A 57,671-nucleotide genomic window follows, 5' to 3' on the forward strand; every position below is an offset into this window, starting at 1 on the left:
TCCTTTATGGATGGCGCTGATTTTTTAGAAGTCTGGCTACCAGCGGCTTTGTTGGTGGAAAAAGAGCGGACGGCTGATCTGGCGGAGTTAATGGAGACAAGCCGGTCACTGGCTTTGTCTGGTGGTGAGATCCGCTGGGCTGTCAATACTTCACTTATGAATGAGTTGACAAAGATCCAAGTAGCACAGCGTTTGAAAGCATGGGACTGGCCTAGTATTACTCTTGGTCAGCAGTTAACTGTTTCAGATGCGTTGCATGATGTCTCGATTTTTGCTTTAGATGGAGGACCGCAACTGACGATCCAAGTCAACACGGCAGCGTCTGTTACGGATCAGAAATCACTTGCAGAACTTTTACAGGCAGGGGCGGCAAAAATCGGCGTGCCCTTTACAGAGTCAGCGTTACTGTTGAATGAATAAACCGGTATTTTGTCTCGCTTGACCAGAATAGAGAGAATTGAAAAAAACAAGAAAAATTTGTATAATGACACTAATCATAAAAGAAGATGGCCAGGCAGAAGCGCATTGCTTCAAGAGTTCTGCTATTCAGAGAGTTGGGGATAGCAGAATTCTTTAGAAGCGGCTTCTGTCTTGCTTTTTGAAAATAGGAAAAAAGGAGGCGCGTTTCATGGCAAAAGAAGTGATATTATCCGGACCTGGTGTGATCAAGCTCGTGGCCCATTATATGAGTGAAGAACATGTTGCATTTGTACAGAAAGCTTTAGATTATGCGACAGAAGCCCACAAAGATCAGTTTCGCAAGTCCGGCGAGCCTTACATCATCCATCCTATTCAAGTAGCAGGGATTTTAGCGGAACTACAAATGGATCCTCATACAGTCGCCACTGGTTTTTTACATGATGTGGTAGAAGATACGGAAGTGACCCTAGCAGATCTAAAAGAAGTCTTTGGTGCAGATGTAGCGATGCTGGTCGATGGTGTGACAAAATTAGGGAAAATCAAATACAAATCCCATGAAGAACAGCTAGCAGAGAATCATCGCAAAATGCTGATCGCGATGGCTCAAGATTTGCGCGTGATCATGGTCAAATTAGCGGACCGCTTACATAATATGCGTACATTGAAACACCTGCGGGAAGACAAACAACGGCGAATCGCCCAAGAAACGATGGAGATTTATGCACCATTGGCGCATCGTTTAGGGATCAGCCGTATCAAGTGGGAGCTAGAAGATATTTCACTACGTTATTTGAATCCACAACAATATTATCGGATCGTTCACTTGATGCAAACCAAGCGGGAAGAACGGGAAGCTTATGTGTCGGAAACCGTTGAACAGATTCGACTTGCAACTGAAGAACTAGATATTTTTGCTGAGATCTATGGTCGTCCGAAACATATCTACTCCATTTACCGCAAAATGAAAGACCAGAAGAAACAATTCAATGAAATCTATGATCTTTTGGCTATTCGGGTAATCGTTGATTCAATCAAAGATTGTTATGCTGTTTTAGGAACGATCCACACAAAATGGAAACCAATGCCAGGTCGATTTAAAGATTACATTGCGATGCCTAAAGCAAATATGTATCAGTCACTACATACGACAGTGATCGGTCCCAAAGGCAATCCAGTAGAAATCCAGATTCGTACCCATGAGATGCATGAGATTGCTGAATTCGGGGTTGCTGCTCACTGGGCATATAAAGAGGGTAGAACCGAGAAAGTCAAAGCAGACAAAATGACCCAGCAAGTCGGTTGGTTCCGCGAAATTTTGGAACTCCAGGATGAAAGCTACGATGCTTCTGAATTTATGGAAGGTGTCAAAGGGGACATTTTCAGTGACAAAGTATATGTATTCACACCGAAAGGCGATGTCACAGAATTGCCTCAAGGTTCAAGTCCGCTGGATTTTGCCTACAGTATTCATACCGATATCGGGAACAAAACCACTGGTGCAAAAGTGAATGGCAAGATGGTCCAGTTGGATTACAAATTGAAAAATGGCGATATCATTGAAATTTTGACATCACCAAATTCATTCGGACCAAGCCGCGACTGGATCAAGCTTGTAGCTACCAGCAAAGCTAAAAACAAGATCAAACGTTTTTTCAAGGCCCAAGATCGTGACGAAAACATCATCAAAGGGCACGAAGCAGTGGTCAAAACATTGCAAGACATGGGCTTTGTACCAAAAGAATTTTTAACAAAAAGCAAGATGGCAGAAGCCTGCGAACGATTTAATTATCAAACAGAAGATGATTTATTTGCTTCTGTCGGTTTTGGCGAAGTGAGTCCAACTACACTGGCCAATCGTTTGACGGAAGAAGAACGCCGTGAGAAGCAGATCGAAAAACAAAAACAACAAGTACAAGACATGATCAATCAGCCAGCGAAGAAAGAACCAGAGAAAATGAAAGTCCGCCATGAAGGCGGGATCGTGATCGAAGGCGTGGACAACTTACTGATCCGAATCTCTCGTTGCTGTAATCCAGTTCCTGGTGATGCCATTGTCGGGTATATCACGAAGGGCCGCGGCATCTCGATCCATCGCAGTGACTGTCCGAATGTCCAAAGCAAAGAGATCGTCAATCGTCTAATCGATGTCGAGTGGGAAGATACTTCTAACAGCGGCAAAGAATACGATGCAGATCTGGAAATCTATGGTTATGATCGTTCCGGATTGTTGAATGATGTCTTGCAAACAGTCAACGCTGTTACTAAACGATTGGTCAGTGTGGAAGCGAAAACCAACAAAGACAAGATGGCCACCATTAGAATCACGGTCTCAATTCAGAACCTAACACATCTTAAGTCAATTGTGGACAAAATCAAACAAATCCCAGAAGTATATAGTGTCAGAAGAACAAAGGGGTGAGACGCGAGACATGCGAGCAGTCATTCAACGTGTAAGTGAAGCCAGTGTTGCAATCGATGGAACTACTGTAGGAGCAATCCAAAAAGGTTTTTTAGTTCTCTTGGGAATCACTCATGAAGATAGCCAAGAAGATGTGGATTACTTGGTTCGAAAAATCAAAAATTTGCGGGTGTTTGAAGATGAAGCGGGAAAAATGAATCAATCGATTGAAGCAATCGAAGGTGCTATTTTGAGTATCTCGCAATTCACATTGTATGGCGAGACCAAAAAAGGAAACCGTCCAAGCTTTATTCAAGCTGCCAGACCTGAAGTGGCTACACCATTGTACGAAGCTTTCAATGCGGGTCTGCACGCTGCAGGTATCGAAGTGGCTACGGGTCGCTTTGGCGCAGACATGCAAGTGTCATTAATCAATGACGGTCCTGTAACGATCCTGATCGATACGAAGGAAAAATAGGCTGCGTTCACAACGACTGCCTATCCAACATGCCAAAAGAACCAAAGCAAATAGTTTAAAGAGGACTGCCAACATGCAAGTTGGTAGTCTTTTTTTAGTGGAAATAAGTCCATCTTGTAGCACTTCTGGTACCAACCCTTTTGTCTTTGGACTATCTTACAAAACTGTAAGATAGTTCTTTCTGATCAGAAATAGTTATTTAAGAGCTGAATCTATTCCTTTTCGTAATGGTAGCAGTTACAAAAAAGTTATTTATTTTTATCCATCCCTAAAAAACTTTCAATAAATTAGATTGTCCTTAAAGCGCAAATGTGAAATAATAGTTAAAAAATAATGTCACTGGAGGAAATGACAATGAATTTTTGGCAGCGTGCATTAAAAAGTGTTACTCGCAGGAAAGGGAAGTCGTTTATTTTATTTTTAGTCATCTTTATTTTAGGTAACGTGATCGCAGGTGCGGTAGCTGTGCAGCAGTCTACTATGAATGTGGAACGGGAAACGAAAAAGAAAATGGGCAACGTTGCTACAGTCGAGTTTGATTATGAGCAGTTTGAGAAAGACAATTCAGGAAAATCAGATGAGGAAGTTTATTCTGAAGAAAATAGTCCGAAAACGCCAAAAACGGCGGACTATGACAAAGTGGGAGAATTAGATTACGTCAAATATTACGACTATACCATGATGGGTTGGTTAGAGACCAAGAAATTCAAAGCCTATACACCAGAAGATGAATCTTTTGGCATGGCGGGCGGCAATTATTTTAATTTAAAGGGCGGCAATCGACCACAGCCATTAGATATGGAAGAAGGCAACATCAAGCTGATCGATGGAGAAGTGTTTAGTGAAAAAGACTTGTCAGAAACCACTAACTCGATTTTGATTAGTAAAGAAGTCGCTGAAAAAAATAATTTGTCGGTTGGCGATCAATTTGTTTGGGATATGTATAGTGAAGTCCCTCAAGATCCGATGGGTGACAGTGATGATAGTACGGCTACTTCAGATGATGAAGATGCAGAGAGTGAAAGTGCAGAAATCCAAACAAAAGTTGTCACAGCTGATTATCCTGTCAAAATTGCAGGGATTTTTAGTGTAGTTAAAAAGGAATCGGCCAATAGTAATCCTTCGCAAGAAGAAAAATCCAATCAAATCTGGCAAGCTGTTGAACAGATCAATACGATTTATGCTGCCAATCAGTTGGTGAAAGATTTTAGTAAATTCCAAAACGAAAAATTGTGGGGAGATACGGTAATGGCCGAAGATACGGAGGCCGAACCGGAAGAGTATTATCAAGCGATGTATGTTTTGAACTCTACCGACGATGTTGAAGCATTCAAACAAGAAGCCAATCCATTATTACCAGATTACTATCATGTGGTAGCTTCCACAGATCAATACGATCAGATTGCCGGAGGAATGAATCGTCTGGGAACGATTTCCCGCTATATCGTGATTGTTGCTGCTATTGCTACGGTCTTTATCATTTCATTAGTCGTTCTATTGTTTTTGCGAGACCGCAAGCAGGAATTAGGGATCTATCTATCTTTAGGAGAAGGCCGTGGGAAAGTGATTGGGCAAATCGTTATTGAAGTGGTGCTCGTCAGCTTAGTCGCTCTAATCTGCTCATTGGTGACGGGAAATCTATTAGGAAGTGCGGTTTCTCAAACATTGATGCAAAGTGACTGGATGACGAATCTGTCCCAAACGGATACCTATTCCATTTCAAGCACAATGATGACAAATACTCTCAGCTATGCGGATGTCCAAAGTGCTTATAAAGTCACTTTTTCTATGGGGTATGTCATCACCTATCTTTTATTGGGATTAGGTACAGTCTTATTGTCTGCAATCTTGCCGTTGTTGTATATTCTACGGCTGAATCCAAAGAAAATCATGATGTAGGGGGAAGAAAAAATGGCTTTGTTGGAAACAAAAGAAGTAGATTACTATTATCAAGATGGCGATCAGCGGCGCTATATTTTGAAAGAAACATCGGTGGCGTTTGAAAAAGGCAAGTTTTATGCCATTTTAGGACAGTCAGGGTCAGGAAAAACCACATTTCTCTCTTTGATCAGTGCGTTGGATACACCTAAAAGTGGCGCTGTTTTCTTTAATGGAGAAGATATTCAAAAAATCGGACATGAGAAATATCGCCGAGACGATATCAGTATCATCTTTCAAAGTTACAATTTGATTCCTTACCTGTCTGCGGTAGAAAATGTTCTAGTCCCAATGTCGATCACGGATAATCAATTGCCGGAGAACCAGCGGGAAGTCGCATACAATTTATTGGACTATATTGGGATCACGAAAGAAAAAGCAGATCGTTTAGTCAATCAGTTGTCTGGTGGGGAACAGCAACGGGTGGCAATAGCTCGTGCACTGGCGACGAATGTTGATATTATTTTGGCAGACGAACCAACGGGTAATTTAGATGAAGAAATGGAACAGGAAATCATCGATATTTTTAAAGATTTGGCTCATATGCATAACAAATGTGTGATTGTTGTGACCCATGCGAATGAAATCGCCCAACAAGCAGACGAAGTACTCTATTTGCGTAAAGGTGTGTTGAATAAAGATGAGTGATTTTTTATCAAATTTCAGTCCTGGTAATTACGATGGCAAGAAGCAAAGCTCTCCTAAAGAAACTGAGTTTGACGAAAAAACAGAGCGTAAAGCAGAACCAATTCCAGATTCTCAGACATCTGATCAGGGCGCAGGAGAGAGTAAAGCTGCAGCAGCATCGGATCCGAAGGAAATGAAGCGAAGAACGCGCAAGGAAACTAGCTCTTCTCAACCGGTCAGTCGGTTCGGAAAAGAAGAGACAGAGTTTGATCCAACTTATCGCAAGCGGCAGCGTAAAAAATACGCGCTGATCGCTGGTGCTGTCATTGTGCTGATTGCCATCAGCAGTGTGGTGTATTATCAATTGACTCATGTGAAGGTTCCTGATTTTGCTAAGAAAGATTTATCCGAAGCCCGAACATGGGGCATGGAAGAAGGCGTGGCGATCAAAGTCGATCAAGTGTATGATTTTGAGGTAGAGACCAATCGAATCGTTAGTCAAAGTGTTGCTGCAGATCAGAAGATCAAAAAAGGCAAGACTTTGACAGTCAAAGCAAGCCTAGGTCCTGACCCAGAAGAAATGATCGAGCTGCCCGACTTTTCGTCACTGACTACCGAAGCGGCAAAAGAATGGATCGAGAAACAAAAGGCAGAAAATATCTCGTTGATCGAACAGTATGACGACAAAGTCGAAGCAGGTGTATTCATCAAACAAGAAGCAGCAAATAAAGAGCAAGATCTCAAAGCTTATAAGCGCAAAGATCGCTTAAGCATCTATTATTCAAAAGGAAAAGAAGTCTTCGAGAAGAACATCGAAGTTACTGATTTTACAGGGAAAAACAAAGGTGAAGCTCAAGAGTGGGCTAAGAAAAATGAATTGAAGTACAAAGAAGAAGCTGTTTTTTCTGATACAGTTGCTCTAGACGTCGTGGTTTCCCAAGAACCAGTCAAAGGCAGCAAATTGGCCAAAAAGGATCAACTTCTTGTCAAAGTTTCTAAAGGGAAAGCATTAGTTGTTCCTGATTTCTCACAGTATACCATCGAGCAGGCAGAGGGGCTAGAATCGAAGATACCGATTCAAGTCAAGACAGTTTATTCTGATCAAATCGGTTATGGCAATTTCATCAGTCAGTCGGAAGAGGCGGGCAAAGAATATAGTGACAGCGATACATTGCCAACAGTGAAAGTGGTTTATTCACTGGGGCAACCGTATTTGAAGGATATCCGGCACCAAGCAACGGAAGGCGATCTGCCAAAAATGTTCTTTGATGAGTACAAATCGAAAGGTGCTTCTGTATATTATGATGTCTACTATGTAGATTCAGCAGAACCAAAAGGAACAGTTGTGGAGATGAGTCGTTATGGTGAATTTATTCCATTGGAAGTATCGATCACCATCGGGATTAGTCGCGGAAATCTGCAAGGCGAGACCGAATCATTACCGGTCAGTCCTGAGACAGAAAATGTAAAGGATCCGCTAGAAACAGTCAACAGTGCCACTACCGAATGAGACATTTAGCAATCGGGCCCGTAACAAAGCTACAGAACCCAAGCAATAAGTGAGTGAACTATCTAAATGAAGTGTGTCTTCTGTTTGTCGACAATGACAGACTGAAACAGAAGGATCTACCTGCATTTAGATAGTTTTTCTTTTTTTTTACTTGGATTTTGAAAAATGGAGAGAGTTTTTTTGTTATCAAGTAATCACAGGTTTTCAAGCATGCATGCTTGAAAACCTTTTATCGATACGGTACAGTTGAATTGATAACCAGTCAATAAGCAGTATTTTACATAGAGAAGGGACGAAAGAAATGATCAAAAAATTACTAGCAAATGTTGGCGATTATAAAAAAGCCAGCCTATTGACACCGGTCTATGTTGCCGGCGAAGTGGCGCTAGATGTCATTATGCCACTGATCATGGCAATGATGATCGACCAAGGAATTGAAAAAGGACACGCGGGCGTCATTTTGCGCTATGGCGGTCTGCTTTTTTTGTGCTCATTATTGGCACTGATGCTAGGAACTTTAGGAGGACGAACAGCTGCGATTGCTTCTGCCGGTTTTGCTCGAAATCTTCGCCACAATCTTTTTAGCAAGATTCAGGATTTTTCTTTTTCCAATATCGACCGTTTTTCTTCCTCTAGTTTGATCACGAGAATGACCACCGATGTGACTAATGTGCAAAATGCTTACCAAATGATTATCCGAATCTTGGTGCGCAGTCCATTGATTCTGGTTTTCTCACTGATCATGGTTAGCACGATCAGTCCAGAATTGATGCTGGTTTACCTAGTCGTCTTGCCAATTCTAGCCATCGGACTTGCTTTAGTGATTCGCTTTGCTCATCCGCTTTTCTTGAAAGTATTTCGGATCTATGACCGTTTGAACAACGTAGTCCAAGAAAATCTTCAAGGAATCCGTGTGGTCAAGTCCTACGTCAGAGAAGAGCAGCAAGAAGAACTTTTTGACGAGGTGTCAAATGATGTCTACCGCAACTTTACGCTAGCACAACGAATCGTCTCGTTCAATATGCCTTTGATGCAATTCTCGATCTATAGCTGTATGTTGCTGTTGTCTTGGTTCGGTGCCCAACTGATCGTTGAGCACAGCAGCTTGACGACAGGGGAACTGGTTAGCATGTTCAACTATACTATGCAGATCTTGATGAGTTTGATGATGATGTCAATGGCATTTGTTCAGATTCTGATTGCTCGTACTTCCGCACAGCGGGTGGTGGAAGTTTTGGATGAAGAAAGCGACTTGAAAAATCCGGCATCGCCATTGACAGAAGTCAAAGATGGTTCAATTGTCTTTGAAAATGCTTGTTTCAGTTACGCAAATGATCAAACGAGATTGGCATTGGAAAATGTCAACTTACGAATTGAATCCGGAGAGGTAATCGGGATCATCGGCGGAACCGGAAGTGCAAAATCAACGCTGGTCCAATTGATCCCCCGTTTGTACGATGTCATTGACGGTCGTGTTCTCGTTGGGGGACAAGATGTTCGCGCCTATGATTTGGCAGCATTGAGGGATCAAGTCAGTATGGTTTTGCAAAACAATGTCCTTTTTAGCGGGACGATCAGTGAGAATCTTCGCTGGGGAAACGCGGAAGCAACGGATGAAGAGATTCAGCGGGTAGCAAAAATTGCCCAAGCGGATCCTTTTATCCAAGAATTTCCTGATAAATATGACACATTGATCTCTCAAGGAGGAAATAATGTCTCCGGTGGACAAAAGCAGCGGTTAACGATCGCGCGAGCGCTGTTAAAAAGACCGAAAATTCTGATTCTGGATGACTCTACTAGCGCTGTTGATACAAAGACAGACCGTAGTATTCGAGCAGGATTGAAACAAGAAATCCCGGGAACGACAACGATCATCATTTCCCAAAGGATCAATTCGATCGAAGATGCCGATCGAATCATTGTGATGGATGATGGGAAAATCAACGGAATCGGAACCCATGAAGAATTATTAACTAGCAATGAAATTTATCGTGAAGTCTACGACTCGCAGCAGAAAGGATTTGGTGAAGGTGAAGAATAGACAAGCAGCAAATCCCCAGAGAACCTTGAAACGGCTGCTGGCGACCATGTTTGGCGATTACAAACTGCAGTTGATTATCGTATTGTTCATGATCTTGTTAAGTGCTTTTGCCAATGTTCGCGGCTCACTTTTTTTGCAAGTGGTGATCGATGACCATATCACTCCGCTGCTGGGACAAAGCAATCCTAACTTCAGCGGACTGCTGGCAGCTATTATTCAGATGGCAATTATTTATTTAATTGGGATCATTGCTGGTTTGACTTACAACTTTATGATGGTCAAAATCAGTGAGGGCACTCAGAAAAAAATCCGCGATCAGATGTTCAAACATATGCAAAAATTACCGATTGGTTATTTTGATGGCCATTCTGATGGTGATATGATGAGTCATTTCACCAACGATACGGATACATTACGGCAAATGATTTCTCAAAGTATTCCCAATTTGATGATGGCTGCCGTCACATTTTGCTCGGTTTTCATTGCGATGTTTTCCATTAGTATCCCATTGACTTGCTTTGTACTGGTTTCGGTCATTTTGATGCTGAATGTGATTCGGATCATCTCCCGCAAAAGCGGCCGCTTCTTTGGCGCACAACAACGGGATCTAGGCGCAGTCAATGGCTATATTGAAGAAATGATGCATGGACAGAAAGTTGTCAAGATCTTTAACCATGAACACGTTGTCATGCAGGAATTTGATGCTTTGAATGACCAGTTGCAATCCAGTGCTACAAAGGCCAATGTCAATGCCAATACATTGATGCCGATCATGATGAACTTGCTGAATGTTCAATACGTGCTGATCGCAATTATCGGCGGGCTCTTTGCCATCAATGGTGTCTCGGGACTAACCGTAGGGATGATTGCTTCTTTCTTACAGCTTAGCCGTTCGCTGAATGGACCGATCAGCCAAATTTCACAGCAGATCAACTTTGTGATCATGGCTTTGGCAGGTGCAGAACGTATTTTTCATTTGTTGGATGAGACCCCAGAGATTGATACAGGGTATGTCACGCTAGTCAATGCCAAATGGGAATCTGGCCATTTAGTGGAAACAACAAATCGTACAGGACTCTGGGCTTGGAAACATCCTCACGAAGATGGAACTGTTACGTACACAGAATTGACTGGAGATGTTCGTTTTGAAGCAGTTGATTTTGGGTATGTGGATCATCAAATGGTTCTGCATGACATCAATCTTTTTGCTGAACCGGGACAGAAAGTTGCTTTTGTGGGAGCAACGGGAGCCGGTAAGACGACCATCACTAACTTGATCAATCGTTTTTACAATATTCAAGAGGGAAAGATCCGTTATGATGGCATCAATATTCAAAAGATCCAACTAGAATCTCTGCGGCGCTCATTAGGGATCGTCTTGCAAGATACACATTTATTCACAGGAACGATTCGAGAAAATATTCGTTTTGGTAAACTGGATGCCACGGATGAGGAAGTAGAAGCGGCAGTAAAACTGGCGAATGCGGATATGTTCATCAATCATTTACCTGAGAAGTACGATACCGTAATCACGGGGGATGGCGAAGGGCTGTCGCAAGGACAGCGACAGCTACTAGCAATTGCCAGAGCGGCGATCGCCGATCCGCCTGTTATGATTTTAGATGAAGCGACTTCCAGCATTGATACGCGAACAGAGCGGATCGTCCAGTCTGGAATGGACCGGCTGATGCAAGGTCGGACAGTTTTCGTGATCGCTCACCGTCTTTCGACGATTCAGAATTCAGATGTGATCATGGTGATGGATCATGGTCGAATCATTGAACGAGGTACTCATGATACGTTATTAGCAGAGAAGGGGACCTATTACCAACTGTATACAGGAAAAATTGAGTTAGACTGATTTTTTCCCAGGAAACGAAGACCGGATTTAAGGGTCTTCGTTTTTTTTCTTGCTGCTGTGCTATACTAAAGAAAAACTATGAGGAGTAAGTGGATAGATAGGAGGAAATAGGATGCATTTAACGGTTTCACAGATCCAATTGAATGAGGAAATGTATGAACTGGGTGTCACTGATCAGGGGGCTGCTTATTTTGGTCGTTTAGCAGAACATGCAGAGTTGGCTCTTTTTTTCCCATATGCAGAAATTCGTGAATGTTCTCAGACACCAGAAAGGTATGCAAAGCCGCTGAAAGCCTATTTCGCCGGGGAGCCAGTAGCCTTCGATTTTCCTTTTGACTTTGTCGGTACACCGTTCCAACAAACTGTTTGGCAAGCGTTAACTGAAGTCCCTTATGGAACGACTGTCAGCTATAGTGAATTAGCGGCGAGAATCCAACGTCCTAGTGCCGTCCGAGCGGTTGCCAATGCTGTCGGACGCAATCCGATGATGATTATTGTCCCTTGCCATCGTGTCCTGGGAAAAAATGGTCGATTGACTGGTTATCGGGGAGGTTTGCCGATCAAGCGGAAATTATTACAGCTGGAAGGGATTCCTTTCAAGGACTGAGCGCATTTTTTCTGCAAAAATTTACTAGGTCTTCTTCTCGAATTTAGTGCTTCATAAATTGTTTGTTTAAAAGTAAAAAATACTAAAAAGGCGTTTCTTTTTATGCTACCTTTGATATAATGGAGTTGTTTCCGTTTACAAAAAAGGAGTGGAGAAGATGAAGCGAATGAAGTTGCAAAATGGTTCAGATATCCGTGGAATCGCGCTTTCGACAGCAGATCTTACAGCGGATTTAACAGAAGATGCAGTGAAAGAAATTGCTTCAGGTCTGCGGACCTGGTTGCTGCAGCGATATACGGAACCCTTAAAAGTGGCAGTTGGTCGTGATAGTCGTTTAAGTGGTGAAACGCTGCAGCAGGCGTTTATGAACCAATTGCGAATAGAAGGGATTACGGTTATTGATTGTGGGCTGGCTACAACACCCGCGCTATTTATGAGTACCCAGTTTGCTGATTTTGATTGTGATGCCGGTGTGATGCTGACAGCCAGTCATTTGCCCTATTACTTTAATGGAATCAAGATTTTTAGTAAATCTGGTGGTGCAGAAAAAGAAGATATCTCGTTTATCTTAGCACATCCTGAAGCTCATCCGGCTGACCAACTCGGCGAGTATTACCAACGAGACTTACTTACTCCCTATGCAGCAGATATGGTGACGAAAATTCGTCATGGGATGCAGACAGAAGAAGAACAGCCATTGGCTGGAATGAAAATCATTGTGGATGCTGGAAATGGCGCAGGTGGTTTTTTTGCAGAGCAAGTTTTAGTGCCGTTAGGGGCAGATACGAATGGTTCACAGTTTCTGGAGCCAGATGGACACTTCCCTAACCACATTCCTAATCCGGATAATAAAGAAGCGATGGCTAGTATTATGGAAGCTGTTTTACGAGAACAAGCAGACTTGGGAATCATCTTTGACACCGATGTCGATCGATCCGCTGTGGTGACCAAAAGTGGACAGCCGCTGAACCGCAACAACATGATTGCTGTTTTAAGTAAAATCGTCTTATCCGAACATCCGGCTGCGAGTATTGTCACGAATTCCCCGACCTCCACTCATCTAAAGACATTTATTGAATCGCTAGGTGGTCATCAAGTGCGTTATATTTCCGGGTATCGCAATGTCATCAACAAAGCGATCGCCCTTAACGAAAAAGGCATTAATGCTCAGTTGGCGATTGAAACTAGTGGACATGCAGCATTCAAGGAAAACTATTTTTTAGATGATGGTGCATATGTTATTGCGAAGATCTTGATGTTGCTGCCAACACTTCGTGCGCAAAATATCAGTTTGGAAGACTTGATCGCGGCGCTGAAACAGCCAGTTGAAACCCAAGAATTGCGTTTCAAGATCAATGATTCAGATTATCGCGCAACCGGGGAGAAGGTTATCGCATCGCTAGCGCATCATCTCCCATCGGGGTGGCAGATTGACAATGAAAATGAAGAAGGCATCCGTATACAGGTTTCTGCACCTTATGGACAAGGGTGGTTTTTGTTGCGGTTGAGTTTGCATGAACCATTATTGGTCTTGCAGATCGAAAATGACCAACCTGGACATTTGCCGGCGATCGTCCGCGAAATCAGTGAACGTTTGCTGCCGTTTGAAGCGATCGATCAGTCTGCAATCAAACAATTTTTAGAAAAATAATGAATAGAGAATGAAGGGTTAATGTTGGTATTTATTATGTTAGTGATCATGGCTGTCACTTATGGTGTGAATCTTTTTCTGATAGCATACATGAGAAAACGACCGCAGATCGATGTGGTAGAACGATTGTCTATGTTACTGGGCGTCAATATGAGTGTCTTGTTTGTAGATGGGATCGTTTTATTTGTTGGAAAGTTATTATTAGAAGCAGCGATGATTATTGAATAGACAAAGAAACTCTTAGAGAGTCAGAGAAAAGGAACTTTTTTATCTGGCGGATTTGAGAGTTTTTTTAGCTTTTTTTAAAGCTGGGATTATCATTCGCTTTCGATTTAGATATTTGTTAAAGTAAAGAAAAGAAGTGGAGGGGAATATTCAGATGGCAAAAATCATGGTAGTAGAAGATGAAGCAGTTATTCGCCAGCTGATCATCGAAGAACTTGAAAAATGGCAATTCGAAACATTTGGAACAACTGATTTTCATCAGGTTTTTGACGATTTTGAAGAGCAAGAACCGCAATTGATTTTGTTGGACATCAATTTACCGGTTTTTGACGGCTATTATTGGTGCCAGAAAATCAGAGAGACATCGAAAGTACCGATTATTTTTATATCAAGCCGTAATACGAATATGGATATGATCATGGCGATGAACATGGGGGCAGATGATTTCGTGACGAAGCCATTTGAGATCGATGTCTTGATTGCAAAAATCAATGCACTGCTGCGCCGTTCCTATAACTATGTCGAAAACAACAGCGAAACGCTGGTTCACAATGGGCTTACTTTGAATATCGACAACAGCAGCATGCAGATCAATGATGAAGTAATTGATTTAAGCAAAAATGAGTATCGATTGTTATATATATTGATGAAGAATCACGGGAAGATCCTTAGTCGAGAAAAGCTGTTGCGAGCGCTCTGGGATGATGAACGTTTTGTTGACGACAATACATTGACTGTCAATATCAATCGCTTGCGTCGGAAGATTGAGCAAGCCGGTATGGATAATTACATCGAAACCAAAGTTGGACAAGGGTATATTGTGCCATGAACAAACCGATGTCATTCATTGCCTTCTTAAAAGACCGCTGGTTACTTCTGATTGGTTGGGTGATTTTTTTCTTGCTGATGATTCTAGTGATGTGGCTGACACCTGATTTCCCCATCGACTGGGGAACTGTTGGCTATCTTTTTTTGATGGAATCAGTCGTTCTACTGCTTTTTTTGGGCGTTTTTTATATTACTAAACGTCGTTTCTGGCAAAAGCTCACATTCCATGAGTCAGACAGTGTCTTACAAAACTATATTCATGGTGCGCGTTCATCAGAGGAAGAACTGGTTCAAAACTATATCAATCAGCTGATTCGCGAACACCAAGACTTGATGCAGCAAGTGATAAGCAATCAAGAAGAGCAAAAGGAATACATTGATTCTTGGGTCCATGAGATTAAAGTACCTTTGGCAGCGACGCGCTTACTGTTAAATTCGATTGAATTTGATATTCCAGATGAAAAGTATATTTTACTGGAAAACGAAGTGAATCGGATCAATGAGTATGTGGAACAAGTGCTGTATGTGGCACGTTTGGACAGTTTTTCCAAAGATTACCTTGTTCAAGAAGTGTCATTGAAAGCGACGATTCAGCCGGTTATTCGCAGTCAAGCCAACGTGTTCATTCAGAAGAATATTCACTATGCGATTAAAGGGGGAGACCAGCAAGTATTAACTGACGGCAAATGGCTGAGTTTTATTTTTCGGCAAATCCTCAGTAATGCATTGAAGTATACTCCGGAAAATGGGCGAATCATTGTCCAAATCCAAAAAGATGGGCAAGGAACGCGTCTTTCGGTAGAAGATTCTGGAATCGGTATTCCGGCAGAAGATCTAAGGCGAGTCTTTGATAAGGGATTTACTGGTGAGAATGGTCGGAAGACTGATATGCACTCGACAGGGTTAGGGCTCTATTTAGCCAAGAATCTGGCCAAAGAATTAGGAATTGAGTTAACGATTTCATCGGTTGTGGGAGAAGGGACAACCGTCACGCTTTACTTCCCTCTGCTAAGCTACTATCAAGAAAATCGCTAATGATTTTTTGAGAAATACCATTTAGTTCTTGTCTCTATACCGTTTTCACTGATACACTGAACCTTGTGTGTCAAATTGAATGATAAGGATGGATAAGATGAGTATAGTATTTGCTTTAATACCGATGTTTGCCTGGGGCAGTATCGGATTGGTCAGTGGAAAATTAGGTGGGGATGCGAATCAACAGACATTAGGAATGACAATTGGTGCATTCCTTTTTTCACTGATTGTTTTCTTTGTCACTATGCCGACGATTGATGGCTGGATCGTAGTGATTGGTTTGCTGTCAGGACTTTGCTGGTCAGTTGGTCAAAATGGTCAATTTCATGGAATGAAATATCTGGGCGTTTCGGTGGGGCTTCCGTTATCTACTGGTATGCAATTGATCTTAAATACAATTGCTGGAGCCCTTTTTTTTGGCGAATGGACGCAATCACGAGACTATTTGTTGGGAATCACCGCATTGATTTTATTAGTAACTGGTGCCTATTTGACCGCACGACAAGACGGGGAACAAATGCCTGAGACAGAAAACAAGATGTTGGATTTTCCTAGAGGCTTTCGTTCGTTGATTTCCTCAACAATTGGCTATGGTGCTTACACAATCATTATTACTTGGGCGGGAATTGACCCATTGGCAATAATCTTGCCTCAGAGTATAGGCATGCTGATTGGCGCTAGTTTCTTTGCTCTAAGAAAAACCAAAGTCAATCGGGCGGTCTGGAAGAATACATTATCAGGATTGTTGTGGGGAATAGGAAATGTTTGTATGTTGATAACAGTTCAACAGATCGGACTGGCCGTGGGTTTCTCGCTGTCACAGATGGGGATTATTATCTCTACACTGGGAGGCATATTCTTATTAGGGGAGAAAAAAACCAAAAAAGAGTTCAAATATGTGGTTTTTGGTTGCTTGCTTGTTATTTTTGGTGGTATCCTTCTAGGGTATATGAAAGCTGCATAAGTAGTGAAATTTAGGAGGATTTATGGATTTATTTCGTAAAAAAACTATTGAAGCCAGTCCCGTTAGTCATTTGAAAAAAGATTTGAAATTGAAAGACTTGATCATGTTGGGTATTGGCGCAATCATCGGCACAGGTATTTTTGTTGTGACCGGCGCGGCTTCTGCTGTATATGCAGGGCCAGCATTGATCTTGTCATTTGTCTTAGCGGCTTTTGTCGTTATCTTATCAGGGCTCTCATTTGCGGAGTTTGCTTCCCGTATCCCTGTATTAGGCGGTGCCTATTCGTATGTGTATGTTGTATTTGGCGAATTTGTTGCATGGCTCGCTGGCTGGTTTCTGCTATGCGAGTTTATGTTGGCAGTATCTTCGGTGGCCTCTGGCTGGTCCGGTTATGTCCAAGGGTTCTTGACAAGTATCGGTGTGCATCTGCCAAAAGCGCTGACTGCTGGCTATAATCCTGGCGAAGGAACGTACATTGATCTGATTGCAGGATTAGTGATCATTTTTGTGACGATTTGGGTAAGTCAAGAAGCCAAAAAAGCCTTGCGATTGAACAATGCTATGGTTTGGGTCAAATTCGGGATCATTGCGCTTTTTATCTTTTTTGGGGTATTTTTTGTGAAGCCAAGCAACTGGCAGCCGTTCATGCCTTTCGGATTTTCGGGCGTCTTTAATGGGGCGGCACTTGTTTTCTTTGCTTTTTTGGGCTTTGATGCGGTCGCAATGGCTGCGGAAGAAGTTGAAAATCCGCAAAAAGATGTGCCCCGGGGAATTATCGGTTCAATTGCGATCGCTACCTTATTGTATATCGTGGTCACGCTGATTTTGACTGGAATCGTTCCCTTTAAAGAATTGAATGTCAATGATCCGGTAGCTTTTGCCATGCGATATATCGATCACGGCTTAGTTGGTTCGGTGATTTCGGTGGGTGCCATTTTAACGCTGCTGACAGTGACGATTTCCATGATGTACTCATTAGCACGTTTGCTTTATGCTATCAGTAAGGATGGCTTGTTGCCAAAATCATTGCAAAAAATTAATCCTAAGCATAAGACACCGAAAAAAGCGACTTATGCAGCTGGAGTCGTCGCCTTCTTTTTTGCCGCAGCTTTTCCATTGAATATTTTGGCAGAATTAACGAATATCGTGGCATTGGCCTACTTGATCTTAATGTCGTTGGGGATCATCAAGCTGCGTAAAATGATGGGCATGCCCAAAAAAGGGGAATTCAAGGTGCCGCTTGTGCCAGTCTTGCCATTAGTTTCTGTTGCTAGCTGTTTGTTCTTGATGACGCGATTGCAGACAGCCACTTGGATCGTTTTTGGTATTACGATCGTCATTGGTTTGCTGATCTATTTTATCTATGGGTACCGCAATAGTGCATTGAATGAAGAAAACCAGCAAGAGCGTTAGTGTTTGCTAACGCTCTTGTTTTTGTTCATGTCTTGGCAGGAAACCAAAAGTGATGACACTGTAAAAAACGAGCCCCTGAGAGATTCCCAGAGGCTCGTTCAGCTAATAGAAAACAGTATTGCGTCTGCCTGAATTATTTGTTTCCAGTCAAGTCCAACAAGCGATCTTTGAGGTCTTCTTCCAAGTGACCCAATTCCACTTCGGCCGCTCGGCGTTTTTCTTTTCCTTCTTTTTGGATACGCAATGTTTCCTGAATTGTTTCGACAAGATCGTTTTGCGTTTTTTGCAGCGTTTCGATATCAACGATTCCTCGTTCGTTTTCTTTAGCTGTTTCGATCGCAGAGACCTTCAGCATTTCAGAGTTCTTACGTAAGAGATCATTCGTTGTTTCCGAAACTTGGCGTTGTGCAGTAACCGCATCTTTTTGACGCAATAAAGTCAGTGCGATAACGACTTGGTTTTTCCATAAAGGAATCGCTGTATTGACAGATGCCTGAATCTTTTCTGCTAATGCTTGGTTGGTATTTTGAATCAAACGGATCTGTGGTGCTTGTTGGATCGTGATCTGACGGGCCAAGCGCAAGTCATGGGTCCGCTTATCTAAGCGATCCAAAAATTGCGTATAGTCATTGGCGATCTGTACATCCATCTGATCATTCGTTTCTTGTGCTTTTTTCATTGCTTCAGGAATAATCGTTGTTTGTAGTTCTTGCATTTTTAACTCACCGGCAGCAATATAGATATTCAATGCATCGAAGTAATCTTTGTTTTTTTGGTAAAGCTGTTCCAACATCAAATTGTCTTTTAACAGACCGTCTTTTTCTTTGTCTAATTTAACAGCGATTTTATCGATTTGAGCACCGATTTTTTGGTATTTAGCGGTGATCTCAAAAATCGATTGTTTGACTTTGCCAAACATCCGTTTGAAGAGATTGCCTTCTCCTGCACGTAATTCATCTGGATTAGCTTCTTGCAGACGATACATCAACTCTGTCAATGAATCACCGACAGGTCCGATATCTGCTGCTTGCACATGATTCAGCATCGATTGAGAGAATTCTCCCAGCTTGGTTTGAGCAGCTGCGCCATAGGTAATGACTGCTTGTTGGTCGGTTGGATCAATCTTATTCGCTAACTCTTGTGCCTGTGCTTGTCGCTCAGGTGGTAATTTATCAATTAAGCGAGAGGCTTTTTGTTGTTCTTGCAAGGCATTGATCTCTGCCTGCTGGGTTGTCGTCAATGTATCGACAGGGGTTGCAAATGGATTATTCAATAGATCATCAAGAGTATCGTTTACTGGTTTAACTTGATTTGGTGTCTCCGTCATTCTAACTCCTCCTAAGTCTTGTTTCGAAAAAAAACTAGCCTGGGCTAGATTTTTTTTTTGGATCGCTTCATTCGAAGAACGAGCAAAGGAATCCATCCCTATTCATTATCTCGTTTTATGCTTTGTTTGGCAATGGATAACTCGATATCAAGATCATCTAAATCATCTGCCACAAACTGCTGATAATCTTTAGCGATCAACGAGGCCATTTGTTCAATGATTTGAGTGCTTTCTTCGATTTTTTCATAGGTTTCACGGCTTTTGATCTCATGTTCATTGATCTCAATGAATTTGTCTGTCAAATCAACCATGTTCGGCAAATGGGTGTAAAGAAAATGACTCGCCGAATGTAATTTCGTCGGTTCTTTGACCAACTCTTTGAACAGTGCTTTCGAAGCGCGTAATGCATCATGACGCAAGTCGATCGCTTTTAATTTATTGCTGCGGTTGATGTTTTTTTGTAAATGCTCGATCTGTTGTTTGGTTTGATTCATGGTTTCTCGGAACAGTTCGATTTCACTTGGAGACATACCGCTTTTCAAGTAATGCGCTTCTTTTTCTTTCGTCAGTATAGGTAACACATTGGGATTTGCTTCTACCTTACGCCCCTTCAGACCAATAAATACCAGAATCGCGCCAACGATCAGCAACAAGACAGTAAACAAATCAGTGCCTGTGGAACTGATAAAGGCAAAAAGTGTGATTACAGCGATCGCAGAAACGATCAGCCAAATATTTTTTTTCATTTTTCCTCCTCCTAAAATTCTTTGGACAAGTAATATAGGGATTGTTCGACATCCTTATTTTAGCATGTTCACTAGTAGAAAAATATCAGACTTGGGGTGGATTTTCCGATATTTAGTAAAATCATAATCTTTCTTGCTCTTTCTTAAGGAGATATTTTTGAGAAACTATGCTAAAGTATTTTGTAGAAAAGACGTTAAAGGTCAGGTGAAAAAATGTTAACCTATAAAGATTTTGAAGAAAAAACGATTGTCAGAAACGAGATTTTTCATGGAAAAATCATTGATGTCGTTGTTGATGATGTCGCATTACCAAATGGCGGTACTAGCAAACGAGAGTTGGTCTTTCATCCAGGCGGTGTTGCAGTGATCGCTGTGACAGAAGAAAATAAAATGATTTTTGTCCGCCAGTTTCGCAAGCCATTAGAGAAAGTCATTTTAGAGATTCCGGCAGGCAAGATCGATCCAGGAGAAGGTGCACAGCCCGAATTGACTGGTGCTCGTGAATTAGAAGAGGAAACCGGCTACCGAGCATCAACGTTGGAACATGTGCATTCGATGTATCTTTCCCCGGGCTTTGCTAATGAAGTGCTGCATTTGTTTCACGCGAAACAATTACAAAAAGTAGAGAACCCGCTGCCTCAAGATGAGGATGAAGTATTGGAAGTGTATGAATTGACAATGAAAGAAGCCAAAGCAGCAATCGCAGATGGAACGATCTGTGATGCAAAAACGATTTTTGCGATTCAGTTTTGGGAGCTTTTAGAATTGAAACGGAGGAACAGCCGTGCCTAAAGAACCACTGATCACCCGCTCTGAATTGCGTCGACGTCGTGAAGAAGAAATGGCTGCTTCTGAGCGAAACCAAAAGATCGTTGCTAAGCAAGCAAACAAAGAGTGGAAGCAAAAAGAAAAGCAAATCGACAATTATTATCGGAAAGTCCGTAAAAAAAATAAAGCGATCACTAAAACGAGAGCAGGAGAAAATCAGAAGTCCCGCAACTTGAATACTTTTTTGATCAAAGCAATCGTGGTAGTGGCATTGCTGCTGATCGTAGTTGCATTAGCGATCTTTTTGCTTTAAGGAACACGATTAATCGGGTTTAATTCGTTGATCAGCACATGTATCTAATCAAAAACCAGCACGCAGAGCATCAGCGCTCAGCATGCTGGTTTTTTTGTTTTATGGCTGGGATGGCTTAGCAGCGCTATATAGAAAAAGAGCAGCATCTTGCCCCATAAACAACTGTGGACCTTCAAAAAATGTTTCATAACTTACTGAATCAAAACCTACTGATTCTGCTAGTTGGAGCAGCGTGTCTTGCTCAAATCCATTGTGTACTTTAGGATGTGAGACGGATTGGTTTTTATTGAAATCAACGATGAACAAACGTCCGCCGGGTTTTAACAATTGATAAAGTTGCTGCAGTAAATGTTCTGTGTCGGGAATATGAAGCATTACCAGCGACAACAGAACGATATCTGCTTCTTCATGAATGGACTCCTTCGTTAAATCGTGGAGTGATCCAGAAACATTTGTCAGCCCTTGCTGGGTGACCTTCTGATCAACGATCGCCAGCATGCCCTCCGCAGTATCCCAAATCTGCAGTTGCTTGACTAAAGGGGCCAGCGGTAAACTAACAAGACCTGTTCCGCCGCCATAATCAATAAGAATTTGTTCACGGGCATTCATCAGTTGGGGTCTTACTGCTGCTGTAATCTTTTCAGCTAGAGCAATCCTTGGGGGTGTATCGTAATGGTCGGCCATTTTATTAAATATCTCAGACATAAAAACCTCCTTAATGGTCTGACAAAAAACTGTTCCTTTGAGTAAAACTAGTTTATCATAAAAGGAGAAAAAATGATCTTTTATTAAGATATAATGTATAGGATCGTCAGGAGGCTACAAGATGAAAATTGGTATTATCGGTGCAATGGATGAAGAAATCAAGATCTTGCGGGAAGCATTGGAAGCTCCCTTATCTTGGGAGCGAGCTGGAGCACTATTTATTTCCGGCAGTATCGGCAATCATGAAGTGATCGTTGTTCGATCTGGAATCGGGAAAGTTGCCGCTTCACTGACAACAAGTTTGCTGATTCAGCAATATGGGGTCAACATGGTGATCAATACTGGATCTGCTGGGGGAATCGGTGCTGGTTTAGCCGTCGGCGACCTTGTGATTTCAGAAAAACTAGCTTATTTCGATGTAGATGTTACTGGATTTGGGTATACATATGGGCAACTCCCAGGGGGAATGCCTTTGTATTTCGAGGCCAGTCGTTACTTGATCGGCGAAATGACCAAAGCCGCAGAAGCAACGAATCACAATGTAAAAAATGGCTTGATCGTAACAGGGGACAGCTTTATCAATGACGGACGTAAAGTACAAGAAATCCTAAGGCACTTCCCAGATGCTTTGGCTTGCGAGATGGAAGGTGCTGCGATCGCCCAAACAGCGAAGCAATTCAATATTCCTTTCCTTGTCGTAAGAGCCATCAGTGACACTGCGGATCATGCTGCAACAGTTTCCTTTGACGAATTCATTTTGGAAGCCGGCAAGCGCTCTGCAGAAATGGTGCTCGCCTTTGTTAAAAAGCTGAAATAAAATTGGAGGAGATCACAAATGAACGCATTACTCTCAATTGATTATACGGTCGATTTTGTAGCTGATACTGGTCGTTTGACGACCGGTCAAGCGGGTCAAGCGATTGAAACAACATTAGTAGATCATACCCAACGATTTATCGATCAAGGGGATTTTGTTGTCTTTGCCATTGATCGCCATGAAGCAGAAGATCCTTATCATCCAGAAAATCAGTTGTTTCCTCCTCATAATCTGGCAGGGTCAGAGGGACGGAATCTCTACGGGACACTAGCTGTAGTGTATGAAGATCACAAAGAAAAAGAAAATGTTTACTGGATCGATAAGCGCCACTACTCGGCGTTTAGTGGGACAGATCTTGACATTCGTTTACGGGAATGGGGCATTACTGCACTTTATTTGACTGGTGTCTGTACAGATATCTGTATCTTGCATACGGCTGTCGATGCGTATAACCTTGGGTATCGATTATTTATTTTCAAAGATGCTGTCGCAAGTTTCGATCCAGTCGGTCATGAATGGGCGTTGCGCCACTTTGAGCAGACATTAGGGGCTACTATTCTTTAAAAAAAGGAGCTGAGTGTAATGGGATTTATGGATCAATTAAAAGAACAGTTTAGTTTCAGTGAATTGACAGGATTGTATCAGTCCTATAAAAGCGGTGAATTGGATGTTGACAAGATTTTGAATGATACGTTCATGCAAAAGTATACCGATTTTGAAAATGTGGAAGCATTGATGACAAAACTAGGCATTCAAGATAAAGATCAACTCATGGACTTTATGAAAGATAGAAGCAACCGGTATCATGCTGACCAAGTCGTAAAGGACCATTCCCAATTTGATTCTCTAATCGAAATGATCAAAAAAGCACTAGGAAAATAAAATCACCGCCCCCGAAAAGTTAGCAGCAAACAGCTAACTTTTCGGGGGCGGTCTTAATATTGTATCTTTTGATGAAGGTGACGGCTGATTGTATTTCTGAACTACTTTGGCTAATGATGTGAGGTGAATCCTCTTTTTTTAGAAAAGTTGCATCAACAAATGGACCAATGATTCATAACCAAACAGTTCGTAACAAATGCCTCGTAGCAAGCTGTATCTTACCAGATTTGAACACGGTCTTCAGGAGCCCGGTACATGCCATCTCCCGGTTCAATACCGAAAGTAGTGAAGAAGGAATCGATGTTTTGAACTTGGATGTTGGCCCGTAACTTGGCAGGGCCATGAACATCAATGGCCAGCAGCAACTGTTGATATTGTTCTTTGGCTTTTGTGCGCCAAATTTTTGCCCAATTGATAAAGAAGTCTTCTAGTGAGACGTCAGTTTCTTTTTCTGCTGCTTCTAGTGCACAGCTTAATCCACCAGCATCGGCAATATTTTCCGATACTGTCAAGGTGCCATTGACCGTTCCACCAGCAAATGGCAAGCCGTCGAATTCATTGATCATTTCTTGAGCCAATGTCTCAAAATGGGCCAGGTCCTCTGCTGTCCACCAATTATTCAGGTTGCCGAATTCGTCAAATTTGGCTCCGTTATTATCAAACGCATGGGAAATCTCATGAGCGATCACTGCACCGATCCCACCATAATTGGCACTTGCTGATTGAGAAAGACTGTAAAATGGTGCTTGTAAAATAGCTGCTGGGAAGACGATCACATTCTTGAAAGGATGATAGTAGGCATTGACTGTTGCTGCAGACATTTCCCACTCCTCGCGATCGACCGGTTTTTGCCATTTGCTAAAAAGATCTTCCCGGAAGATACGTCCAAAACGTAGTGCATTTTGTAACAATGATGCATCAGGGTCTGTGTGCAGTCGATCATAGATGGCTGGGATTTTGTCTGGATAACCGACATGGATTCCTAGTTTATTTAATTTAACGATTGCTTTTTGTTTGGTATGCTCGCTGAGCCAAGTATTGCTGGTCAAACGATCTTGATAGACGCCGATCATCGTTTCCACCATATGTTTTACATCATTTTTTGCTTTTTCACCAAAATACTTGCGACCATAATAATCACCGACGACTTGACTAAATTGGCCAATCGTCAGATAATAGGCGGCTTTTTCTTTAGGCATCGCTTCATCAACGCCAGAGAGGTACCGATTGTAGGCTCCGCCGAGTTGGCGTAGTTCTTCACTAAGATATCCAGTGTAGCGCAAACTTTGATGAACGATCATCCAGCTTTTCAATAAATCAAAGTGGGTAGGAGAGACAATGATATCGAATGCCTCAAAGTACTCAGGCTCAGTCACGATCAGCTCTTTTGGTTCGGCATTTAATAAAGCGGTTAATGTCTTTTTGAAGTCGAGTTGCGCCGAATGCTGTGCAAAGGTATCTAGACTTTGCGGATTGTAATTTTTGCTGTAATCGGCATTTTCTTCTGCACTGCGAACATGAGGAGCAATCAATTTATCAAAAGCCAGTGTTTGTTCTACCAGCGACTCTGCTTCGGATTGTGATTTCCCTAATTTCGTTAAGAGCGCAACAGCATTGTCGAAGAAAACTTGTAGTAACTCTTCTGCCTGCGGGTGGTCAGTATAATATGTTTTGTCAGGCAAGATCGTTGCTGGCGGATAGGCCAACAGTGTATTCATTTTCGCGTTTTTCATATCGGAGTCGATATCGAAAGCAAATGGTAGTTGGATGCCGTTAAGAATGAATTCAGGTAGCTGTGCATTTAACTCGTCATAAGACGCAAGGGTTTCGATTTTTGCCAAAATCGGCAAAACTTCTTGACCTGCGTTTTCATCACGGGTAGCAAAATCGCTTGCTAAGCGATAGAAAGCAACGGCGTCTTTCATTTTTCCTTTAGGAATTGCTAAAGGATCTGCCGCCATATTCTTGAACTCAGCCATCATCAACTGATCGATTCCGTCTACCAGATCTTGAAAACCTCCAGTTGCCGGTTTATCCGCAGGGATCACCGCTGATTCCAACCAATCGCCATTCACATAATCATAAAAATCATCTTTTAATAATGTTGTCATATGCTTCGCTCCTTTTTATGCTTTCTCCTATTATGGAACAAAATTTTCCAGTACGCAAAAAAAGTTTGTTTTTTTCTTAACGAAAAAGTTCCTTAGTGTCTAAACCGGCTAATTCCCGTGGTACTATTAAGATATACTTTGGTAAGGAGGAATGGCGATGGAAGAAAGAGAGAACATAGATACTTGGCAGGGAATACCAGAAGAACGATTCCGCCGCTACAAATCTTGGGTAACACCTTCCGGCTATTTGTGCGGAACTTATGCTGCCACCGTGTTTTTGGCTTATTATCAAGATTATATCGATGAGCAGATCATCCCTAAAACAGTGAGAAGGAAAAATCAGCTGCAGCCGGGCGCACTGACTGACATCTTGCGGCTCTTGATTCAACCTCATGGATTGCCAACGATTGCTTGGCAGGTGGCTCATGGACTATCACGCTTTTTCACTCATTTTGATCTACCTTATCGGGGGCGTGCCACAGTTTTCGGCGGCTGGCAGCGAGCCTGCAAACGGATCGATCAAGGCAAACCGGTGATCGTTGGTCTCTTGAAGCCTTTAGGAAGTACCTACGGCAATCACTGGGTAGTCGCATATGCTTATTTAGAAACAGAGACCGGACGTTATCTAAAAGTTCATGACAACTGGGGGAATTACAATCAAGTGATTCCAGCCAGCTGGATTAACGGAACTGTCTCGTTACCTTAAATTAATTTAATGAAAAAAGCACCTATAATGTGCTAGAATAAAAGAAACAATTCACTTCACTTGGAGGCAGACATGGGCGAAAGTTATAAAGATAGTTCATTGAAGATTTTCAGTTTGAACGGTAACAGACCGTTAGCCGAGAAAATTGCAAAAGTTTTCGGTACAGAGTTAGGTAAGTCAAAAGTAACACAATTTAGTGATGGAGAGATCGCGATCAATATTGAGGAAAGTGTTCGTGGCGATCATATTTTTATCATTCAATCAACCAATGAACCAGTCAATGATCACTATCTTGAATTGTTGATCATGATCGATGCCATGAAACGTGCAAGTGCCAAAACGATTAATGTGGTTTTACCGTACTATGCGTATGCAAGACAAGACCGGACGGCAAATCCTCATGAACCGATCACGGCAAAATTGATTGCCAATATGTTAGTGGAAGCTGGGGCGACACGGATCTTGACATTGGATCTGCATGCCGTGCAGGTGCAAGGCTTCTTTGATATTCCTGTTGATAATCTATTTACGATTCCGCTTTTCGCGCATTATTATCGCGAGAAAAAAATGATCGGAGACGAATATGTCGTTGTCTCTCCCAAAAATAGCGGAGTTCAGCGGACCCGCAGTTTAGCCGAATATTTAGATACAGCGATTGCGATCGTTGATCAAGATGAGGCAGATGGTGGCTATGTGATTGGAGATGTTGCCGGCAAAAAATGTATTTTAGTAGATGATATTTTGAATACAGGCAAAACATTGTCAAAGGCAGCAGATTTGCTAAAAGAAGCAGGAGCTAGTGAGATTTATGCGTGCGTCTCTCATGCGTTATTGTCACCACCAGCCAAAGACATTCTTGATCAATCTGTCATCGAAAACATTTGTGTCACAGATTCTTGTTGGACTGCCGAAGAACGGCATCCAGAACGGTTGTCTTACCTTTCTTGTGCAGAACTGATGGGCGAGGCTGTCAAACGAATCCACGAAAATACACCGATGAGTCCCCTGTTTCGGTTAGAAAGCAAAGAATACAAATAAGAAGCAAGAGAGTTCGGTTATTCTGGACTTTCTTGCTTCTTATTTGTCATGAGACAGTGCAATTTATGCTAAGTTATTGAGGTTCAAGACAGTCTCTCGTTTAATCAGCTTATGCGGGACGACAAGCTGAACCGCATTTGAACCTTCATGGTTTAATTGTGCCATCAAGCTTTCTGTGGCGATTTTTCCTAAGGATAAGACGTTGATGTCAATGCTGGTCAAGTAAGGATGGGTCAATGTAGCAAAAATCGAGTTATTAAAGCTGATCACAGATAGATCATCCGGAACTTTATACCCGAACATCGTTGCCAGTTGGATGATCCGAACTGCAAAAAGATCATCGATTACTACGATTGCCGTTGCTTCGGTCTCTTTGATCGTTGTCTCGAAATTGACATAGTCTTCTGCCTGTTCAAATGTCAATGCCGGATAAAAAGGCAGGTTGGCTAGCATCATTGCTTTTTGATAGCCAAAGAAACGTTCGAAATAGAGATTTTCGTGAGTTGTATTCGTAGCAAACAATATCTTAGAGTGTCCTTGGGAGATCAGATACTCTGTCGCTTGTTTTCCCAGCATTTGGTTGTCATTATCAACAAAAACGATATTTTGTTCATTGCTGTAAGGATGTCCAATCAATGTGAAAGGAACTTTTTTACGAACTAAATAATCAATGATTGGATCTTTTTCATCGGAATAGACTAAGATAAAACCATCCACTTGTTTTTGAAGGTGCATACGTTCCACATTTTTCAATAATGTATCAAAATCACGGGCAGAGGCAACCGCAACCGTCATTTGGTGGTGGCGAGCTTCTTCGTTGATGGCTTCGATCGTTTCTAAATAGAAAGGATTTCCTAGCCGTTCCTTTGAATCCAAAGGCGGCAAGATAACACCGATCGCGCTTGAAATCTGCTTGCCTAGATTTCGCGCAGCCAAATTTGGCACGTAGCCCATCTCAGCCATGATTTTGCGTACTTTCTTTTTTGTGTCTTCAGAGATACTAGGGTGATCATTCACGACCCGAGAAACAGTTGAAGTAGCGACGCCGGCTTTTTTGGCGACATCTTTGACAGTTACGCTCACTGTTTTCCCTCCTTTTTTAGCTTATAGTATCATAAAGTTGTGTTATTTTGGTAGCCGGAAAGAAAAGAAAGAAGAAATGCCTTCATTTCTTCTTTCTTGGTTTCTGATCAATAATTAAGCAATAGTTACTGAGACTTCTTCTTCCAACAGATGCTCTTTTCCATAAAGCTGAACCGTCAATGGCTCACCACTGATTTTCTTTAGTGTGACAGTTTCTTCTTTAACAGAAATGAATAATAAGCGTCCGCGATAATTGATATGGAAAGCATAGCTGTTCCAAGTCTTCGGTAGAAACGGGGCAAAACCTAGATGGGCATGGTCCGTCTTCATTTGGGCAAATCCTTGAACGATCGCTAACCAACTGCCAGTCATTGAAGTGATATGCAAACCATCGTCGGTATCATTGTTGTAGTTATCCAAATCTAGCCGAGCCGTTCGTTCATACATTTCCAGTGCTTTTTCTTCCATTCCCAGCTCGGCTGCTAAGATGGCATGGATACTAGGAGACAGGGAAGACTCGTGCACTGTCATTGGTTCATAGAAGTCAAAGTTGTTTCGTTTTTCCTCTTCTGTAAATTGATCCCCAAAGAAATAGATTCCTTGTAAGACATCCGCTTGTTTGATAAAGCAAGAGCGCAAGATTCGGTCCCATGACCAATTTTGATTCAATGGCAAGTTTTCTGGATCTAAATCAGTGACTGGCATCAAATCTTTGTCTAAGAAGGTATCGTGCTGAACGAAAATTCCTAAGTCTTGATCTTCTGGGAAATACATATTGTCAATGATATCCTGCCAGTAGTCTTGCTCTTTTTCTGGGATCGTTACGGTTGCTTCTGTGGCATATTCTTTATAACTTTGTAAAGTATAGCTCAAGACCCAGGTAGCCATCTTGTTCGTATACCAGTTATTGTTGATGTTATTCTCATATTCGTTGGGGCCGGTAACGCCATGGATCATATATTTTTGCTGACGTTTGGAATAATGGACACGATCTGCCCAGAAACGAGCGATGGCCGTTAATACTTCCAAGCCTTCTTTTTTCAGATAGCTCGTATCACCTGTGTAATTCGTGTAGTTATAGATGGCATAAGCGATTGCACCATTTCGATGGATCTCTTCAAAGGTGATTTCCCATTCATTGTGGCATTCGATCCCTGTAAATGTCACCATAGGATAAAGCGCGCCAGCCAAGCCTTGTTTTTGCGCATTGATATGGGCTTGCGGCAATTGATTGTGGCGATATTTCAACAAATTCCGAGTGATTTCTGGTTTCGCTAATGCCAAATAAAGAGGCACAGCATAGGCTTCTGTATCCCAATAAGTAGCGCCACCGTATTTTTCACCGGTAAATCCTTTAGGTCCAATATTTAAACGTTCATCTTCTCCATAATAAGTCGAGAAGAGTTGGAATAAATTGAAACGAATTCCTTGTTGCGCAGCAGCATCGCCTTCAATGATCACATCAGCTAGTGCCCAGCGGTCTTTCCAAGCATTGACTTGTTCTTGCCGTAAGTCTTCGTAAGGTGCGCTGTACACTTGGAAAAGCTCTGCAATTTTTGTTACTTGATCATGAGGATTGACATCACGACTGGTAACGATAATCACGTCTTTTTGTAAATGAAAGACAGCTCCTGTTTCTCCTGTAAAAGTAAACGCGTCAGCAATCGTCAATTCACTCGTCTCTGTGGATGCTGGCTCTTGACTATGACGCATTGCGGCAGTGACCGTGAATTGCTCAATGTCAAAGTTGTTTTCAATGGTACGGGTGGTCAGATAACGATAGTTGCCTGAGCTGCCGTGGTCTAATTCTTCCCAGAAGCGTTCTTCGTAATTACTATCTTCATTGCGGACATTATTGTCTAGTTTAGAAATGACTGTGATTTCTGCTGATCCTTCAAGGATTTCTGCCTGCATCGTGATTACCGCCATTTCTCGCTTGACGATACTTAAAAAGCGCTCAAAAGTAAATTTGACAGTTGCGCCAGCTAATGAAACTGTAAATGTCCGGCGTAAAATTCCTGTTTGCATATCCAGTTCCATATAAAAATCGCTCGGACTGATTTTCGCAAGATCAACAGCCTGATTGTTGATGAAAAGATCCATTGCAATGAAGTTAACAGCATTGATCACTTTTCCAAAATAATCCGGATAGCCATTTTTCCACCAGCCAACACGAGTTTTGTCTGGATACCAGACCCCTGCCAGATAAGTCCCTAGATGGTGATCGCCACTATATTGTTCTTCAAAATTACCCCGCATCCCCATGTAGCCATTTCCAATACTTGTAAGCGACTCTTGTAGTCGGCGATTTTCTTTATCTAAAGTAGTTGTTGCGATTTTCCAAGGATCGATATCGAACAAACGCTGGATTTTTTTCATAGGTTTTTCCTCCAAAATCTTTTTGATAACTCTATAATAAATGCAAACGATTGCGTTAGTCAAGCGTAAATCATTGGTTTCTATGCTTTTTTAAATAGAAGTGTGACAAAGAGCTGTTTTTGCGCATTTTTGTAAATTAATGGCTGAGGAGAATGTAAATTGAAATTTCTCGGTTTACAAAATTTTCAATCTCCGCTACAATGTGATTATTAAGAAACCGATTGCGTAAAACGGTGGAGGAGGAAGAAAGAGGATGAAAAAATTACTAAGCTTTGAATTCTGGCAGAAATTCGGAAAAGCACTAATGGTTGTGGTAGCTGTTATGCCTGCCGCCGGATTGATGATCAGTATTGGGAAGACGATCCCCATGATTAATGCCGATTGGGCATTTTTGGTAACGACCGGTGGTGTGATCGAAAATATTGGTTGGGCAATTATTGGGAATCTGCACTTATTATTTGCATTAGCTATCGGTGGTAGTTGGGCGAAAGAACGCGCAGGCGGGGCATTCGCTGCGGGGATTGCATTTGTATTGATCAATCGAATCACAGGTTCGATCTTCGGGGTCACAAGCGCCATGCTGACGGAAGAAGGGGCTTTTACTCATACATTGTTCGGTACGAAAATTATGGTGGATGGCTTTTTTACAAGTGTCTTAGAAGCTCCGGCACTGAACATGGGTGTTTTTGTAGGGATCATCGCCGGCTTTGTGGGTGCGACTGCTTATAATAAATACTATAATTTCCGCAAACTGCCCGATGCGCTTTCGTTTTTTAATGGCAAGCGCTTCGTCCCGTTTGTTGTAATTGCTCGTTCCGTGGTTGTTGCGATCGTGTTAGCGATCGTTTGGCCTTATATTCAAGCAGGAATCAATAACTTTGGCTTGTGGATCGCACAATCGCAAGAAAGTGCGCCGATTTTAGCACCTTTCTTGTTTGGAACATTAGAACGATTACTATTGCCATTTGGGCTGCATCACATGCTGACTATTCCCATCAATTATACTGAATTGGGAGGCACCTATACGATCTTATCTGGTGCACAAGCGGGGACACAAGTTTTCGGTCAAGATCCTCTATGGTTAGCTTGGGCAACTGATTTAGTCAATATGCGAAATGCAGGGGATACTTCACAATACCAATTCTTGATAGAGAATTTTGTGCCTGCACGTTTCAAAGTCGGACAAATGATCGGTTCTTCTGGTATTTTGATGGGACTTGCCTATGCAATGTATCGCAATGTCGATGCAGACAAACGCCATAAATATACCTCGATGTATTTATCCGCTGCCATTGCGGTTTTCTTGACAGGTGTGACAGAGCCATTGGAATTTATGTTCATGTTTGCGGCTGTACCGTTATATGTTGTTTATGCAGTCGTTCAAGGGGCAGCATTTGCTATGGCGGATATCGTTCACCTGCGTGTTCACTCCTTTGGAAATATCGAACTATTGACTCGGACACCAATGGCGATCAATGCAGGTCTGGGTCAGGACTTGATCAATTTTGTCCTAGTAACGATCGCATTTGGGGTCGGCATGTATTTCTTGGCTAACTTCTTAATCAAAAAATTCAACTTTGCGACGCCCGGACGCAACGGCAACTACGAAGTAGAAGGAGCTGACGAAAACGTAGCAACAACTGCCTCTGACGGAACGTTAGATCCAAACTCTCAAGTGGTTAAGATCATTCATCTGTTGGGAGGACGTGAAAACATCCGCGATGTAGATGCATGTATGACTCGCTTAAGGGTCTCTGTCAAAGACCCTAGCTCAGTAGGAGACGAAAAGTCTTGGAAAGGTGCTGGCGCATTAGGTTTGATCGTAAAAGATAACGGAGTGCAAGCGGTATATGGGCCTAAAGCCGATGTACTTAAATCAGACATCCAGGATATCTTGGATTCCGGTGTGGCGATTCCTGAAGCAGTCATAAAAGAAGTCACTAATGAGACGAATCACGAAAGCCAAGGGATAACCGCTGAGGTTGTTTCAGTAGCCGATGGGCAAGTGATTCCGATCACGGAGGTCAGTGATCAAGTCTTTGCAGAGAAAATGATGGGGGACGGATTTGGCGTGATTCCCGATAACACGCAGGTGTATTCACCTGTCTCTGGGAAAGTGACGAATGTTTTTCCTACGAAACATGCGATTGGGTTGCTATCTGATGAAGGAGTCGAAGTATTGGTTCATATGGGCTTGGATACTGTTGAACTTCAAGGGGCACCATTCACAGTTTCTGTCACAGAAGGGCAGCAAGTCACAAAAGGTGACCCGTTGGCTTTAATGGATCTCGCAGCTATCAAAGAAGCGGGTAAGGATACAACGATCGTTGTAGTAATGACAAATACCGATCAAATCGATTCCTTTGAATTGTCCCAAACTGGTCAGCAAAAAGCTGCAGCAGTTGTTGGAATCGTCAAACTATAATAAAATGACTAAGAGCTGTGCCATAAGTATTTTACCAAACTGAATATCCAAACGATCGTGGGGTTGCTACAGTCTGGTAGTTTCTCGTCGCAATTCACGAGAAGTACAGCTGATCTCATACAGTGCGGATAGTTTCGTCTGGTTCATACTTATGGCACAGCTCCGTTCTTTTATTTACATTTTGAAAGAAGATAATCAAACGCAGAGGAGCGTTATTCATGAAAGTTTTAACATTAAACACCCATAGCTGGTTAGAAGACGATCAAGAAGCAAAATTAAAAGTGATCGCACAAGAAATCGCAGCAGGAGATTATGATTTGATTGCGTTGCAAGAAGTCAATCAATCGATTGCTGCTACAACGATCGTTCCGGATGGTCTTTATTGTCCGACAGAGGCGATCCTTGAGATCAAAGAAGACAATTTTGCTTTGCGCTTAGTAGAAGAACTGCAGATTCTGGATCACGATTATTATTGGTCATGGACTTACAGTCATGTGGGTTATGATGTCTATCATGAAGGGAATGCCTTACTGTCCAAAAATCCAATCATTGCCAAAGAATATTTGGCTTCTGAGACAACCGATGTCTGGGACCATACTACGCGAAAAAATCTTAGCGGTCTCACAGAAGTAGACGGCAAAATGATCCAAGTGTTAAGCTGCCATTTTTCTTGGTGGAATGACGGCAAGTTTGCCTATGAATGGCAGCAAACCGAAGCGTTTTTGACTGAGCGAGCAGCATCGCTCTTGCTTTTAGGTGATTTCAATAATGAGGCAGACAGCTTGGGTTATCAGCTGGTTAAAAACAGTTCATTGCAGCTGCAGGATAGTTTTCTTGCCGCAACAAAAACGATCGGTGAGGCTTCGGTTGTTAAAGCAATCGATGGCTGGCAAGACAATCAGACAGCCTTGCGTATCGATTATGTCTTTGCCTCACAGAATGAACAGCCCGTAGAGTATGAAGTGGTCTTTGACGGTCAGCGGCTGCCGATAGTCAGCGATCATTTTGGTATCTGTGTGGTTTTTGAATAACCAAGAATAGAGACGACTTCGATTATTCGCTTGCTATCGCTTGAATCGGCTAGAGATTCAGGAAGCAGACAATCGATTAAAAAAAGGATGAGACCAGAAACGAATTTCTGATTTCATCCTTTTTATTTTGATCAAATGTCAATCGAACCATAGCGGTTTTTTAAGGCAGTGCGTATTAAGCGTTCTGCCAAATGTTCATTCCGGGCAAGCAGTGGACCATGGAAATAGGAACCAAAAACATTGCGGTAGACCACGCCTTCTGTTTGGTCCTCGCCATTGTTTCCCTGCCCTTCTACGACTTTACCTAGTGGTTTCTCACCTTTGCCAAGAAACGTCCGACCATTGTGATTTTCAAAACCATAATAGGTCTCATCGAATTCTTCATTATGGATAACGATATCTCCGATGAAGCGATTGTTTTCTTGACTCAATGTGTAATGATCCAATGCGCTAATTCCTTTGATTTTCTCTCCGTTAGCTCCCATGTAGTAATGACCTAACAACTGATACCCGCCACAAATGGCCAACATGACTCCATCGTTCTCGATGTATTCCGTCAATGCTTCTTTTTTTGTTTGGATATCTTCAGAAACGATCAGCTGTTCAAAATCCTGTCCGCCGCCAAAAAAGACTAAGTCATACTTCTTCGGATCAAATGGTTCATGGATGCTGACGACTTCCGAAATGAATTCTACACCCATTTTTTCGGCTACATAACGCAACATCAACAAATTGCCATTATCCCCGTAGGTGTTCAGCAAATTCCCGTAAAGATGAGCAACATTCAAACGATAATTAGCCACGATCCATCCCCCCTTTGATATAGCCTTTTTCTGCCAATTTTTTGCGTAGTTGCAAAACAGCAGTATAGGTTGCTAGGATATAGACTTTTTCAGTTGGTAGATTGGCGATATCTTTAATGACCTCATCAAGGTCTTTTGTTTCGGTGATCTTTTCTTCGGGAATTCCCGCTACTTTTAAACGCAGCGTCATATCTTGATGGCGGTCGCCGCCAGCAATGACTTGAGGAATCGCCATTTCGGCAAATGCTTCATGATTTCCATCCCAGATCCAGCTAACATCAATGCCGTCCGCATAATTTGCATTCAAGAGACTGACGAGAGAAAAAGGATACGGAGATAAGCCGATCATATCGATCACTTGATTCAGTCCTACCGGATTTTTGACTAACACGAGTGTACACTCTTTGCCATCGATGGTAATGACTTCTTGACGGCCAAAGACTTTTTCATCATAGGCCAATCCAGCTCTGATTTTTTCAGGTGCGACTTGATAATATTCCGCTACAGCGGTCGCTGCCAATGCATTATAGACATTGTACATGCCGCCAACTTCGATTCCATATGAATTCCCATCAATGATAAAATCAGCAGAAGTATTGTCCATTGCTGTGATGGCTGTCAATTTGTAGTCTAGTTTTGGACGTTTGAAGCCGCAGTTCGGACAATAGTATTTGCCTAGATTCGCATAGGTAATCATTTGGTAATGTAAGATGTGGTGGCATTCTGGACAAAGAACCCCGTCTGTATTGTAATGGGCCATCTGCTCCTGATTAGGTAAGTGATCAAAGCCATAATACTTTCTTGGATTAACAGTAGTGACAGAATTGAACAACGGGGAATCACCATTACATAGAATTGTGGCCGTCGGTGAATTTGCTGCTCCTTCAACGATCATTTTATATGTTGTATAGATTTCACCATAACGGTCCATCTGATCGCGAAAAATATTCGTGAAGACAAATAGTTCAGGTTTGATATACTTCGTTACTTTGCTAAGACTAGCTTCATCGATCTCTAGTACTGCAAACTTTTTGCCGCCTTTTGGTTTGGCAGATAAGAAAGTAGAAACGATTCCTTGGACCATATTGGCACCTGTTGGATTTGTCAGCACATCATCAAATTCTTGCCGTAAAATATTCACCGTCAGTGCAGTAGTCAAGGTTTTTCCGTTCGTACCAGTGATAACGACAACTTGATAATCTTTTGCTAGATGATCTAAAATATGCGGATCGATTTTTAATGCTATTTTCCCAGGCAGACTTGATCCGCCTTTAAAAAAGTTTTTTAATACCCACTGAGAGGTCTTACCGACTGTGACAGCCAGTTGACTTCTTAACCCCATAGTTGAACCTCCAAACGAGATGATTGTCTTTTTAGTTTAAATTCAATTTATCATACCATATGTTCTAAAAAAGGTTAAACGGCTTTTCGATTTCTTTAAGTTTCTGCAAAGAGTTCAGTTTATTGAACCAAAAAAGGCAGAGACATTCGTTACAAACAAGATGTCTCTGCCGCTTCAAAACGCTTGTGGAAGGCTCGCGACTTTAAGATACAACGCTTAGAACCTTCAATAGCGCCATTTTACTGGCTGTTTAACCAATAATAATCTTCTCGGTTGGGTATTCATAACCTAAATCTCGGGTTTCTTTTGGCACAAACAACAACAACGTATAAAGCATACCTACACGTCCAATGAACATCAGTAAGGCTATCACTAACTTACCCACACTTGAGAGATCATCGGTGATCCCTAACGATAAACCGGTGGTCCCAAACGCAGAAGCTACTTCGACAATGATGGCGATCAACGGGATATCTTCAGTGGCAGTCAAAAATAATACGCAGAAAAAGCACATTCCTAAGGATAACATGAAGACAACAACCGACTTACGCACATCGTCTTCATCGATCCGTCGGCCAAATATGTTGATATTGTCTTCACTCTTTAAGAAGGCATAAAGATAAAGACCAATAATGGCGATCGTTGTCGTACGAATCCCGCCACCAACTGAACTTGGGCTGCAACCGATAAACATTAGTAACGAAAAAACGATCAATGTCGTAGTCTGAAAGTTCCCTAAATCATGGATCTGCAGTCCAGCATTACGGGTAGTCATGGAATAAAACATACTGTTGATCCAGGTGCTGCTAAAGCCGTAATCTTTGAACAGATGGTCTTTCTCTAGGAAATAAATGGCGATCGTTCCACCGATAAACAAAATCACAAAAGCCAACATCGCGATTTTTGTAAACAATGAAAAGCGAAAAGGCAGTTGTCGGCGATTTTTTTTCAGCTTGAAGAGGGCCCATTCTCGGAAATCCATAATCACTGGAAACCCAATCCCACCGGTAAAAATCAAAAACATGATACAAATCAAAAAGAAATAATCATGTGCGAAAGGTAAAATGGAATTTCCTGTCACGTCAAAACCAGAGTTTGTGACCGCGGAAATAGCTTGGTAAAAACCATAAAATAGGGCATCCCGCCAATTGTCATAATAGCCATTAAAATAAAAATAAATAGAAAAAATAGCGCCAGAGATGGCTTGGCAAAGTAAGATGATCGTAAACGTGATTCGAATCATCCGCACGATTCCGCTTAGCTTTGGCTGATTCATATCCGTCATAATCAACTGACGCTGCTTCAATGAGATCTTTCTCCGAGAAACGATCGCAAAGAAAGTGGAGATCATCATAATCCCTAGTCCACCCACTTGAAAAAGAACTTCAAGAAGCACTACACCGCGATCATTGAACACATCATCGATAGGGAATGTCGTCAATCCGGTGACACTGACCGTGCTGACTGCCATAAAAAACATATCGATGAAGGAAGCATGAGAACGAGGTTCACGAAAAAAGGGAAGATAAAATAAACCTAAGGAAATAATCGTCATCAGAATATAGTAAAAAACGATCACTTGGATCGAAGAAACATTTTGGGCAATAAAATATTTGCTTTTGCGTTGTGTCAGACGAGCAAACCGCGTGAAATTCATAACTAGTCTCCTCACTAAATAAACTACCCACAGTATACCAAAGAACCAAGCAGTTTCAAAAGAAAGCAAGATTGAAAGTAAGTAGCAGCCAATATCATCAAAGAAACGCTCTGCAAAAATATGAGATAGTGCCGCAAAACAATTAATGGAACAGAGAAGACGATAGCCTGTCATTGAGAGAGTACTAGAAGATAGCGGTGAGCCGGACAAAAAACTGTATGCCCGATAAGTCTGTTGGGCATACAGTTTTTTTGAAGAGATCGGTTAGTTAGAGTGCTTCCACCGCTTCGATTGCGCGAAAGACTTTTTCTGGAGTGATCATTGGGTCGATCAGGACAAATGTTTCTTCTTCTTTAACGGCATAAGTCAAAACAGGCGCAAAATAAGCGCGATCCACACGAGTGACATGCAAGTCTTTTAGTTTCATAGGTAAGTGCAATGCTTCGTAGAAAGGACGCAGTTCCTCGATAACAGCAAAATCGTTGGTGTAGGCAAGCTGTACCCAGATGCAGTAGGCCACTTTATTGCCATGGAGGACACTGTGGGTTTCGCTCAGATAAGATAAGCCGTCATGTAATGCGTGGGCGCCAGAAGTTCTGCCAAACTCTACAGCAAATCCACCAACTTCTCCTGCTAAAGCGATGATGGCATCTGTGATTCGCGCAAAAGCTGGCGTCAAGCGCCCGGCTTCTAAATCAGTGACTGCTTGGATGGCATCTGCGATCAAGAGTTCTTTGATTAGTTTTGCACTTTGAAAACCGAGCCGAACCAAGGCTGTTTTATCTTCTTCTGCCATCGTGCGTACAATGGCTTCCATTTCATAATACTTGGCTAGCGTGTCTGCGATGCCTGCAATGAAATAATCCACGGGTGTTGCTAGCAAGAATCGAGTATCGACGATCGTCATATAAGCCCCTTTTTTGGCGTAATCGATCTTGCAGATTGTGTGGTCTGGGTAATAGGCGACAATCACAGGAGTAAAGGGTGCACAGTTGGAAACCAATGTAGGGATGACGATCAGCTCCGCTTCCATTCTTTCTGCAGTAATTTTTGCGGTATCTGCGACACGTCCACCACCGATCGCAAGCAGGACATCTGCGTGTTTGATCTTATCCGCTAACTCCTGAGCATTCTCATAACTTGAGGAGCCATCATAGCGATAAACAGGATAGTCAAATGGATGCGGATAATAGGTTTTAAAAACGTCAAATGATTGATCGCCAGTAATGACAGCAACCTGATCAAAATCATTGAGATACTCTGGTAGATCAAAAAGAACTCCTTCACCAGTAATATACCGGTTTGGTCCAGGGCGGACTTCATTGGCTAACATAACACAACACTCCTTTGCAATCGTCAGAATTTTCTAATTAGTGTAACGTGGAATAGCGCCTGCTGTCAATTTTTCTTTTGAGCAGTTTTGTTCAGATCAGCCAGGCCAAAGCCAATCGGCGCAAGCAGGCGTAAAGAGGGCATAAAAAAAGACCCTAACAAAGGAGAGTTTGTTCTTGCTAGTCTTCGCATAATCAAGACTGTTTTGCGAAGATCCTCTCCTTTTGAGGGTCAGTTGTTGGGCGAGAAAACAGCACTATTTCTATCTCAGAAACTAAAGGAATATTCAAACTGCCGCTTCTCAAAATAGGTTATGTCCAGTTTTGACGGATGAAACCAGCTCGTCCTGAACCTTCACGGTAGGCGTTGTAATGCGCCGTATTTTTCTTATAAAAATCTTGATGATAGTCTTCTGCTGGATAGAAAGGTTCAGCAGGTTCGATTGTTGTCACGATTGGATCTGTAAAGCGACCGCTTGCTTGCAAAGCGGCTTTTGAAGCTTCTGCGATTTTTCGTTGTTCTTCACTATTGTAATAGATGACTGGACGGTAAGAGTCCCCACGGTCTGCGAACTGACCAAAGGCATCTGTAGGATCGGTTTGTTGCCAATAGATAGCCACGAGTTCTTCATACGTTATTTGTTCAGGATCGAAAGTGATTTCTACGGCTTCTGTATGTCCTGTGGTTCCAGTTGTTACTTCTTGATAGGTAGGATGAGGGACATGTCCACCGGTAAAACCTGAGACTACCGAAAGAATTCCTGGTAAAGAATCGAAAGGTTTGACCATACACCAGAAGCAGCCGCCGGCAAAAATTGCAGTATCTTTCATTGTGATTCCTCCTTTGGTTTTATGGTATGCTTCTTATAGAGAAAGACAAGCGATATGCTTATAAGAAACGGCCAAAGAAAGCGAGGTTTGCTGTGGATACGATCATCATTTTATTGCGGGGGAATTCTGGCAGCGGAAAAACGACAGTAGCAAAAGCGCTGCATCAACAATTAGGGGCAGAAGCGGTGTTGATCTCACAGGATGTATTTCGCCGAGAAATTTTTCACGTGAAAGATACGCCTAATAATCATGCTGTAGGTCTAATGATGGAGGCCCTTTTATATGCGCGAGGGAAGGTTCCTTTCATCATCGTTGAGGGAATTTTTGCCCGTGAAAAATACCAGGACTTCTTGCTCTTTTTACTAGAATCCTTTGAGAAGTGTCTCATTTATTATTTTGATGTGCCTTTTCAAACAACGATTGAAAGACACCGAACACGGCCGCAACGGGTATTTTTTTCCGAATCATCGCTACAAAAGTGGTGGCTCGAAAAAGACCTTCTCTTTGGGGAAAACGGCATAGCGTCCAAGAGCAATGATACGAGTAATAAATCAGTCCTCTCAAAAGAGAAGATGTTTACAGAGAAGCAGACAATATCTGAAATGATCACGATGATCTTGGAGGATACGAAACAGTTTCAAAAATAGCCTTGAAGCAAACGATCTGTTTTCCAAAAAAACTAAAGTGAGGTATCTCTATGTTAGACAAATCAATTCCTTATGCAGAAATTTGGATGGAGCGCATGGCTGCGGATGAAGTAGCACCGGTCCCTGACTCAAATAACTACATCATTCAACCTTATCAATCCGGTGATGCGAGTGAGTGGGCGCGGATTGAGACAGCGGTGGGAGAATTTGATACAGAAGCCGCGGCACTTGCGTATTTTGAAAAAGACTTTCTCCCCTATGAATCTCAATTGCCGCAACGAATGTTTTTTGCAGTGGATCCAGAAGGAACAAAGGTAGGAACAGCGACTGCTTGGTGGAAGAAGAAGCAAGATGGCAACATTGTGCCGCTCGTTCATTGGGTAGCAGTCATTCCCAGCGCTCAAAGACAAGGGATCGCTCGCGGCTTGGTAACCAAAGTTATAGAAACATGCCAGAACCAAACGGCAGATTCCGAAGAATCTGCTGCCGCTATTTTTCTCCATACGCAAACATGGAGTCATGCTGCGATTGGACTGTATCAACAACTAGGCTTCAAACTTATTGATACAGACTATCAGGGACAGATGAATCCCGAGTACGAACAAGTATTGACTATTTTGAGAGACGTGGCGCAGAAGGAAAACGGGCAGTAAAGCCAATCATTTGCAGGCATCGTTCTGTTCAGTACCCCTCTTAGCGACTTCTGAATTTAAACCTGTAAAAATTCCTTGTTTTCAAGTATAATACCAAAGGAGTATCAGGAAGGATGGGCAAGATGGCACAACTTTTTTTTAAATATGGCGCGATGAATAGTGGCAAAACGATCGAGATTTTAAAAGTTGCACATAATTATGAAGAACAAGACAAGCCGGTCGTGATTATGACCAGCGGCATCGATACCCGAAGCGGGATCGGAACAGTTTCCAGTCGTATTGGGTTAGAGCGTGACGCCATTCCGATTTTCGATGAGACCGATTTGTATCATTTAGTAAAAGATCTAGGATATCAACCCTATTGCATTTTGATTGATGAGGCACAGTTTTTGAAAAAACACCATGTCTTGGCGTTTACTAAAATCGTAGACGAATTAGGCATTCCTGTGATGGCATTTGGTTTAAAAAATGATTTTCGCAACGAATTATTCGAAGGTTCTAAATATCTGCTTCTTTATGCAGATAAAATTGAAGAAATGAAAACGATCTGCTGGTTCTGCCACAAAAAGGCGACCATGAATCTGCATTACATTGACGGTAAACCAGTCTATGAAGGCGATCAAGTTCAAATTGGCGGTAATGAAGCCTATTACCCTGTTTGTCGCAAACACTATTTTCACCCTGGAATCAAAAAAGAAGGAGAATAAAACATGTACGATCAGTTACAAGCGATTGAAGACCGTTATGAAGAACTAGGCGAACTGCTTAGTGATCCCGCTGTCATTTCAGATACGAAACGGTTCATGCAGTTGTCCAAAGAAGAAGCAAATACCCGAGAGACTGTCGAAGTGTATCGCCGTTACAAAGAAGTCGTTGAAGGCATCAAAGATACAGAGGAACTATTGGGCGAAAACTTGGATGCAGAAATGGCAGAAATGGCTAAAGAAGAACTATCTGACTTAAAAAAAGAAAAAGATGTTCTTGAAGACCGCATCAAAATCTTATTATTACCAAAAGATCCCAATGATGACAAAAACATTATCATGGAAATTCGCGGGGCTGCGGGTGGAGATGAAGCGGCACTATTTGCTGGAGATCTCTTTAATATGTATCAGAAATATGCGGAAACACAAGGTTGGAAAGTCGAAGTGATGGATGCCAACGTTACCGGCATCGGCGGCTACAAAGAAGTCATCATGATGATCAGCGGTGAGAATGTCTATTCAAAATTGAAATATGAAAGTGGCGCGCATCGGGTACAACGCGTGCCGTCGACAGAATCTCAAGGACGAATCCACACATCTACAGCAACCGTAGTCGTGATGCCAGAAGCAGAAGAAGTAGAGATCGATATTGCTGATAAAGATATCCGAACAGATATCTATCATGCTTCAGGCGCTGGTGGTCAGCACGTCAACAAAACGGCATCAGCTGTCCGCTTGACACACTTGCCGACTGGTATCGTCGTTGCCATGCAGGATGAGCGTTCACAGTTGAAGAACCGTGAGAAAGCGATGAAAGTCTTGCGGGCAAGAGTATACGACCAAATCCAGCAAGAAGCACGAAGCGAATACGATGCAAATCGTAAATCAGCAGTGGGAACTGGGGATCGTTCTGAACGGATCCGTACGTATAACTTTCCGCAAAATCGGGTGACGGACCACCGCATCGGGTTGACTATCCAAAAATTGGATCAAATTTTGGCTGGAAAACTTGATGAGATCATTGATGCATTGATCATGTACGATCAAACATCAAAATTGGAAGAAATGCAAAATGGGTAAAACCTATCGAGAAGTCCTTTCACGGGCTTCTTCTTTTTTAGAAACAAAGGGACTGGAAGGGTATGCGATCCAATACCTTTTTCTGGCTCGTAAAAATTGGCAAAAACTAGATTGGTTGCTGCATATGGATCAGCAAATTTCGCCAGCTGATAAAGTGCAAATTGAAGCAGATCTGCAGCAGCTTTTAGCGCATCGTCCCCCCCAATACCTTTTAGGCTATGAAGAGTTTTATGGCCATCGCTTCAAAGTAACAGAAGACACATTGATTCCTCGACCGGAAACGGAAGAATTAGTCGCTTTGTGTCTGGAGCAAACAGAACCTGCAGAGAATTTGCGGGTCGTAGATATTGGGACAGGGACAGGTGCGATCGCGGTCTCTTTGAAATTGGCACGTCCTCACTGGCAGATCGCTGCTGTTGATCTTTCAGAGGCCGCATTGGCGGTAGCTAAAGAGAATGCGGCGCAATTAGGTGCGGAGGTCGCTTTTTATCAAGGCGACACGCTGACACCAGTGGGGGATCAATCATGGGACATCATTGTATCAAACCCGCCTTATATCAGTGAGCAGGAGTGGGAGCTGATGGATGCCAGTGTGCGTCAGTTTGAACCCCAAATGGCCCTTTTTGCAGCGGAGAATGGTCTAGTGATGTATCGTAAGATTGCAGACCAGGCAAAGAAGTTATTGACACCTGACGGAAAAATCTTCGTCGAAATCGGTTTTCAACAAGGCAAATCTGTCCAGCGTATTTTTGCGGAAGCTTTTCCAGATAAAAAAGTTACGGTCATTCAAGATTTATCTGGAAAAGATCGGTTGGTCGCAGTACAATAATCCACAGCATGTGGACAACCATTTTTTTGAAAAATTTTTTTGATAAAAAACAGTGATAGAGTAAGACTTACTTGCGAATAAAAGTTATAAACAGGGTTATCCACACTTGACAAACGATTTATCCACAAAATGTGGATAAAAACCGAAAAAATGTTGATAAGTGTGGAAGTCCTCAAAAAAAGGATGTGGATAAACTGTGGAAACAAAAAAATTTAGTGAAGAACAATTATCCGAAGCAGCAAAAATTTTAGCCGCGGGTGGATTAGTTGCTTTTCCTACAGAAACAGTGTATGGCTTAGGCGCTAACGCTCTTTTGCCTGAAGCGGTAGCACAAGTCTATGCCGTCAAAGGAAGACCTAGTGACAACCCATTGATCGTCCATCTCGCCGACCCGGAACAACTGAAGGATTATGTGGATAACTTGCATCCAGCAGCGGAAAAATTGATGGCAAAGTTTTGGCCTGGCCCCCTAACATTGATTTTTTCTATCAAAAATAACAGTTTACCGTCTATTGTGACCGGGGGGTTATCCACAGCGGCATTCCGTATGCCAGCGAATAAAAAAACACTTTCAGTCATTAAACAGGCACATGTCCCACTAGTCGGACCTAGCGCAAATACCTCTGGCAAGCCAAGTCCGACCTCAGCTGAACATGTATTGCATGATTTGAAAGGAAAGATAGCTGGTGTGATCGATGATGGGACTACTAGGATCGGAGTTGAATCAACAGTCTTGGATTTAAGTGATCCGACAGCAAACCCAATGATCTTGCGTCCAGGAGCCGTGACCAAAGAACAATTAGAAACGGTTTTAGGCAGTGAAGTCGAAATAGATAAACACCTAGTATCTGAAGGTGAAAGACCCAAAGCACCGGGAATGAAATACAAACATTATGCTCCGGATACAAAGGTTGTGATGGTTCGGTCAGAGGACTGGCCAGCAGCACTCGATTGGGTCAAGCAGCAGCGATTGCGAGCAGGTGTCTTGGCAGGCCCATCAATTTGTGAGACAGCCAGATTTGAAACAGCAGCTGTTTACATGTATGCGGACGACACGGTTGAGGCAGCAGCAAAAGGACTTTTTGCAGGTTTGCGAGCCTTAGATGAATCGATCGCTGGCTTGGAGATCATTTTAGTGACCGCTTTTCCTGAGACAGGGATGGGCAGCGCCTATATGAATCGCTTGAAAAAAGCAGCCAATCAAAATTTTTTTCAGGTAAAATAGAAAAAACGCTGCTTTGATCATAGGTAGTGCTTAGGAAATATGATACAATGCTAGCATTAAGGTAAAGGGGTGTTGTATGAATGGACTATCAAACGTTTGATCCTGATTTATGGCAAGCCATTGAAAAGGAAGCGGATCGCCAACAAAACAATTTAGAATTGATCGCATCTGAAAATATCGTTTCCGCAGGTGTAAGAGCGGCTCAAGGCAGTATTTTAACAAATAAATATGCCGAAGGATATCCAGGTCGCCGTTACTACGGTGGTTGTGAATTTGTCGATGTTGTTGAAAATTTAGCAATTGATCGTGCCAAAGAACTTTTTGGTGCGGCCTATGCAAACGTACAGCCTCACTCAGGCTCACAAGCCAATACTGCAGCATATCTAGCGTTGATTGAACCAGGAGATACGGTGATGGGCATGGATCTATCCGCAGGTGGGCATTTGACCCATGGCTCTCCAGTCAATTTTAGTGGGAAAACCTATCACTTTGTTAGCTATGGCGTAGACCCAGCGACTGAAGTGATTGATTATAATGTCGTACGGATCTTAGCGAGAAAGCATCAACCAAAATTGATCGTTGCTGGTGCAAGTGCGTATTCACGAACAATCGATTTTGCCAAATTCCGTGAAATTGCTGATGAAGTCGGTGCTAAGTTGATGGTAGATATGGCACATATCGCAGGATTAGTTGCTGCTGGTCTGCATCCAAATCCAGTTCCTTATGCAGACATCACTACTTCTACGACCCACAAAACCCTTAGAGGGCCTCGTGGCGGCTTGATTTTGACCAATGACGAAGACTTAGCGAAAAAAATCAACAGTGCAGTCTTTCCTGGCATTCAAGGCGGACCTTTGGAACATGTGGTCGCTGCCAAGGCAGTCGCATTCAAAGAAGCATTGGATGAAGACTTCAAATCCTATTCAGAGCAAGTGATCAGAAATGCGCAAGCAATGGCAAAAGTGTTCAATCAAGCACCGCAAGCACGGCTTGTTTCTGGTGCAACGGACAATCATTTATTGCTGATTGATGTGCGAGGATTTGAGCTTAACGGAAAAGAAGCCGAAGCATTGCTTGACCAAGTCAACATCACAGTCAATAAAAATTCGATTCCATTTGAAACCCTTAGCCCATTTAAAACGAGCGGTATTCGTGTCGGCACACCGGCAATCACTAGCCGTGGGTTCAAAGAAGAAGATGCTGTGGAAGTAGCAAAACTGATTGTCAAAGTGTTGGAACACCCTGAAGATACGGCTGTTTTGGAAGAAGCAAAAGCACAAGTGAAAGAGTTGACGGACAAGTATCCGTTGTATTAAGATGTAGCAGGAAAAGGGTTTGAGCCGATGCTCAGATCCTTTTTTGAAGGAATATGGCTATGACGTGATGCAAGGTTGTATCAATCGTTGATTTGCTTTAAAATAAAAGAAAAACCAAAGGAGACTTTTAAAATGGGTAAATTCCAAGTAATTGACCACCCCTTGATTCAACACAAATTAACAATGATCCGCGACAAGAACTGTGGAACGAAAGTGTTCCGTGAAGTTGTCGATGAAATCGCCATGTTGATGGCGTATGAAGTATCACGGGATATGCCCCTCGAAGATGTAGTGATCGAAACACCGATCGAAGAATCGACCCAAAAAACACTTAGTGGTAAAAAAGTAGCAATCGTACCGATTCTACGGGCCGGACTAGGCATGGTCGACGGTATTCTAGAGTTGATCCCAGCGGCTAAAGTAGGACACATTGGTATGTATCGTGATGAAGAAACCCTTGAACCACATGAGTATTTCGTTAAATTGCCTGAAGACATCGACACTCGTCAGTTATTTATTGTTGATCCAATGTTAGCAACTGGTGGTTCAGCGATCATGGCCATCGATGCGTTGAAAAAACGCGGTGCTTCTAACATGAAGTTTGTTTGCCTAGTTGCTGCGCCAGAAGGTGTGAAAGCATTGCAGGATGCCCATCCTGATGTGGATATCTACACAGCAAGCTTAGATGACCGCTTGAATGAACATGGCTACATCGTTCCTGGATTAGGCGATGCTGGTGACCGTTTGTTTGGAACAAAATAAAAGAAAGAGCGTGGAACAAAAAGTGAAAAACACTTTTGTTCCACGCTCTAAACACGTCTAAACGCTGGGAGTAGGAGCAACTCCTTCGGAAATAAATCGAACTACTCAAAAACTACTCAAACATTTGAAAAGCAATTTCCGTGTATTCCTCCTTATTTCTTGGAGATTACCACTTTTGTCCCAGTCTCCTTTTGAACGAACTACATTTTCGTTAACTGTTTATAATTAATGATCAATACACCATTACTTTGTGTAACAAGCTTTTGATTCTCCGCTGTCTGATTCAATTCAACAACCGCAGAGTTCTTAAGCTGCTTAGTGACTGTACCGGTTTGTTTTATTCCATGGATCGTGAACATGACAGGAGTAGCGACCTCAAAATTTGCACCTTCAGCTGACGGGACAACGGTTGTTTCGAACTTACCAAATGTTGCCATGTAAAAACCTCCTTGATATAGTTAAATTATACCACATTTTTTGAAAATTTTCAGTAATCCTATTTTTTCCCTAAACTTCTCTTTACAAAGTTGTGTTTTTTTCTTATAATCTTCTTTGTGTTAGTTGCCAGCTTAGCTCAGTTGGTAGAGCAACGCACTCGTAACGCGTAGGTCACAGGTTCGAATCCTGCAGCTGGCATTGAAGCAGTCTAATTAGACTGCTTCTTTTTTTAGATGATTTTTTTAGAGAAAACTTTAAAGTTTCTAAATTTTTTCTGAATGAGAACGGGGAATCCTTTCTTTTCTGCGCAAACATCACTATAATGGATAAAGATTCTACAGAAGAGAGTGTGGGCATGGAAAATACACGAATAAAGAAGAATGATAATCGAATTGACTACGGTGTGATATTACCCGTATTTTTATTGTGCTTGATTGGGTTTGCGTCATTGTATGTCGCATTGACGAATGATCCAAGGAATCCATCCGTGGGAAAAACCTTAGGATTTCAAGCTTTATGGTATGTACTAGGAGTTATCGCAATTATAGTGATCATGCATATAAAATCCAAGTGGTTGTGGAAGTTGACTCCCTATATTTACGGAGCAGGATTGCTGGTAATGCTGGGTCTCTTGAAGTTCTATGATGCAGGGTTAGCCGACTCTACGGGCTCGCGAAACTGGCTGCGTTTTGGCTCCTTTACGATCCAGCCTTCGGAATTGATGAAGATTGCCTTTATCATGATGTTGGCGCTGGTGGTCACCCATCACAATGTTCGTCATCGAGATCGAGATTTAAAGACGGAGGGCTTATTGATCGCTAAAATGTTAGCTGTAACCATTCCGGTCCTAGTTTTAGTCATGCTGCAAAAAGACTTTGGAACGATGTTAGTTTTCTTAGCTATTTTTGGTGGGATCTTTTTGATGTCGGGGATTTCTTGGCAGATCGTGATCCCAGTTATCGCCGCTTTTGTTTTGATAGGGGGCGGGACCATCTTTTTAGTTACAACAGATATGGGACGAGAGTTTCTCTATAATGTCGGCTTTAAAGAATATCAGTTTGCACGTATCGATTCTTGGTTAGATCCGTTTCACGATACTCAAGGCCAGTCTTTCCAACTAGCTTATGCTTTAATGGCTATTGGGTCTGGTGGGATGTTCGGTAAAGGGTTCAATGTGAGTGATGTCTACGTGCCAGTTCGTGAATCAGATATGATTTTCTCTGTGATCGGAGAGAACTTTGGGTTTGTCGGCAGTGCCTTTGTGATTTTATTATATTTCATTTTGATTTACCGAATGATTCGGGTTTGTTTTGATACAAACAATGAATTTTATGCCTATCTTGCTACCGGGATCATCATGATGATCTTGTTCCATGTCTTTGAAAATATCGGTGCTAATATTGGCTTATTGCCTTTGACAGGTATTCCATTACCCTTCATCAGTCAAGGGGGATCGGCATTATTAAGTAACATGATCGGCATTGGCTTGATTTTATCGATGCGCTATCAGGCTGAGAGTACACCAAAAACCTTGTAAGGAGATAGCTATGATCACATTTTACTGGTATCCGAAATGCAGTACATGTAAAAATGCGAAAGCTTGGCTAGAAGCAAATGGGATTCCCTATGAGGCCATTGACATGATCAAAGAGGTGCCTACGAAGGCGCAATTGTTACAATGGATCACCTCTAGCGGCTTGCCAGCTCGCCGCTTTTTTAACACAAGCGGAATGAAATATCGTGAATTAGGTTTGAAAGAGAAAGTACCAACGTTGTCAAATGAAGAAGCCGCAACTTTGTTGGCCACAGACGGCATGTTGATCAAACGCCCATTGTTGATTAGTGAAGATCGCTTTTTGATCAATGGGTTTAAAGAAAAAGAATATGAAGGAGTCTTGTTAGAATCATGGAAAAGAAATGCTTGAGAAAAAAAGATAATTTGTGGGTACTGTTCAATGGCAAAGAATACTGTGTTGGTTTGACAAAAGAAGCACAAGAAGAATTAGGTGCTGTGTCTTTTGCTTCTTTGAAAAAAGTTGGTACAGCCTTGAAACAAGGAGATACGCTAGTGGAGTTGGAAGCAGAAAAAGCTGTCAGTGAATTTCCAAGCCCATTAACAGGCGTGATTTCTTCTGTAAATGAAAAAATCGATCAAAACGTTGATATCTTAAACGACAGCGATGAAATGAACGCTTGGCTAGTCAGCTTTAAAGATGTTGATCCAAGTCAATTTGACGAATTATAAAACAAGATCCAACCACTGATTTACAAAAAGAATTGACAGCAGATTGAGACGTTGCTATAATTTGCTCAATAAATGAATGCTTTGAAAAGAAGAGTACATGTTCTTGACGTACACAGAGAGCCCTGTTTGGTGTAAATGGGCAACGAAGAGAAGATGGAAGATGGTCTTTGAGCAGGATGGGTGAGTCTAAGGACAAGCCTATCACGGGATGCACCCGTTACTGTGCAACAGTATGCGAAGAAATTCAAGTACTGGAAGAGGCTGTTGATGCGAGTCGACAGTAAATCAAGGTGGTAACACGGAAGTTGTGCTTTCGTCCTTTGTAACAGTATAATGTACAAAGGATGAAAGCTTTTTTTGTGTTTAACTAGTGAATGAATAAAGAAAGATGGGAAATTTATGGCATTAATCGAATTGACCCACGTAAAGAAATCCTTTGACGGTAAAAGTGGCGCAGTCCATGCCGTCAATGATGTTTCTCTGCAAGTGGAAAAAGGCGATATTTATGGCATCGTTGGTTATTCAGGTGCCGGCAAAAGTACATTGGTTCGTCTATTGAATGGATTAGAACTTCCTTCAGCTGGTGATGTAGTGATCAATGGTCAAAATATTTTAGCCTTGAAGAACAAAGAATTACGAGATTTTCGTAAAAAAATTGGAATGATTTTTCAACACTTTAACCTCTTGTGGTCACGAACAGTATTGGAAAATATCGAATTACCATTAGAATTGGCAGGGATCCCCAAAATCAAACGCCGCGAGCGGGCACAAGAGCTGGTAAAACTTGTCGGGTTAGAAGGACGCGAAAAAGCTTACCCTTCCCAATTGTCAGGTGGCCAAAAACAACGGGTAGGAATTGCCCGTGCGTTAGCAAATGAGCCAGAAATCTTGCTATGCGACGAAGCAACCAGTGCTCTTGACCCTCAAACAACCGAAGAAGTTCTGGATTTACTGCTGTCCATCAACAAAAAACTGAATTTGACGATTGTACTGATCACCCATGAGATGAACGTGATTCGCAAAATCTGCAATAAAGTAGCTGTAATGGAATTAGGCAAAATCGTTGAAGAAGGTTCCGTACACTCGGTGTTTCGTCATCCGCAACAAGCTGTGACTAAGCGCTTTGTGCAGCAAGATTTGGAGCCAGAAGAAGATCCCGAGGAATTGCGTCAAGCCTTTTTAAGAGAAAATCCCCATGGCCGCTTAGTGACATTGACCTTTACGGAAGACAATGCGAATGAACCAATCATTTCGCAAGCGATCCGAAAGTATCTGATTGATGTCAATGTTGTTTATGGCAAGATTCAGCAAACGAATGAAGGCTCTTTTGGCGCATTAACCGTTCTATTGACCGGTGAAACAGCAGAAATCGATAAAGCATTGCGCTTTTTTGCGCAAGAACAAGTAGGCGTGGAGGTGATCGAGCGTGGGTAAATCATTTTCAGAAACCTATTTTGATTTTGAAAAAATCGATTGGGCAAACATGCAACAAGCGACGATCGATACGTTATTTATGACATTCTTCTCTATGGTACTAGTCATTGTGATTGGACTAATACTAGGATTGGCTCTTTATTCATTAGGTCGCAAGCAAACATTTGGATCACGCTTTGCCTATACCTTAGTCTCGATTATCAGTAACGTGTTTCGTTCAACTCCGTTTATGATCTTGATGGTTTTGATTATACCGTTTACGACACTATTGGTAGGATCCTTCTTAGGGGCAAAAGCTGCGATTCCAGCATTGGTTCTATCAGCAGCTCCTTTTTATGCACGGTTAGTAGAGATTGCCTTTCGAGAAGTAAGTCCAGGTGTGATTGAAGCTGCCGAGGCGATGGGAGCAAGTTACTGGGAGATTATTTATAAGATTATCATTCCTGAGAGTGTCCCAGCATTGATTTCGGGCATCACTGTCACCACCATTTCAATGATTGGTTACACAGCTATGGCAGGGGCGATCGGTGCCGGAGGCCTTGGTTCATTGGCTTGGCAAGAAGGCTTTCAACGGGGAAATTACACTGTGACGCTTGTAGCAACAGTGATTATTTTAATTATTGTCTTTATCTTACAAGCAATCGGCGACTTTTTGACAAAAGCAACAGACAAACGCTGATTGGCTGAAAAAGAAAAACATCAAACAGAAAATTGGGAGGAATAAAAATGAAAAAGATTTTTGGTTTTGCAACAACAGTATTGTTAACAGTCGCTTTAGCAGCCTGCGGTACAGGTTCAAATAACAGCGCCGATTCAACATCAGCTAGTGGAGAAAACACGAAATTGGTGGTGGGAGCATCTGTCACACCCCATGCAGAAATTTTAGAACAAGCAAAACCATTGTTGGAAAAAGAAGGAATCGATTTAGAAATCAAAACCTTCGATGATTACATCTTGCCAAACAAAGCTTTAGAAAATGGCGATATCGATGCCAACTATTTCCAACATATCCCTTACTTGAACAAGCAAATTGCCGATAATGGCTATGACTTTGTTAATGCAGGAGCGGTTCATATCGAACCGATGGGGTTGTATTCAAAACGGATCTCTGACATTTCTGAATTAGCTGAAGGTGCAACCGTGATTACTTCAAATTCGGAATCCGATTGGGGTCGTATCTTAACGATTTTACAAGATGCTGGTGTGATTAAGTTGAAAGATGGTGTCGATGCTGAAACAGCAACATTTGATGATATTGCTGAAAATCCAAAGAAATTAGAATTCAAGCATGATATTGATCCTTCATTATTGGCAACGGCTTACCAAAATGATGAAGCAGACCTAGTGGCCATCAATGCGAACTTTGCTTTTGGGATCGACTTGAATCCAGCAGATGATTCTGTTTTATTAGAAGCGGATAATTCACCATACGTCAATGTGATTGCCGTACGCAGTGGCGACGAAAGCAGCGATAAAATCAAAAAATTGGTTGAAGTGCTTCACTCTGACGAAATCAAAGACTTTGTCGAAAAACAATGGCAAGGTTCTGTGAAAATCGTTGATGCGGACGCTAAATAGTTTCCTTCATTAAGCAGTACAAACAGAGCAGTGACATAAGTTAAAAACAGACGAAACTTACTAAATGATAAAGAGATTTGACCTTCCTCGCAATCTTGCGTCGAAGACCTCCTGAATCGCAGGAGTAATCTCTTTACGTTTCGGTTAGGTGGTTTGTTTCATACTTTTGTCACTGCTCTTTTTTAATTCCAATCTAGCAAAACAGAACGGTTATGCCAAATCATTTCATACAGCAGCGGCAATTCAGGGTGCTTTTTTAATAATTGATCGTAGTGGGGGAGCTGGCTAAGAAACAGACGAATGAGTGTGAGGGTATCAGGTGAAAGTGATCCACTCCCTTTAAACAAGATCAGATTGCCTTCCAATAAAGCACAGAGCAAGTGGATTTGAGTGATTTTGACAAGACAGATTTGAAAGGAGTCACTTCCCAGACGTTCTTTGAGCAGTTCTGCAGCAAATATTTGGTTCAGCAAGTAGGTATCTTCTTCAGATAAATAGAAGGCTTCAAGTCCAAGTAATTGTTTCCATAAGAAAAGATAGTTGCGTTCATGGCGCAAATAAAAGGCAGGGACAAAGTTTTTTGGAAAAACTGTAGCTAATGCGATCCCATTTTCCAGCGGATAAACCGCTTTTCTTTTTTCATGGATTGTTTTGATACAAAAGAAGGCCTCACTGGAACTTTTTATCAAGTGTGGACGCATCCAGCGCAACAATTGATAATGGAAAAAACGGATTTGTATTTCGTTCCCTTGTAAAAGTGGAAAATGCTTGCGATTCAGAGATAAGTGATACGCTGCCAAAGAGGATGATAGAGCAGTGAAACGTCGATTGACACTGGAAGGGCTCAGGTGGCATTTTCTGCATAATAATGGATAAGTCAACGAAGGTTCTTCCAGCTGGGTGTTAAGAATACGGTAGTTACTGCTCTTTTTTACAAGAGAAGCGATGACTTTTTTTGTAACTCAGTAACCGACATTGCTTCCGTCTGTAAATAATCAAGTTGGCCTTTTTTAATCAAAAATTTGATTGGTAACTTGATACCTAACTCGCTGGCGATCATCCGTCTAATAGTCTTGACGGAGATCCCTTGTTGCAGGGCTGCTTGTTGGAGGGGGAGCGGCCTTTCTTTGAAAAGACTACGGATCAGACGCAACATGCGCAACACTTCTTTCTCGAGAAAATCCTCCAAGTTGTGAATCACCTCTTTCGGATGAGATTACATTTATTATAGTGGATAACTAGTTTCTTGGTTTTTTTAGAAAAGAATAATCATCAAAGTTTAATAAATAATTTTCACTACAAAGAGACAGATGTGGAGCTAATCAGCTTAAAAGAGAAAAAAATGAAGAAAATAAGGAAAAAAACAGGGATTCTGGATTCATAGTAGGGAATGATGGAAGGGGAAATTGGGTGATCCTGCAAGCAGTGTCGCTTAAAAGCAGACTCAAAAGAACCGCACAACTGAATAGCTGAAAAATAGTAGGGCAACACTAAAAAACTACTAGGCTAAGAATACCTTAAGCCTAGCAGAAAGTGTCTAGCTATCCCTCCCTCGCTGGAGATTTGGTACGTAATGCAGAGAAATAAATTATAGAAAATCAGCTTGCTTCACTAGGCAATAAAATGGTTTGGCGCTGACCATCATCATAGGCATAAACGGTTTGAGGCAAATACTCATTGTAAGCAATCGGCAGATCGATACACATCCCAGCACGGCGATCATCTTGTGAAAAATGAATACTAACACGGCCGTCATTATTTTTTACGTGAAAAGTTAATAGATTTTCTAACGGAATAACGCCTTTCAGATCCAAGTCAATGATCAGCCATAAACTATCGATCAATTCTCCCGGCATGGTTTGGACGATACCGCCAGAAGCATAGCGGCTGCGGCTACTGTCAAATGGTTCAAACATGGTTGTTCCCTCCTTGAGGATAAAGTCGGTCGTGGGTCGGCAATCGAAAGATAGAATCAACTTGTTTAAAATAAGACCACTCCTCAAGGAATGGTCTTATTCTTTACTTGTAGCAAAAATTATTCTTGATCTTCACCAATAACAGCTGGTTCTGCTGCTTCACCGTTTTCGTCATCTTCTGAAAGTTCTTGTGCTTCAGCAACAGCAACGATTTGTTCTTCGGCTTCTGTGACGATCGTATAATCATCATTTTTCTCTAAATCGCCTACAGTCAACGCGTCACCAATTTCAAGTCCAGTGACATCAACTTCAATACGTTCAGGTAATTTATCTGGTGTTGCGGATACAACGACACTGTATAAGTTTTGTGTCAATACGCCGCCGGCTTTCACGCCTGCTGCATCACCAACTAAGGTCAATTCAGCTTCTACCTCAGTTTCTTCATTCATATCGACTGAGATGAATTCAACATGGGTCAATGCACGAGTGAACGTGTCTGATTGAAATTCTTTGATCAGTGTATTTACTTTCTTGCCTTCTAAGTTCATAGTGATTACGGTATTCAAACCATTTTCACGTAGCAGTCTTTCTAATTCCGCTGCATTGACTGCAATCGGAGTACTGTCTACTTGATAACCATTCACGATAGCAGGTACTTTTCCTTCGTGACGCAATTTGTTCCGTAATGAACGGGGGCGAACTTCTCTTTTCGTAACTTCTAATGATACTGACATAACTCAATTCCTCCTAAAATTTCCCGAAAAAAACGGGATGTTTTTAAGCAAATTTTGTTAACTCTGCACATTAAGTGGTACGTGAGTAAAAACACGCAAAAGGGCAGTTGTTTACACAACTGCCCCAGAAAGTTTTGGTTCAACTTTTCTCCACCAGGTCGTAACGCTGTGTATGAGAAACTTTATTTACTTTACTCTTTAACCTTACGTGGAAAGTCGAAGAAAGTCAAATGAAATGATGAGTCGAGGATTTGCAAGCAATTAAATCTGAGCTATAATAGCCAAGATGGAGAGAAAACAATGCGTATAGACAAACTGATAGAAGAGCGGTTAGCGACCTCTCGCAAAGAAATGAAACGTCTTTTTCAACAAGGGAAAGTCTTGGTGGATCAGCAAATCGAACGGAACCCATCTCGAAATGTCGACAGTCGATTGCATGAAATCAAGGTTGCTGGGGTACTGCTGCAAACAAGAGATGTGTATTACTTACTCAATAAGCCAGCGGGGGTGGTGACAGCAAATATAGATCACCAGCACGCCACAGTCATTGATCTTTTACAGCCAGAAGACCGACAGGCGACACTTTATGCAGTGGGACGTTTGGATCGCGATACAGAAGGATTGGTATTGTTGACGACGAATGGGCAGTTAGGCTATGAATTATTGCACCCAAACAAGAAAGTGCCGAAACGATACGATGTCATTGTCAATGGTCCGGTAACAGCGGAAGATGTGGCTGCTTTTGCTCAAGGCATCGTTTTTCATGGAGGTGTCGTTTGTCAGCCTGCCAAATTGACCATAGAGATGACTTCAGGTAGGCGGTCCTTTGTTCATCTAGAGATTGCTGAAGGGAAGTTCCATCAAGTGAAGAAGATGTTTTTAGCAAGAGGGAAAAAAGTGATTGCCCTAAAAAGAGTTGCAATTGGTCCTTTGGAACTAGGGGATCTATTGTCCGGAGAATACCGGAATCTCACCCAATTTGAATTAGAAAGCCTAGCGAATTATTTTCGCTGAGAAAGAGGAGACTATGACTTATAAAACACTGTTATTTGATGTCGATGATACGATTCTTGATTTCCAAGATACTGAACATGAAGCGCTGACAGCTCTTTTTGCGGAACAAGGTCTGACGATGGATCTCGAAATGAAACAGACTTATCAAGAGGTTAATCACGGATTGTGGCAACAATTTGAACAAGGGAAGCTGTCTAGAGACCAAGTAGTCAATGAACGATTTGGCTTATTTTTTAAAAAGTATGGGCGAATCGTCGACAGTGAAGCGATGGAAAAACACTATCGTTCTTACTTGGATCAAGGGCATAAATTATTAGGCAATAGTCAGCTAGTGTTGGCCGAATTGGCTGACAAGTTTGATTTATATGTTGTGACTAATGGTGTCTCTAAAACCCAATACCGCCGTTTGTCAGATGCTAAGTTGATGCCTTATTTTCGGGATATCTTTGTATCAGAAGATACAGGTTATCAAAAACCAATGAAAGAATTCTTTACCTATGTTTTTGACCGGATTCCTAATTTTGAACAACAAAAAACAGTCATTATTGGTGACTCATTGTCTTCAGATATTTTGGGCGGACATTTGTCAGGGATCGATACAATCTGGCTGAATCCTAACAAAAAAGCGGCTTCAACAGTTCTCCCAACCTATGAGATCCAGTCGTTGGATCAATTGCCATCGTTATTAAAAGACTGATTTCTTAGAAATGAATAGTAATTTTTCAGAATTTCGCTATAATAGAAACAGTGTAAATTTTAGAGACGAAAGAGGTTAATTGAATGACGAATGGCAAGCCCATTATT

57 protein-coding genes, 1 tRNA gene and 1 other annotated feature (2 of these 59 only partly in view) are annotated in these 57,671 nt (G+C 42.0%); of the genes, 42 read left to right on the top strand and 16 right to left on the bottom strand.

Annotated elements, in window-relative coordinates; genetic code table 11:
• The 15 genes from DVW06_RS05780 to DVW06_RS05850 all read left to right on the top strand — a co-directional run.
• Positions 1-420 carry the 3' portion of a hypothetical protein gene (locus DVW06_RS05780; RefSeq protein ID WP_005472845.1) on the top strand. The gene continues 240 nt to the left of window position 1, outside the view, so the window shows 420 of its 660 coding nt (coding positions 241-660); its start codon lies beyond the left edge, outside the window; the stop codon is at positions 418-420.
• Between the two features lie 208 nt (positions 421-628).
• Positions 629-2,839, top strand: a complete 2,211-nt coding sequence (locus DVW06_RS05785) for a RelA/SpoT family protein (protein ID WP_003128466.1) — start codon at positions 629-631, stop codon at positions 2,837-2,839.
• Positions 2,840-2,849: 10 nt separating this feature from the next.
• Positions 2,850-3,296: a D-aminoacyl-tRNA deacylase gene (dtd, locus tag DVW06_RS05790; protein WP_003128467.1), complete on the top strand. Its 447-nt coding sequence runs from the start codon at positions 2,850-2,852 to the stop codon at positions 3,294-3,296.
• A gap of 354 nt (positions 3,297-3,650) precedes the next feature.
• Positions 3,651-5,195 (top strand): ABC transporter permease, encoded by a 1,545-nt coding sequence (locus DVW06_RS05795; protein ID WP_005472842.1) that lies wholly within the window; start codon positions 3,651-3,653, stop codon positions 5,193-5,195.
• Positions 5,196-5,207: 12 nt separating this feature from the next.
• Complete coding sequence (locus tag DVW06_RS05800; RefSeq protein WP_003128471.1) at positions 5,208-5,882, top strand: ABC transporter ATP-binding protein; 675 nt, start codon at positions 5,208-5,210, stop codon at positions 5,880-5,882.
• Positions 5,875-7,371, top strand: a complete 1,497-nt coding sequence (locus DVW06_RS05805; protein ID WP_096711095.1) for a PASTA domain-containing protein — start codon at positions 5,875-5,877, stop codon at positions 7,369-7,371. The genes DVW06_RS05800 and DVW06_RS05805 overlap by 8 nt, the downstream gene beginning before the upstream one ends.
• 301 nt (positions 7,372-7,672) lie before the next feature.
• Positions 7,673-9,412, top strand: coding sequence for an ABC transporter ATP-binding protein (locus DVW06_RS05810; RefSeq protein WP_021149056.1), 1,740 nt, complete (start codon positions 7,673-7,675; stop codon positions 9,410-9,412).
• Positions 9,351-11,273: an ABC transporter ATP-binding protein gene (locus DVW06_RS05815; RefSeq protein WP_238696166.1), complete on the top strand. Its 1,923-nt coding sequence runs from the start codon at positions 9,351-9,353 to the stop codon at positions 11,271-11,273. Before DVW06_RS05810 ends, DVW06_RS05815 begins: the two co-directional genes overlap by 62 nt.
• Before the next feature lie 112 nt (positions 11,274-11,385).
• Complete coding sequence (locus tag DVW06_RS05820) at positions 11,386-11,880, top strand: methylated-DNA--[protein]-cysteine S-methyltransferase (protein WP_003128475.1); 495 nt, start codon at positions 11,386-11,388, stop codon at positions 11,878-11,880.
• A 157-nt stretch (positions 11,881-12,037) separates the two neighbouring features.
• Positions 12,038-13,531 carry a phosphomannomutase/phosphoglucomutase gene (locus DVW06_RS05825; RefSeq protein ID WP_086269339.1) on the top strand — a complete coding sequence of 498 codons (1,494 nt, stop codon included), beginning with the start codon at positions 12,038-12,040 and terminating at the stop codon, positions 13,529-13,531.
• Between the two features lie 21 nt (positions 13,532-13,552).
• Positions 13,553-13,759, top strand: a complete 207-nt coding sequence (locus DVW06_RS05830; RefSeq protein WP_003128478.1) for a hypothetical protein — start codon at positions 13,553-13,555, stop codon at positions 13,757-13,759.
• Between the two features lie 151 nt (positions 13,760-13,910).
• The gene (gene sapR / locus DVW06_RS05835) at positions 13,911-14,585 is read left to right on the top strand and encodes a two-component system response regulator SapR (RefSeq protein ID WP_003128479.1); all 675 of its coding nucleotides are present in this window, start codon (positions 13,911-13,913) and stop codon (positions 14,583-14,585) included.
• 8 nt (positions 14,586-14,593) lie between these two features.
• Positions 14,594-15,619, top strand: coding sequence for a two-component system sensor histidine kinase SapS (gene sapS / locus DVW06_RS05840; protein WP_041119852.1), 1,026 nt, complete (start codon positions 14,594-14,596; stop codon positions 15,617-15,619).
• A 97-nt stretch (positions 15,620-15,716) separates the two neighbouring features.
• A complete protein-coding gene (locus tag DVW06_RS05845; protein WP_003128481.1) occupies positions 15,717-16,583 on the top strand; it encodes a GRP family sugar transporter in 867 nt (288 codons plus the stop codon).
• 22 nt (positions 16,584-16,605) lie between these two features.
• Positions 16,606-17,997 (top strand): APC family permease, encoded by a 1,392-nt coding sequence (locus tag DVW06_RS05850; RefSeq protein WP_029487307.1) that lies wholly within the window; start codon positions 16,606-16,608, stop codon positions 17,995-17,997.
• Positions 17,998-18,130: 133 nt separating this feature from the next.
• Here the strand turns inward: DVW06_RS05850 and DVW06_RS05855 are convergent, their stop codons facing one another.
• Positions 18,131-19,324: a toxic anion resistance protein gene (locus DVW06_RS05855; RefSeq protein ID WP_003128483.1), complete on the bottom strand. Its 1,194-nt coding sequence runs from the start codon at positions 19,322-19,324 to the stop codon at positions 18,131-18,133.
• Positions 19,325-19,422: 98 nt separating this feature from the next.
• Positions 19,423-20,070: a 5-bromo-4-chloroindolyl phosphate hydrolysis family protein gene (locus DVW06_RS05860; protein WP_003128484.1), complete on the bottom strand. Its 648-nt coding sequence runs from the start codon at positions 20,068-20,070 to the stop codon at positions 19,423-19,425.
• 213 nt (positions 20,071-20,283) lie between these two features.
• On the opposite strand from DVW06_RS05860, the gene DVW06_RS05865 reads away from it, so the two are divergent.
• Both DVW06_RS05865 and macP read left to right on the top strand, forming a co-directional pair.
• Complete coding sequence (locus DVW06_RS05865) at positions 20,284-20,862, top strand: NUDIX hydrolase (protein ID WP_003128485.1); 579 nt, start codon at positions 20,284-20,286, stop codon at positions 20,860-20,862.
• A complete protein-coding gene (gene macP, locus DVW06_RS05870; protein WP_137264501.1) occupies positions 20,855-21,151 on the top strand; it encodes a cell wall synthase accessory phosphoprotein MacP in 297 nt (98 codons plus the stop codon). The genes DVW06_RS05865 and macP overlap by 8 nt, the downstream gene beginning before the upstream one ends.
• A gap of 99 nt (positions 21,152-21,250) precedes the next feature.
• Here the strand turns inward: macP and DVW06_RS05875 are convergent, their stop codons facing one another.
• On the bottom strand, positions 21,251-21,955 hold the full coding sequence (locus tag DVW06_RS05875) for a class I SAM-dependent methyltransferase (RefSeq protein WP_306297876.1): 705 nt from the start codon (positions 21,953-21,955) through the stop codon (positions 21,251-21,253).
• A 22-nt stretch (positions 21,956-21,977) separates the two neighbouring features.
• On the opposite strand from DVW06_RS05875, the gene DVW06_RS05880 reads away from it, so the two are divergent.
• From DVW06_RS05880 to DVW06_RS05890, 3 genes are read left to right on the top strand one after another with little or no spacing between them, the layout of a single operon-like run.
• Entirely contained in the window at positions 21,978-22,673 is a 696-nt protein-coding gene (locus DVW06_RS05880; protein ID WP_003128490.1) for a 5'-methylthioadenosine/adenosylhomocysteine nucleosidase, read from the top strand.
• Positions 22,674-22,691: 18 nt separating this feature from the next.
• On the top strand, positions 22,692-23,237 hold the full coding sequence (locus tag DVW06_RS05885; protein ID WP_137264502.1) for a cysteine hydrolase family protein: 546 nt from the start codon (positions 22,692-22,694) through the stop codon (positions 23,235-23,237).
• Between the two features lie 18 nt (positions 23,238-23,255).
• Complete coding sequence (locus tag DVW06_RS05890; protein ID WP_003128494.1) at positions 23,256-23,555, top strand: hypothetical protein; 300 nt, start codon at positions 23,256-23,258, stop codon at positions 23,553-23,555.
• Positions 23,556-23,773: 218 nt separating this feature from the next.
• Here the strand turns inward: DVW06_RS05890 and DVW06_RS05895 are convergent, their stop codons facing one another.
• Complete coding sequence (locus DVW06_RS05895; protein ID WP_005472826.1) at positions 23,774-25,666, bottom strand: M13 family metallopeptidase; 1,893 nt, start codon at positions 25,664-25,666, stop codon at positions 23,774-23,776.
• Positions 25,667-25,823: 157 nt separating this feature from the next.
• Here DVW06_RS05895 and DVW06_RS05900 point away from each other — a divergent pair, with 157 nt between their 5' ends.
• Positions 25,824-26,372: a C39 family peptidase gene (locus DVW06_RS05900; protein ID WP_005472825.1), complete on the top strand. Its 549-nt coding sequence runs from the start codon at positions 25,824-25,826 to the stop codon at positions 26,370-26,372.
• A 72-nt stretch (positions 26,373-26,444) separates the two neighbouring features.
• On the top strand, positions 26,445-27,410 hold the full coding sequence (locus DVW06_RS05905) for a ribose-phosphate diphosphokinase (RefSeq protein WP_005472824.1): 966 nt from the start codon (positions 26,445-26,447) through the stop codon (positions 27,408-27,410).
• A 63-nt stretch (positions 27,411-27,473) separates the two neighbouring features.
• Here the strand turns inward: DVW06_RS05905 and DVW06_RS05910 are convergent, their stop codons facing one another.
• Positions 27,474-28,493 carry a LacI family DNA-binding transcriptional regulator gene (locus tag DVW06_RS05910; protein ID WP_003128498.1) on the bottom strand — a complete coding sequence of 340 codons (1,020 nt, stop codon included), beginning with the start codon at positions 28,491-28,493 and terminating at the stop codon, positions 27,474-27,476.
• Between the two features lie 114 nt (positions 28,494-28,607).
• Positions 28,608-30,872 carry a glycoside hydrolase family 65 protein gene (locus DVW06_RS05915; protein WP_005472823.1) on the bottom strand — a complete coding sequence of 755 codons (2,265 nt, stop codon included), beginning with the start codon at positions 30,870-30,872 and terminating at the stop codon, positions 28,608-28,610.
• 253 nt (positions 30,873-31,125) lie between these two features.
• Here DVW06_RS05915 and DVW06_RS05920 point away from each other — a divergent pair, with 253 nt between their 5' ends.
• The gene (locus tag DVW06_RS05920; protein ID WP_005472822.1) at positions 31,126-33,297 is read left to right on the top strand and encodes a PTS transporter subunit IIBC; all 2,172 of its coding nucleotides are present in this window, start codon (positions 31,126-31,128) and stop codon (positions 33,295-33,297) included.
• A gap of 218 nt (positions 33,298-33,515) precedes the next feature.
• A complete protein-coding gene (locus tag DVW06_RS05925; protein ID WP_003128501.1) occupies positions 33,516-34,328 on the top strand; it encodes an endonuclease/exonuclease/phosphatase family protein in 813 nt (270 codons plus the stop codon).
• Between the two features lie 131 nt (positions 34,329-34,459).
• On the opposite strand, the gene DVW06_RS05930 is transcribed toward DVW06_RS05925, so the two are convergent.
• The 5 genes from DVW06_RS05930 to msrA form a co-directional block, all read right to left on the bottom strand.
• Complete coding sequence (locus DVW06_RS05930) at positions 34,460-35,131, bottom strand: type 1 glutamine amidotransferase (RefSeq protein WP_003128503.1); 672 nt, start codon at positions 35,129-35,131, stop codon at positions 34,460-34,462.
• Positions 35,124-36,473: a Mur ligase family protein gene (locus tag DVW06_RS05935; protein WP_003128505.1), complete on the bottom strand. Its 1,350-nt coding sequence runs from the start codon at positions 36,471-36,473 to the stop codon at positions 35,124-35,126. The genes DVW06_RS05930 and DVW06_RS05935 overlap by 8 nt, the downstream gene beginning before the upstream one ends.
• A gap of 250 nt (positions 36,474-36,723) precedes the next feature.
• Positions 36,724-38,130, bottom strand: coding sequence for a TrkH family potassium uptake protein (locus tag DVW06_RS05940; protein WP_005472821.1), 1,407 nt, complete (start codon positions 38,128-38,130; stop codon positions 36,724-36,726).
• A 268-nt stretch (positions 38,131-38,398) separates the two neighbouring features.
• Positions 38,399-39,463, bottom strand: coding sequence for an iron-containing alcohol dehydrogenase family protein (locus tag DVW06_RS05945; RefSeq protein ID WP_005472820.1), 1,065 nt, complete (start codon positions 39,461-39,463; stop codon positions 38,399-38,401).
• A 310-nt stretch (positions 39,464-39,773) separates the two neighbouring features.
• Positions 39,774-40,292 carry a peptide-methionine (S)-S-oxide reductase MsrA gene (msrA, locus tag DVW06_RS05950; RefSeq protein ID WP_003128511.1) on the bottom strand — a complete coding sequence of 173 codons (519 nt, stop codon included), beginning with the start codon at positions 40,290-40,292 and terminating at the stop codon, positions 39,774-39,776.
• Between the two features lie 92 nt (positions 40,293-40,384).
• Between msrA and DVW06_RS05955 the strand changes: the two genes are divergently transcribed.
• The 8 genes from DVW06_RS05955 to upp all read left to right on the top strand — a co-directional run bounded on the left by DVW06_RS05955 (position 40,385) and on the right by upp (position 47,508).
• Entirely contained in the window at positions 40,385-40,939 is a 555-nt protein-coding gene (locus DVW06_RS05955) for an AAA family ATPase (RefSeq protein WP_003128512.1), read from the top strand.
• Positions 40,940-40,989: 50 nt separating this feature from the next.
• Positions 40,990-41,592, top strand: coding sequence for a GNAT family N-acetyltransferase (locus tag DVW06_RS05960; RefSeq protein WP_003128513.1), 603 nt, complete (start codon positions 40,990-40,992; stop codon positions 41,590-41,592).
• A 122-nt stretch (positions 41,593-41,714) separates the two neighbouring features.
• Positions 41,715-42,299, top strand: coding sequence for a thymidine kinase (locus tag DVW06_RS05965; protein ID WP_029487305.1), 585 nt, complete (start codon positions 41,715-41,717; stop codon positions 42,297-42,299).
• A gap of 3 nt (positions 42,300-42,302) precedes the next feature.
• Complete coding sequence (prfA, locus tag DVW06_RS05970; protein ID WP_003128515.1) at positions 42,303-43,376, top strand: peptide chain release factor 1; 1,074 nt, start codon at positions 42,303-42,305, stop codon at positions 43,374-43,376.
• Positions 43,369-44,205, top strand: coding sequence for a peptide chain release factor N(5)-glutamine methyltransferase (gene prmC / locus DVW06_RS05975; RefSeq protein ID WP_003128516.1), 837 nt, complete (start codon positions 43,369-43,371; stop codon positions 44,203-44,205). The genes prfA and prmC overlap by 8 nt, the downstream gene beginning before the upstream one ends.
• A gap of 196 nt (positions 44,206-44,401) precedes the next feature.
• Positions 44,402-45,430 carry an L-threonylcarbamoyladenylate synthase gene (locus tag DVW06_RS05980; protein WP_005472815.1) on the top strand — a complete coding sequence of 343 codons (1,029 nt, stop codon included), beginning with the start codon at positions 44,402-44,404 and terminating at the stop codon, positions 45,428-45,430.
• 80 nt (positions 45,431-45,510) lie between these two features.
• Complete coding sequence (glyA, locus tag DVW06_RS05985; protein ID WP_005472813.1) at positions 45,511-46,746, top strand: serine hydroxymethyltransferase; 1,236 nt, start codon at positions 45,511-45,513, stop codon at positions 46,744-46,746.
• A 132-nt stretch (positions 46,747-46,878) separates the two neighbouring features.
• Complete coding sequence (gene upp, locus DVW06_RS05990; RefSeq protein ID WP_005472811.1) at positions 46,879-47,508, top strand: uracil phosphoribosyltransferase; 630 nt, start codon at positions 46,879-46,881, stop codon at positions 47,506-47,508.
• Between the two features lie 200 nt (positions 47,509-47,708).
• Here the strand turns inward: upp and DVW06_RS05995 are convergent, their stop codons facing one another.
• On the bottom strand, positions 47,709-47,945 hold the full coding sequence (locus tag DVW06_RS05995; RefSeq protein ID WP_003128523.1) for a hypothetical protein: 237 nt from the start codon (positions 47,943-47,945) through the stop codon (positions 47,709-47,711).
• A gap of 126 nt (positions 47,946-48,071) precedes the next feature.
• On the opposite strand from DVW06_RS05995, the gene DVW06_RS06000 reads away from it, so the two are divergent.
• The 7 genes from DVW06_RS06000 (at position 48,072) to DVW06_RS06030 (ending at position 53,203) form a co-directional block, all read left to right on the top strand.
• A tRNA-Thr gene (locus tag DVW06_RS06000) sits at positions 48,072-48,144 on the top strand.
• A 157-nt stretch (positions 48,145-48,301) separates the two neighbouring features.
• Positions 48,302-49,483 carry an FtsW/RodA/SpoVE family cell cycle protein gene (locus DVW06_RS06005; protein WP_137264503.1) on the top strand — a complete coding sequence of 394 codons (1,182 nt, stop codon included), beginning with the start codon at positions 48,302-48,304 and terminating at the stop codon, positions 49,481-49,483.
• A 10-nt stretch (positions 49,484-49,493) separates the two neighbouring features.
• Entirely contained in the window at positions 49,494-49,871 is a 378-nt protein-coding gene (locus DVW06_RS06010) for an arsenate reductase family protein (RefSeq protein WP_003128525.1), read from the top strand.
• Positions 49,853-50,191, top strand: coding sequence for a glycine cleavage system protein H (locus tag DVW06_RS06015; protein WP_003128526.1), 339 nt, complete (start codon positions 49,853-49,855; stop codon positions 50,189-50,191). Before DVW06_RS06010 ends, DVW06_RS06015 begins: the two co-directional genes overlap by 19 nt.
• A 72-nt stretch (positions 50,192-50,263) precedes the next feature.
• Positions 50,264-50,515, top strand: a binding site (T-box leader).
• Between the two features lie 75 nt (positions 50,516-50,590).
• Complete coding sequence (locus tag DVW06_RS06020) at positions 50,591-51,625, top strand: methionine ABC transporter ATP-binding protein (RefSeq protein WP_003128527.1); 1,035 nt, start codon at positions 50,591-50,593, stop codon at positions 51,623-51,625.
• The gene (locus DVW06_RS06025; RefSeq protein ID WP_003128528.1) at positions 51,618-52,304 is read left to right on the top strand and encodes a methionine ABC transporter permease; all 687 of its coding nucleotides are present in this window, start codon (positions 51,618-51,620) and stop codon (positions 52,302-52,304) included. The genes DVW06_RS06020 and DVW06_RS06025 overlap by 8 nt, the downstream gene beginning before the upstream one ends.
• 47 nt (positions 52,305-52,351) lie before the next feature.
• Positions 52,352-53,203 (top strand): MetQ/NlpA family ABC transporter substrate-binding protein, encoded by an 852-nt coding sequence (locus DVW06_RS06030; protein ID WP_003128530.1) that lies wholly within the window; start codon positions 52,352-52,354, stop codon positions 53,201-53,203.
• Between the two features lie 182 nt (positions 53,204-53,385).
• On the opposite strand, the gene DVW06_RS06035 is transcribed toward DVW06_RS06030, so the two are convergent.
• From DVW06_RS06035 to DVW06_RS06050, 4 genes are all read right to left on the bottom strand, one after another.
• Positions 53,386-54,150, bottom strand: coding sequence for a helix-turn-helix domain-containing protein (locus tag DVW06_RS06035; RefSeq protein ID WP_081131410.1), 765 nt, complete (start codon positions 54,148-54,150; stop codon positions 53,386-53,388).
• Positions 54,135-54,392 (bottom strand): hypothetical protein, encoded by a 258-nt coding sequence (locus DVW06_RS06040; protein WP_029487302.1) that lies wholly within the window; start codon positions 54,390-54,392, stop codon positions 54,135-54,137. Before DVW06_RS06040 ends, DVW06_RS06035 begins: the two co-directional genes overlap by 16 nt.
• A gap of 409 nt (positions 54,393-54,801) precedes the next feature.
• The gene (locus tag DVW06_RS06045; protein ID WP_003128534.1) at positions 54,802-55,119 is read right to left on the bottom strand and encodes a DUF960 domain-containing protein; all 318 of its coding nucleotides are present in this window, start codon (positions 55,117-55,119) and stop codon (positions 54,802-54,804) included.
• A 119-nt stretch (positions 55,120-55,238) separates the two neighbouring features.
• A complete protein-coding gene (locus tag DVW06_RS06050; protein ID WP_003128535.1) occupies positions 55,239-55,853 on the bottom strand; it encodes a 50S ribosomal protein L25/general stress protein Ctc in 615 nt (204 codons plus the stop codon).
• A gap of 300 nt (positions 55,854-56,153) precedes the next feature.
• Here DVW06_RS06050 and DVW06_RS06055 point away from each other — a divergent pair, with 300 nt between their 5' ends.
• From DVW06_RS06055 to udk, 3 genes are all read left to right on the top strand, one after another.
• The gene (locus tag DVW06_RS06055; RefSeq protein ID WP_003128537.1) at positions 56,154-56,867 is read left to right on the top strand and encodes a pseudouridine synthase; all 714 of its coding nucleotides are present in this window, start codon (positions 56,154-56,156) and stop codon (positions 56,865-56,867) included.
• A 13-nt stretch (positions 56,868-56,880) separates the two neighbouring features.
• Positions 56,881-57,564: a YjjG family noncanonical pyrimidine nucleotidase gene (locus DVW06_RS06060; RefSeq protein WP_003128538.1), complete on the top strand. Its 684-nt coding sequence runs from the start codon at positions 56,881-56,883 to the stop codon at positions 57,562-57,564.
• A gap of 83 nt (positions 57,565-57,647) precedes the next feature.
• On the top strand, positions 57,648-57,671 hold the start of the coding sequence (udk, locus tag DVW06_RS06065) for a uridine kinase (protein WP_003128539.1). The gene runs 606 nt beyond the window's last position; the window shows 24 of its 630 coding nt (coding positions 1-24); the start codon lies at positions 57,648-57,650; its stop codon lies off the right edge, out of view.

Origin of the sequence: Enterococcus sp. ARL09-542 (assembly GCF_005234805.1) — a bacterium.
GTDB classification, from domain to species: Bacteria; Bacillota; Bacilli; order Lactobacillales; family Enterococcaceae; genus Enterococcus_D; species Enterococcus_D gallinarum.

What these genes read in the sequence shown, in the direction of transcription:
- DVW06_RS05785 (WP_003128466.1), top strand. Translation starts at nt 629, where the DNA reads ATGGCAAAAGAAGTGATATTATCCGGACCTGGTGTGATCAAGCTCGTG.
- dtd (WP_003128467.1), top strand. Translation starts at nt 2,850, where the DNA reads ATGCGAGCAGTCATTCAACGTGTAAGTGAAGCCAGTGTTGCAATCGAT.
- DVW06_RS05795 (WP_005472842.1), top strand. Translation starts at nt 3,651, where the DNA reads ATGAATTTTTGGCAGCGTGCATTAAAAAGTGTTACTCGCAGGAAAGGG.
- DVW06_RS05800 (WP_003128471.1), top strand. Translation starts at nt 5,208, where the DNA reads ATGGCTTTGTTGGAAACAAAAGAAGTAGATTACTATTATCAAGATGGC.
- DVW06_RS05805 (WP_096711095.1), top strand. Translation starts at nt 5,875, where the DNA reads ATGAGTGATTTTTTATCAAATTTCAGTCCTGGTAATTACGATGGCAAG.
- DVW06_RS05810 (WP_021149056.1), top strand. Translation starts at nt 7,673, where the DNA reads ATGATCAAAAAATTACTAGCAAATGTTGGCGATTATAAAAAAGCCAGC.
- DVW06_RS05815 (WP_238696166.1), top strand. Translation starts at nt 9,351, where the DNA reads ATGAAATTTATCGTGAAGTCTACGACTCGCAGCAGAAAGGATTTGGTG.
- DVW06_RS05820 (WP_003128475.1), top strand. Translation starts at nt 11,386, where the DNA reads ATGCATTTAACGGTTTCACAGATCCAATTGAATGAGGAAATGTATGAA.
- DVW06_RS05825 (WP_086269339.1), top strand. Translation starts at nt 12,038, where the DNA reads ATGAAGCGAATGAAGTTGCAAAATGGTTCAGATATCCGTGGAATCGCG.
- DVW06_RS05830 (WP_003128478.1), top strand. Translation starts at nt 13,553, where the DNA reads ATGTTGGTATTTATTATGTTAGTGATCATGGCTGTCACTTATGGTGTG.
- sapR (WP_003128479.1), top strand. Translation starts at nt 13,911, where the DNA reads ATGGCAAAAATCATGGTAGTAGAAGATGAAGCAGTTATTCGCCAGCTG.
- sapS (WP_041119852.1), top strand. Translation starts at nt 14,594, where the DNA reads ATGTCATTCATTGCCTTCTTAAAAGACCGCTGGTTACTTCTGATTGGT.
- DVW06_RS05845 (WP_003128481.1), top strand. Translation starts at nt 15,717, where the DNA reads ATGAGTATAGTATTTGCTTTAATACCGATGTTTGCCTGGGGCAGTATC.
- DVW06_RS05850 (WP_029487307.1), top strand. Translation starts at nt 16,606, where the DNA reads ATGGATTTATTTCGTAAAAAAACTATTGAAGCCAGTCCCGTTAGTCAT.
- DVW06_RS05855 (WP_003128483.1), bottom strand. Translation starts at nt 19,324, where the DNA reads ATGACGGAGACACCAAATCAAGTTAAACCAGTAAACGATACTCTTGAT.
- DVW06_RS05860 (WP_003128484.1), bottom strand. Translation starts at nt 20,070, where the DNA reads ATGAAAAAAAATATTTGGCTGATCGTTTCTGCGATCGCTGTAATCACA.
- DVW06_RS05865 (WP_003128485.1), top strand. Translation starts at nt 20,284, where the DNA reads ATGTTAACCTATAAAGATTTTGAAGAAAAAACGATTGTCAGAAACGAG.
- DVW06_RS05880 (WP_003128490.1), top strand. Translation starts at nt 21,978, where the DNA reads ATGAAAATTGGTATTATCGGTGCAATGGATGAAGAAATCAAGATCTTG.
- DVW06_RS05885 (WP_137264502.1), top strand. Translation starts at nt 22,692, where the DNA reads ATGAACGCATTACTCTCAATTGATTATACGGTCGATTTTGTAGCTGAT.
- DVW06_RS05890 (WP_003128494.1), top strand. Translation starts at nt 23,256, where the DNA reads ATGGGATTTATGGATCAATTAAAAGAACAGTTTAGTTTCAGTGAATTG.
- DVW06_RS05895 (WP_005472826.1), bottom strand. Translation starts at nt 25,666, where the DNA reads ATGACAACATTATTAAAAGATGATTTTTATGATTATGTGAATGGCGAT.
- DVW06_RS05900 (WP_005472825.1), top strand. Translation starts at nt 25,824, where the DNA reads ATGGAAGAAAGAGAGAACATAGATACTTGGCAGGGAATACCAGAAGAA.
- DVW06_RS05905 (WP_005472824.1), top strand. Translation starts at nt 26,445, where the DNA reads ATGGGCGAAAGTTATAAAGATAGTTCATTGAAGATTTTCAGTTTGAAC.
- DVW06_RS05915 (WP_005472823.1), bottom strand. Translation starts at nt 30,872, where the DNA reads ATGAAAAAAATCCAGCGTTTGTTCGATATCGATCCTTGGAAAATCGCA.
- DVW06_RS05920 (WP_005472822.1), top strand. Translation starts at nt 31,126, where the DNA reads ATGAAAAAATTACTAAGCTTTGAATTCTGGCAGAAATTCGGAAAAGCA.
- DVW06_RS05925 (WP_003128501.1), top strand. Translation starts at nt 33,516, where the DNA reads ATGAAAGTTTTAACATTAAACACCCATAGCTGGTTAGAAGACGATCAA.
- DVW06_RS05935 (WP_003128505.1), bottom strand. Translation starts at nt 36,473, where the DNA reads ATGGGGTTAAGAAGTCAACTGGCTGTCACAGTCGGTAAGACCTCTCAG.
- DVW06_RS05940 (WP_005472821.1), bottom strand. Translation starts at nt 38,130, where the DNA reads ATGAATTTCACGCGGTTTGCTCGTCTGACACAACGCAAAAGCAAATAT.
- DVW06_RS05945 (WP_005472820.1), bottom strand. Translation starts at nt 39,463, where the DNA reads ATGTTAGCCAATGAAGTCCGCCCTGGACCAAACCGGTATATTACTGGT.
- msrA (WP_003128511.1), bottom strand. Translation starts at nt 40,292, where the DNA reads ATGAAAGATACTGCAATTTTTGCCGGCGGCTGCTTCTGGTGTATGGTC.
- DVW06_RS05960 (WP_003128513.1), top strand. Translation starts at nt 40,990, where the DNA reads ATGTTAGACAAATCAATTCCTTATGCAGAAATTTGGATGGAGCGCATG.
- DVW06_RS05965 (WP_029487305.1), top strand. Translation starts at nt 41,715, where the DNA reads ATGGCACAACTTTTTTTTAAATATGGCGCGATGAATAGTGGCAAAACG.
- prfA (WP_003128515.1), top strand. Translation starts at nt 42,303, where the DNA reads ATGTACGATCAGTTACAAGCGATTGAAGACCGTTATGAAGAACTAGGC.
- prmC (WP_003128516.1), top strand. Translation starts at nt 43,369, where the DNA reads ATGGGTAAAACCTATCGAGAAGTCCTTTCACGGGCTTCTTCTTTTTTA.
- glyA (WP_005472813.1), top strand. Translation starts at nt 45,511, where the DNA reads ATGGACTATCAAACGTTTGATCCTGATTTATGGCAAGCCATTGAAAAG.
- upp (WP_005472811.1), top strand. Translation starts at nt 46,879, where the DNA reads ATGGGTAAATTCCAAGTAATTGACCACCCCTTGATTCAACACAAATTA.
- DVW06_RS05995 (WP_003128523.1), bottom strand. Translation starts at nt 47,945, where the DNA reads ATGGCAACATTTGGTAAGTTCGAAACAACCGTTGTCCCGTCAGCTGAA.
- DVW06_RS06005 (WP_137264503.1), top strand. Translation starts at nt 48,302, where the DNA reads ATGGAAAATACACGAATAAAGAAGAATGATAATCGAATTGACTACGGT.
- DVW06_RS06010 (WP_003128525.1), top strand. Translation starts at nt 49,494, where the DNA reads ATGATCACATTTTACTGGTATCCGAAATGCAGTACATGTAAAAATGCG.
- DVW06_RS06015 (WP_003128526.1), top strand. Translation starts at nt 49,853, where the DNA reads ATGGAAAAGAAATGCTTGAGAAAAAAAGATAATTTGTGGGTACTGTTC.
- DVW06_RS06020 (WP_003128527.1), top strand. Translation starts at nt 50,591, where the DNA reads ATGGCATTAATCGAATTGACCCACGTAAAGAAATCCTTTGACGGTAAA.
- DVW06_RS06030 (WP_003128530.1), top strand. Translation starts at nt 52,352, where the DNA reads ATGAAAAAGATTTTTGGTTTTGCAACAACAGTATTGTTAACAGTCGCT.
- DVW06_RS06045 (WP_003128534.1), bottom strand. Translation starts at nt 55,119, where the DNA reads ATGTTTGAACCATTTGACAGTAGCCGCAGCCGCTATGCTTCTGGCGGT.
- DVW06_RS06050 (WP_003128535.1), bottom strand. Translation starts at nt 55,853, where the DNA reads ATGTCAGTATCATTAGAAGTTACGAAAAGAGAAGTTCGCCCCCGTTCA.
- DVW06_RS06055 (WP_003128537.1), top strand. Translation starts at nt 56,154, where the DNA reads ATGCGTATAGACAAACTGATAGAAGAGCGGTTAGCGACCTCTCGCAAA.
- DVW06_RS06060 (WP_003128538.1), top strand. Translation starts at nt 56,881, where the DNA reads ATGACTTATAAAACACTGTTATTTGATGTCGATGATACGATTCTTGAT.